The organism is Klebsiella sp. CN_Kp106 (assembly GCF_040064575.1).
Lineage (GTDB): Bacteria > Pseudomonadota > Gammaproteobacteria > Enterobacterales > Enterobacteriaceae > Klebsiella > Klebsiella michiganensis.
On record NZ_JBEAIG010000045.1, the window covers coordinates 1 to 56605 of the forward strand.

Below are 56605 nucleotides of genomic sequence, written 5' to 3' on the forward strand. Positions count from 1 at the left end.
AAGCGTGTTCCGCTGCGCGGCCTGATGTTCAGCCCGTCGCTGGCCCCTGAGGATAATGCCGCGGGCCATGAACACCGCTGGTCCGCTCCGGCGGTCTGGCAGGGCGTGACGGCGGACTGCGTTCAGGCGCGGGGCGTGCGGGCAGGGATGCCGTGGCAGCGAACGCCGGGCGTCACCCTGCTGACGCTGATTGCCCTGTGGGGGGCGGGCAGCGTGGTCTCCTTTGCCGTTAACCGCCACCATATCGTCAGCGCGGCGGCGCGGGCGCAGCAGCTGGTGAATCATCCCGCGGTTAACGACCCGCAGCTGATGGCGCTGCAGGCTCTGCGTAACGATATCGGGCGCCTGCAGACTCAACAGGCGAATGGCGCTCCCTGGTACCAGCGCTTCGGGCTGGACCACAATGCGCCGCTTTCAGCCGCCCTGATGCCCTGGTACGGCCAGGCCAGTAACCGTCTGATACGCGATGCGGCCATGCAGGCGCTGACGCAGAAACTGACCGTCCTGGCGAACCTGCCGCCGCGCAGCCCGCAGCGCGCCACGTCAGCTAAGGCGGGCTACGACCAGCTGAAAGCATACCTGATGATGGCGCGCCCGGACAAAGCCGACGCTGCCCTGTACGCGCAGGTGATGACAACCACCGCGCCATCCCGGCCGGGACTCTCCCCGGCGCTGTGGCAGAGTATCGCCCCGGACCTTCACGCCTTTTACATGCAGAGCCTGCCGTCGCAGCCTGCCTGGAAAATCACGCCGGACAGGCAGCTGGTCACCCGGGTACGTCAGGTGCTGCTGGAGCAGATTGGCCGGCGCAACGCGGAAAGTACGCTGTATGAGAACATGCTCACCCGGGTGCGCCGCAGCTACGCGGACATGACGCTGGAGGACATGACGCCGCAGACCGACGCCGGTCGCCTGTTCAGCACGCCGGAGTCGGTGCCGGGGATGTTCACCCGCCAGGCGTGGGAGGGCGGGGTTCAGGAAGCCATTGATAACGCCGTGGCGTCCCGGCGCGATGAAATCGACTGGGTGCTGAGCGATAGCCGTAAAACGCTGTCCGGCGACGTCTCCCCGGAGGCGCTGAAGCAGCGCCTGACGGCGCGCTACTTCACCGATTTTGCCGGTGCCTGGCTGAACTTCCTCAACAGTATCCGGCTGAACCCGGCGCACAATATTGCCGACGTCACCGACCAGTTAACGCTGGCCGGGGACGTGCGCCAGTCGCCGCTGATTGCCCTGATGAACACCCTGGCTTACCAGGGGCAGACCGGGCAGCAGAAAGAGGCCATTTCCGCATCGCTGGTGAAATCGGCGAAAAACCTGCTGGGCGGTGATGACCGGCCGGTGATTGACCAGCAGGCCGCCGGACCGGCGGGACCGCTGGACAGCACCTTCGGGCCGTTGCTGCAGCTTATGGGTAAAAACAGCGCGCAGAGCGTGATGGCGGCGGACAGTTCGCTCAGTTTACAGACTTACCTGACGCGCCTGACCCGCGTGCGCCTCAGGCTCCAGCAGGTGGCAAACGCCGCCGACCCGCAGGCGATGATGCAGCAGCTGGCGCAGACGGTTTTCCAGGGCAAGAGCGTTGACCTGACCGACACGCAGGAGTACGGCAGTCTGGTGGCGGCAAGCCTCGGTGAAGAGTGGAGCGGTTTCGGGCAGACGATGTTTGTTCAGCCGCTGACCCAGGCCTGGGAGACGGTGCTTCAGCCATCGGCGGCCAGCCTGAACGAAGCGTGGCAGCGCTCAGTTGTCGCGAACTGGAATTCAGCGTTTAAAGGGCGTTATCCCTTTGCTGCCGCGAAGAGCGACGCCTCGCTGCCGATGCTGGCGGCGTTCATCCGCCGCGATACCGGACGTATTGACCGTTTCCTCAGCACGCAGCTGGGCGGCGTTCTGCACCGGGAGGGCAGCACCTGGGTGGCGGACAGAACCCGCAGCCAGGGGCTGACGTTCAGCCCGGCCTTCCTGAACGCGGTGAACCAGCTCAGCCAGCTGTCCGACATCCTGTTTACCGACGGCAGCCAGGGTATCAGCTTTGAACTGCAGGGGGTGGCAATGCCGGAAGTGGTGGAAACACAGCTGACGCTTGACGGGCAGAAACTCCACTATTTTAACCAGGTTGCCGACTGGCAGAGCTTCCGCTGGCCGGGGGTAATCAATAAACCGGGGGCGATGCTGACCTGGACGTCGACGGCGGCGGGAACCCGTCTGTATACAAACCACAGTGGCCCGTGGGGCGTTATCCGGATGCTGGAGCAGATGCAGCGGCAGAAAGCGGGGGACGGACTGTACCGGCTGAGCGTCACCGCGCCGGACAGGCGACAGCTTCAGTGGCTGCTGCGTACGGAACTGGGCGACGGACCGCTGGCGCTGCTGAAGCTGCGAAACTTCAGTCTGCCGTCGCAGATATTCAGCGTCGGTGTCCCGGCGCCAGGCCGCACGGATGAATATGAATCTGACGTTGTGGAAGGGAGTGAATAATGGCCTCTGTTGATATTCTGCTCGCCACCCGCCGGAGATCCCCCCGGCAACGATGATTTCAAGAAGATGCGTGATGAGGTAAGGGCGCGCAACTTATTGCTTCAATGTTCAATGTTCAATGACACTGATGCGATCTGAGGCTGCAGAAAACACCTATCGCGATCTTCTCCCCATTTTAAACGCACCTCCTGTAGCTCTAAGGCTAAAAGCATATTTCTATGGACGACTTAACCCTGCGTTATTTTGACGCCGAAATGCGTTACCTGCGTGAAGCGGGCGAAGAATTCGCCCGCGCCCATCCTGACCGGGCGGCGGCCTTAAATCTCGACAAAGCGGGCGCGCGCGACCCCTATGTCGAGCGCCTGTTTGAAGGCTTCGCCTTTCTGATGGGCCGCCTGCGCGAAAAGCTCGACGACGATCTGCCGGAGCTGACCGGCGGACTGGTGAGCATGATCTGGCCACACTACCTGCGTACCATTCCGTCGCTCTCCATTGTTGAGTTCACCGCGGACTGGCGTGAACTGAAAGAACCTGTCCGCGTTGAAAAAGGCTTTGGAATTCTTTCTCAGCCCATTGGTGAAAAGCGCACCCGCTGCCATTACACCACGACGCAGCCGCTGACCCTGCAGCCCCTGTCGCTCGCCCGGGCGGGGATCTCGACGGAACCGGATGGGCGCTCGCTTCTCCGCCTGCGCTTTGAGTGCAGCCCGCTGGCAGACTGGAGCCGCATCGATTTAAGCCGCATCCCGCTGTACCTGAATGGCGATGCGCCGCTGGCCTGCGCCTTGCATGAGGCGCTGACGCTCCGGGTTGCGAAAACGGGTATCCGCTTTCCCGGCGATGCTGACCGCAGACCGCTGGACGCCCGTTTTGCCGTCTGCGGTTTCAGTAAGGAGGAGGCGCTGTTGCCGGAGTGCGGCAGTTTCAGCGGTTATCAGCTGCTGCTGGAGTATTTTACCTTTCGTGAAAAGTTTATGTCGGTGACGCTGCGCGGCCTGGAAAATGTGGATTTCCCGGAAGAACTGGCGTGGTTTGAAATCGATATCGTGCTGGAGAGACAGTGGCCGCATGAATATGCGCTGTCGGAGAAACATCTGCGCCTGCACTGCACGCCGGTGATTAATCTGTTTCCGCTGGAGTCCGATCCGCTGCATCTGGACTCGTTACAGACCGAATACCTGCTGCGCCCGATGCGTGTCCAGGACGGTCATACCGAGATTTATTCCGTGGATTCGGTCACCTCCTCGCGCCACTCCGGTCACCAGACGTATGTGCCGTTCACCAGCTTCCGTCACAAGGGAGGAATGCTGCGCCATGATGCGCCGGAATATTATTACCATACGCGGGTAAAGTCCGGTCCTTCAGGGCTGCACGACACCTGGCTGACGCTCGGCGGCGAGGCGTTTGATAACCACGCCGTACCGGAGAATGAAAAACTGTCGCTCAGCCTGACTGGCACCAACGGCCAGCTGCCGCGCCGGGCGCTGCAGAGTACGCTGCTGGACACGGTGGTGAAATCCACCACCGCGCGCATTCAGGTGCGTAACCTCTGCGCCCCGACGCTGCCGTGCTACCCGCCGGACCGCGATCGTTTTCACTGGCGGGTGCTGAGCCATCTCGGCAGCAGTTTCCTGTGGATGATGGATAACGCTGACGTGCTGCGCGGCGCGCTGGCCCTCTATGACTGGACCGATAACGAGATGAACCGCCGCCGCCTGGAAGCGATTGTCGATGTCAGGCATAGCGAGGTGGAACGTTTTGCGCAGGGCCATTTTCTGCGCGGCGTGCAGATTGAGGTGACCCTCGACAGCAGCGGCTTCGCCGGGCACGGCGATATCTGCCTGTTCGGCGAGATGCTGAACCGCTTCTTCGCGCTGTATACCGATATTCACCTGTTCAACCATATGATTCTGATACTACAACCTGGGGGAGAGCGCCTCGAATGGCAGGAGAACCACAACCGCCGCATTCCCGGCTAAGCCCCCGGCTTGAGCGGGAAATCTATCGCATCAACTTCTACCGCTTCTGCCAGTTACTGGAAAAGCGTCGTCCGGGCGCATCGCCGTTGGGCAGCACCCTGAATCCGGCGGACGATCCGGTACGGTTTCGCCCGCATCCGGGAATGGGCTTCCCGGTCAGCGAGCTGAAAGCGGTGGAATATGATGAAGACCATCCGGATGCGCCGCCGACGGTGCGCACGACGTTTATGGGGCTCTACGGCGTCGACTCGCCGCTGCCCACCGCGTGGCTCGACGAGATCGCCCAGCAGCGGGAAGGGCACGAAGCGCAGGAGGCGTTTCTTGATATCTTTAACCACCGCATTCTGACGCAGTTTTACCGCATCTGGCGAAAATATTCCTACCCGGCGACGTTTGAAGCGGGGGGCAGGGACAGCACCTCGCAGAGCCTGCTGGGCCTTATCGGTCTGGGAATGCCGGGTACCGATAAGCATATCGCCACCCCGATATCGCGTTTTCTGGCGCTGCTCGGCATCATGCGCCTGCCTGCGCGTACCGAAGAGGGGATTCAGGCGCTGGTACGTCTGCTGGCTCCCCGCACGCGGACCACCGTCACGCCGCACTGCCCGCGCACGTTTTTCATCAACAATCCACTGGGTTTTTACGGCAATGACGATTTTCTGCTCGATGGCTATAACGTGCTGGGCGACGAAACGACAGAGGTCAGCAGCCAGCTATTGATTGCGCTGTACACGGACGATATCGCCGAGGCGCAGGGGTGGTTACCGGAAGGGCAGATATATCAGGACTTTCTGGTCCTGCTGCGGGTCTATCTCGGCTGGCGCTATAAAGCGCGTATACAGCTGACCGTTCCTGCCCGGTTACTGCCTGCGCCGGTGCTGGGCGAAACCCCCTTTATGCTTGGCATGACGGGGATACTGGGCGTGGAGGGAGAGGAGAGCCCGCCCGATATCCCCGCCACCTTTACTATTGAGCCTGGCGGCTATTGCGGAATGCCGTCTGCAACTTTACAACAAGGAAACCAGCGTGTTGCATACCACTTTGATTAAACGATGGAGTTTACTTCTTATGCCTTTACTGCTGACAGGCTGTGGCCTGACGCAGAAAATTAGCGACAGCACCTCATCGGCGGTGAAATCGGTGTTTTATAAGCAGGTAAACGTCCTGCATCTGGACGTTACCGCCCGGGCGGAACTGAACACCGATGAGCGGGAGAACACCTCGCTCTCCCAGCCGGTGATGGTGTGGGTCTACCAGCTCAGTGACCGCAAGGCGTTCGATAAACGGGTCTATCAGCAGTTGGTCACGGAAAGCGAGGAGGCCGCCGGAGACGAACGGCTTGCCAGCCGTAGCCTGGTGGTAAAACCCGGCGCTGACGTCAGCCTGGATATGCCGATGGACGAGAAGGCGCAGTTTATCGCGGTGGTGGGGTTATTCCGGGCGCCGGATATGGTGAAGAATGACTGGAAGCTGGTGCTGAGGCGCGACGATCTCGATCCCGACAAACCGCGCATTATTGAAGCCAGCCATAACCGCCTGACGTTGAAACCCCTGAAGGATGACTGAGATGCCCACACGCCATAATGCCCCCTCGCTGTATGAAATGCTGTACGGCAACTTTACCGGCGGACTCGACCTGCATCAGGTCAGTGAGGAAAACCAGGTTATTCTGTCGGTGCTGGATAATATGCAGCGCGTCCTCAACTGTCGCGCCGGGACGCTGGCGCACCTGCCCGATTACGGCCTGCCGGATATGACTAAAATCCTCCAGGGGATGCCGGGTACGGCCCATGAGCTGATGGGCATCCTGTCGGCCGTATTGCTTAAATATGAACCGCGGCTGAAGAAAATTGACGTGGTTCTGCTCGAGCAGGCTATCCCCGGCGAGCTGCGTTACGCCATTGACGCGGAGCTGAAGGGCGTAGGCCTGGTGCGCTACGGCACCGAATTTATGCCCGAGGGCAGGGTGCTTATCCGCCACCTCAAACAGCAGCAGTACCTGGAAGTCCGCTCCTCTATCTAGTTTTTATTCTGGCTGAAACCATCATGACGACCCCTTCTGAATGTTGCCTGAAAATCGGCGGCGACCCGCGTACGCTTGCGGATTACGCGCGCCTTCGCGATGAAATGAACAAACTGACCCATCCGGCGCGCCCGGATGTCAACTGGCGGCTCGCGGAAAAACTCTGCCTGTCGCTGTTTGAGCACAACGGCGTGGAGCTACAGACTGCCGCCTGGTATACGCTTGTCCGCACGCATCTGGCGGGGCTATACGGCATGAATGAAGGGCTGGCGATACTGGTCGCGCTGGTCTCCCGGCAGTGGGGCAATATGTGGCCGCAGCCGACGACTGCGCGAATCAAAATACTCAGTTCGCTCAGTCAACGGCTGCAGCAGGCGATGCGCACGCTGTCGCTGACCTATATCGACCTGAGCCAGCTTTACCAGGCAGAAGCGCATCTGACGGCGCTGGATGACGTACTGCAGCGTCTGGAACTCAAACATGCCGGCCAGCTTGATGCCCTGTCTATCCTGCTGCACAACGCGGCGGTGCGGCTGGAGAGCAGCGAAAATAAAGAGGAGACCGCGCCGCAAGCGGCCGCGCCTGATCCTGCCCCTTCCAGCCTCCCCGAACCGACCGCGCAGGTGAAATGGGTCTATGTCGCCGAGCCGGCATCGCGGCCGAATGCTGACGTTGTGACGGCATTCCCGGCGCCCGCGAAGCCCTGGAAGCCGTTTGTCGCCGGGATGCTGACTATGCTGGCGCTGGCCGGGGCCGCGGCGGGAGGATGGCGGGCAACGCACCCGTCCGATTCGGGGCAGATGCGGTTTCCCGCCCGGTTCTCTCCATTGCCTACGGTGCTTTCCGCTGAGCAGTTACAGACGCTACGACAACAATCCCCCTCGGCGGAGCCGGGGATAAAACAGACTCAGCAGCAGCTGGCGCAGCTTTTACAGCTAAAACCGGACTGGGCTTTGAGTTATGGCACTCATCTGGCGCAGCAGGCGCTGACGCTATGGCCAGAGCAGGCGAAACCGCTGGCGCGGCAATGGCAACAGCAGGTCAGCGCCGCCGCGCTTCCCGTGGAGAATCTCAGCGGCTGGCACCAGGGAATGACGCAGCTACAGCAGTTGACGAACCGGCTTAACGCGCTGGATGAACAGAAGGGGCGGTATATCACGGTGAGTGAGCTGAAGTCAGCGGTGTTTGCCATAACGCAGTCGTTCAGCCGTACCGTTCCGGCGGAAGAGCAGCTGCGGCAACTCTCCGCACAGCCGCGCAATCAGCCAGGGTCTGCGGCGCAGCAGAACCAGACGGAGCAGCATCTGCAACAACTGATTGCCCGCTATGCTGCGCTGAAACAAAAAACGGCGGAATAAGCCTGCAATAGCCACCCGCACGGGTCATTAGCGTGACGCATGACTTTCGCTATCGGAACGGCCGGTTGCCGGCCTGATGCGACAACCCTGCCACACCCGGCACCGGCGCGCCTGTCGCGCCGGTGCCTCCTTTCAGCGTTTAATCTCCCCAGACAAGGCTATCTAATAACGCCGTAATTCACTGGCTTCCCAGCTATACGCGTCCCTGGCGATTAACGTGTCGCCAAGCTCCTGATAATCGAAATGATAAAACTCAGCGCGGGCGCCATAACCGGAGTAGTCGACTGCCGCAAGGCCAACAAACGCTCCGGTAAAGAATCCGCCATAGCTTTGCAGGACATAATCATCCGAAAGGATCGCAGCATCTAGCTTCACAGGGATTTCAGTGAACTCAACCCCATCAAAGCTATATTCATAGCTATACGTTTCCTTCCTGACTTTCGTCCGGAACCAGACATATTCAACGTGCTCCGGGACCTTAATGGCTTCATCTTTTAAATATGATGTATACCGTCCTCGATTATTCTCACCTATTTCAATGACCTTACCGTTAATTTCATTCCAGGTAATGAACACAAAACTCCAGTGACGATCGTTATAGTAATTCGTTAATCCGGCCATTTGCTGGTAGTTAAATGGATTAAATTTAACTTTAACTTTCGCATCAAAATAAAAGGCTTGCCAGCGTCGGGCAATCAGCGACAGGTCATGGGTATTCGCTAAAGATCCCTGGCCAATTAACGTTAACTTGCCATCGCCGGTGGTACCCATTTTTTCTGTAAACGGCACCCGCAGGGTGTTCCAGTTACCATCGAGTGTCGCCGTTGTAAATTCGTCGTGCTGGCTACGGTCTGCCGGACTTTCGGTATCAATGGCATCTTTCGGGCCTTCGACAAACGTCTTTCCGCCGTGACCGCCTTCAATACGCGGCCAGCCGCCTTCATCCCAGTACACCTTCTGGATAGCCGTTTCTCTGCCCAGCGTTGACCAGCCGCGAGGATCGTAGACTGACTCACCCGGGCGATTCCACGGACGCGCGCAGAGCGAGGCGTAGTACCATTCGCCGCCGGGGGTGGAAACCAACGCGCCGTGCCCTTGCTTTTGGATGTAGCTGTCTGGCGTATCGACGTTGGTTAAGAAGACCTCACCTGGCTCCGTTTCAAAGCTGTTGGCGTCTAAGGTTTTAGAACGCGCAACCACTTCCTGGTGCGTAAATACGGTGCCCCCCTGGGCGGCAAAAAGATAATAATATCCGTTCAGTTTATAGAGATGCGGCCCTTCAACGAGCCCAACGGCGGTCCCCCGATAAAGGGTACGCGCGGTCTCTGGCATTAATTTCAGGTTTTTTGTATCCAGTTCAGTTAACGTGATGCCGTCATAGGGATGGTGATATTCGCGATGGTCCCAGGTTTGCTGCACGATATATTTCCGGCCATCATCGTCGTGGAAGAGAGAAGCATCAAAACCTACGCCGTTAAGCTTAATGGGATCTGACCACGGGCCGCGGATATCGGCTGCGGTGGTCAGATAGTTTGTCATGTCTTTAAAGGCGCCTTCGGTGACTTTGACGTCGGTATACACTAGCCAGAATTGACCGTCGGCATAAGAGAGCGCCGGCGCCCAAATGCCGCCTGATGAAGGGTTGCCTTTCATATCCAGCAGGGTGGTGGTTGACAGGGGCGCAGGGAGAAGATTCCAGTGCTCCAGGTCTTTTGACTCATGTAAACGAACGCCAGGGAACCACTCAAACGTAGAGTTGGCGATATAGTAGGTGTCCTCGACACGGATAATACTGGGGTCGGCATTAAACCCACGTAAAATAGGGTTTTGAATAAGTGACATATCATTACACCTTTTTATTTAAATGTTCCAAATGCATTTAATTTATATTTTTAACTACGCGCGGACTTCATCAAGCTGACGGTTGATATCGGTTACGTTTTTGTCAGAGATGGGATAAACCTGCATGATGATCATCGATACGATGGCTAACGCGATAGGGATCCACACCGCGGTCATAATGATCCCGTCGATAGCGCTGGCGCTTTGCTGGGCGCCGGTTTCATTAAAGCCATAGACGGCCAGTAACCACAGGGGAATCGCGCCGCCGATGGTAAAGCCGATTTTGAAAAAGAGACCCATAATCGCATTAATGATCGCCGCATTTCGCTTGCCAGATTTTAATTCGCCATACGCAATCACTTCAGGAACCAGCGCCCACATAAAGCCGGTCGCGGACGTTAAGCCCCATTGTTTAATGAAGGTGGCGATGTAAGCAAGCCAAAGCGCATCGTGCATGCCCTCGCGTGACCAGACGTAAGTCAGTAGCTCACCGACAATAAACATGGCCAGAAAAATATGGAAGAAGCCTTTTTTACCAAAAATTTTCTTGAGTTTGGGCCAAAAAATAGGGAATGCGATGCCCGGTATGGAGGCGACAAGGCCTACGGCGCCCATCCATTCTGAATGACCGACAACGTACTGATTGAAAAAGCCGTTAACCGTGTTCATGAAAAACATGAACGTGAAGGCCAGCATGAAAAACAGCCCGAGAATAACCAGCGGGCGGTTATGTTTGAGTTCAAGGAACAGATCGGTCGTTTTGACGTTGGCGGTCTGTTCTGCCGTCGCGACAACGCGTTCTTTCGTAAATTTATAGCAGATGAAAAGCGCCACCGCGCCGATTAGCATATACACGGAGTAGACGCCGAACCAGGCGTAGTTGGCTGATGGATCGGTATAGTTTCCCAGATTGAGCTCAATGCCGAAAAAACCGGTGTCCTTAAGGCTGCGATCTTTTGGTGAAGCCATCTGTACAAACATCGGGAACAGGGTATAAACAAGAAGATTGGCGCTATTGGCCAGCATCATTCGGGTACTGGTGAGTTTATCAATTGATTCCGGATCCCGGGTCAGGGACGCATTAAGCGAACCATAAGGAATATTCACTACGGAATAAACTAAATCCAGAGCCAAATAAACGATGAAGGCAAAAGGTACCGAACCTCTGACCCCAGGAATGGGAGCAAAAAGTAAAGCGGAAAGGATCACCAGCGGTACGCCGGCTCTTAACAGCCAGGGGCGATATTTACCTGCTTTTGACGTTCTTTTGTCAACATACGTGCCGACCATCGGATCCCAAAAGACATTGATGATTCGGACAAAAAGAAATATAAACCCTGCCGTTGCCGTGCTGATGGTATTAACCGTCAGCATGTGAAGAGCCAGAAAGCCGCCTATTGTGCCAAAAACCAGGTTTTGAGCGAAGTCGCCCATACCATAACCAATACGTTCTCCACGCGTTAATTTATGATATTCATCATGGCGGCTTTGCATTATGTTTTTACTCATTCTGAGCAGACTCCGGTGTGTTGTGTGGATGTGTAACAATTTCTGACATAAATAATCTCGAAGAATCTATTACGTTTTTAAATTAATTTATTATGTTTTTTTACTTCTGTGATCATCGAAGCAAAGCCTCCTCCAGACCCTCCATTTCACTTGTTGATTAACGCGTTACAAGCTATACCCCGGTAGATTTAAAACACCGCAAAACCGGCATTTTGTTTTATTGTTTTTTTTACTCTGGCCACTCCAGGAAATGTACTCTACAGGGTTGTCCGCGCGCTGAGTAAATGGCGATAATATCTGCGGGTGGGCTCACGTTTGGGTGTTTTCTTAATAGCGAAGCGAAATAACGTAATATATTCTGATTGCCCAGAATGGGATTGTTATTATCCGAATAAAGCTAACCTATATTGAGATAATTATGACAATGATAAAAAACTTCCATTACCGATGGCGGTCGTGGCCACGCTGTGCCCAATTTTCGTATTCGCGCGAGAATTTACTCAAGAACAGATCGACGCCGTGCTGATAAAAAAGTGGATGTTATTACCAACCCGCAGACCACCGCGGCCACGCCGGATATGGCGATCCCCTTCGGTCTGAAGGCCCGCTACGGCGCGCAGTTCCAGACCGGCGATCGGCCGTTTAGGCAATGAAGGCAATGGCGGCGAATTCCAGATAACCAAAGCCTTCAACAGCTGTAAAGGAGCTATCTGGGATATCAACGTCATGTTTGCCCACCGGAGCGATGAAGTTAACCTGAAAAAAGCCTACGTCGGCGTCACCAACGTGCTGGAGTCTAACCCCAATGCCAAATCGGAGCCGGCCGTGACTTCCATCAGCGTCCGCAACAGGGGATCAACAACGACTTCCGGATGGGGTGAGGCATGGTTCTAGAAGCCGATGGATCCAACAACGAAGAGGCTGGCGTGCGCCAGCCTCTTCGCGCGTTCAGCTATCTCAATGCACCGTCAGGCGCAGGGCCAGGTCCTGCGGGTAGGGATCAAAGTAGTTCTGCGCCTGCAGATAGCGATCCGGGTATTCGGCCAGATAGTGCTTAAGCAGCGTTAACGGCGCAAGGATAGGCAGCAGCCCGGAGCGATAGTTAAGGATCACCTCCCGCAGCTCGCCGCGCTGGCGGCTGTTTAGCTGGTTACGAAAGTAGCCCTGAATATGCATCAGCACGTTGGTGTGGTTTTTACGCGAGGCGGGCTGTTTCAGGATCGTCATCAGTTTTTCGCGGTAGATCGCAAAGAAAGCCTCCAGATCCTGCCATTCGTGGAGCGAGGCAACGAACGGGCCAATCTCGCGGTATCCCGCCTGATGGTGGGCCAGCAGCTGCAGTTTATAGCGGCTATGGAAATCCAGCAGCGCGCGGCGCGTCAGGCCATTTTTGTGCAGACAGTTAAGCTCGTGCAGGGCGAAGACCCGTTCGACAAAATTCTCACGCAGCACCGGATCGTGCAGGCGGCCATCTTCTTCCACCGGCAGCCACGGATATTTCTCCATCAGCGCGGCGGTAAACAACCCTGTGCCTTCTTTTCGCCCGCGATTGCCCTTTTCATCGTACAGCCGCACGCGCTCCATGCCGCAGCTGGGCGATTTGGCGCAGACGATAAATCCCGATAGTTCGCCCAGGGTCGAGAGGTGGGCGCTGGCGAAATCGGCCATCTTCTCCGTCACGTCGTCGTGCGGTGCATGCGTGAAGCGCATGCGGATTTCCCCTTCGGTCGTTTGCACCAGCCGCAGCGCCGGGCGCGGGACGGGGAGGCCGATAGCCATCTCCGGGCAGACGGGTTTAAACGCCACCCACTGCGCCAGCTCGTCCATCACAAAGCCCATGCGCTTATGCCCGCCGTCGAATCGTACGGCAGAACCGGTCAAACATCCGCTGATCCCAATGACAGGTTGTGTGTTCATGGCGTAGTCCTCTTTTATTGTGCGGTTCGGGTGAAGAAAAGGGTCACGGTGGCGACGGTAATGCCGAATTTCTTCATCTCGGTTTTGTTGAACAGGTGCGCGTCGTCCTGCAGGAACATCCAGTCGTCGAAGTGCAGTAGCCAGGTGCTACCGCTGGCCGTCACGTTCATGCTGTAGCGCCAGTGAAAAGCGTTGCCCGCCGCCTGGCCGGTCGCCACGCCGGCAATGTCGCCCGCGGTGCCTTCATAACGGTGGTCGCCGGTGCGGCGAATGCGCCATACCCGCTGCTGCTTTTCGCCATCATCGTAGATAAAGCGTTCGTGGAGCGTCAGCGTGTCGCCAACAACGTCGCCGTCAATGGCGACATGGAAGCGGCGCAGCTGTTTGCCGTTGCGATCCTGAACCATCCCCCAGGCTTCCGTTTTGCCCTGAAAGTAGTGGAAAATGTCCAGCGCCGGCTGCTGCTGCCGGTAGTCGGCCACTTCGGCGCTGCAGCCCGCCAGCGCCAGCATCAGCAGCGCGAGGCCAAGGGTCAGAATGCGTTTCATGATGTTCGCTCCGCGGTAAGCTGCACAACGCTGATGGTGCGGGCGTTAAACCCGGCTTCGCAGTAGCCGAAGTAGTAGAGCCACATGCGGCGGAAGCGATCGTCAAAGCCGAGTTTCTCAATATCCTGCCAGGCGTGGATAAATCGCTGCCGCCAGTGGGCCAGGGTGCGGGCGTAGTCCGGCCCCATATCGAACAGATCGCGCACCACAAAATCGGTGTGCCGCGTCATCAGCTCGTTCATCGCAGTGATGCTGGGCAAAAATCCGCCGGGGAAGATGTAGCGCTGAATAAAATCCACGTTTTTGCTGTAGCCGCGATAGCGCTGATCCTGGATGGTAATTGCCTGGATCGCCATTCTGCCGCCCGGGCGCAGTCGCGCCTGGCAGGTGCGAAAGAAAGCCGGCAGATAGCGTTGCCCCACGGCTTCAATCATCTCCACCGACAGCAGCTTGTCGTACTGGCCGGTCAGATCGCGGTAATCGCAGAGCAGTACCTCGACGCGATCCTGCAGCCCGGCGCGGGCAATTCGCGCGTTGGCCCACTGGAACTGTTCCTGCGACAGGGTGGTGGTGGTGACCCGGCAGCCGTAGTGGCGGGCGGCGTATTCGGCCATCGCCCCCCAGCCGGTGCCAATCTCCAGGAGATGATCGCCGGGCGTAAGCGCCAGACGCTCGCAAAGGCGCGCCATTTTGGCCCGCTGGGCCTGGGTGAGATCCTGGCCGTCGTCGGTAAACAGCGCGCTGGAGTAAAGCAGCTCGTCGTCAAGGAAGTGGGCGTAAAAGTCGTTGCCCAGATCGTAATGGGCGGCGATATTCGCCTTCGCCTGCGCGCGCGAGTTGCGGCGCGTCCAGTGGCGCAGCCGCTCTACGGGCTTGCCCAGCAGCCGGAAGCCGCGCTCCAGCCGCCCCAGTACCTGGCCGTTACGCGCCAGGATCTGCAGCAGCGGCGTCAACTGCTGGCTCTCCCATTCGCCGTCCATCCAGGCCTCCGCGGCGGCGAGGCTGCCGCCGGTCAGTAAACGCCGGTAGACGCCCGAGGAGAGCACGTGCACCTCGGCGCGCAGCGCGGCGGCGGGGTCGCCAAAATGAAAGGTCTGCGCCCCTTCGCGTACGGTGAGCGCCCCTTCGCGAATGCCGCTCAACAGACGAAAGAGCAACCAGCGCGCGATACGCACGTTGCGCGGGATATCGGGTTCAAGCGCAAAGACAGGATCGGTCATGAGCGTTCACTCCTGCTGACAGGATGGTTGTACAGCGGCACGCGCTTGAGCCATAGCCGCAGCGCCTGCCAGTAGATCGCGAGGACGGTTTTCAGCGTCATCAGCGGAATGCGCAGCAGCAGCCCGCGCAGGCTGGCCCGCGTTAAAGGCGCGCGGCTCAGGGCCAGCGTGGCGTCGAAGACTTTCGCGGCCTGATGGTTCTCGATATGCATGTGCAGCGTTTTACCGGGACTGTTAAAGCGCCAGAGGTAGACCATATCCATCGGGTTAAACGGCGAGACGTGAAAGGCTTTCGCCAGCGGGCGCGCCCGTTGACCGTCTACCGCGTAGTAATGGCGCTCATTCCACGGCGTGTTGCGCACTTCGGCCAGCACCCAGCGCAGGGTACCGGCGCCGTCGTAGCAGTAGTAAAAGTTGACCGGGTTAAAATGAAAGCCCAAGTAGCGCAGTTGGGTCAGCAGCATGACGCGGCCATCCGGGCGCGCGCCGGTCAGGCTTTCCAGCCGGTTCAGAACCTGCGCTTTCAGCGGCGTGCCCAGCGGATAATCCGCATCGTAAAAAGAGGCGGCAGCAAAGCGATTGCGGCGGATACCCGCTTCGCCGAGCCGATCCAGCTCATCCAGATCGAGCCAGGCCATAAAGATGCGATAGCGAAAGTGGTGCGCTTTCGGCTGAAGACGGCGGTGGCGTAATACGCCCTGATAGAGGCAGCTGTTCATGTCAGAGGTTCTCCGCCGCGATGATGCCGTTGACCACATCGAGGGCGCTGCGCACGCCATCTTCATGAAAACCGTTGTACCAGTACGCGCCGCAGAACCAGCTTCGCTGGCGGCCGTTAATCTCCTCGCGCCGCATCTGGGCGGACCAGCTTTGGGGATTAAATAGCGGGTGTTCATAGACCATACGCTTCCAGACGAAGCGCGGGTCCACCGGCGTTGGCGGATTGAGGGTGACGCAGAACAGCGGGGCGTCGGCAGGCAGGCCCTGGAGAATATTCATGTTATAGGTGACGCAGGCGCTGGCCTGATCCTGTTCGCTCAGGCGATAGTTCCAGCTGGCCCAGGCGCGCTTGCGCACCGGCAGCCAGCGGGGATCGCTGTGCAGGACCACCTCGTTTCGCTGCCAGCCGATATCCCCCAGTATTTCGCCTTCGGCGAGCGTCGGGTCCGCCAGCATGGCCAGCGCTTCGGCAGAGTGGCAGGCGAAGATCGCCTGATCGAAGTGCTGCTCCCCCGATGCCAGCTGGAGCGTGACGCCATCCTGATGACGGATCACGTTCTGCACCGGCGCATTGAGGCGCAGGCGCAGGCGATCGCCAGACCGGGCAAGCAGGGCGCGCACGTATTCGCGCGAGCCGCCGGGCACCACGTACCACTGCGGGCGCTGGCGGATATCCAGCAGGCCGTGATTATCAAAGAAGCGCAGGAACAGCGCCAGCGGGAAGCGGCGCATCTCCTGCAGCGACGAAGACCAGATAGCGGCCCCCATCGGCAGGATATAGTGGCGTGCGAAAAAGGGGCTAAAACGGTGCCGCTCAAGGAAGGTCTGCAGCGTGGCGCCCGGGTCGAACGCTCCCGCCAGAGCCTGCTTCGCCAGGCGATTAAAGCGGACGATCTCCGTCAGCAACCTCCAGAAGGCCGGCTTTAACAGATTGCGCCGCTGGGCGAAAAGCGAGCTCAGGCTGTGGCCGTTATACTCCATCCCGCTCTGCGGATTGTGGACCGAAAAGCTCATCTGCGTTTTTTGACCGCTCAGCCCAAGCTCGTTAAGCAGGCCCATAAAGCGCGGATAGGTGCGATCGTTATACACGATGAATCCGGTATCGATGGCCCAGGTACCCTGCGGCGTGGCGATATCCACCGTGGCGGTATGTCCCCCCGGCGTGGACGCCGCTTCGAACAGGGTCACTTCGTGTTGCCCGGCAAGGCGCCAGGCACAGGTCAGCCCGGCAATGCCGCTGCCAATAATCGCGATTTTCATGAGCGCACCATCCTGCGCAATAGCCTGCGCTGAAGTCCTTCAGGAAGCCCGGCCAGCAGGCGCAGAAGCAGGCAAAAGCCCGTCGGGAAGGCGATACGATCGTGCCCTTTCGCCAGACCGCGGCGAATCGCTTTAACCGCCTGCTCCACGCTCACCTGGCCGGGCATAGAAAAATCGTTTTTACGCGTCAGCGGAGTGTCAACAAACCCCGGCGAAACGACCGTGACGGCGATCCCTCTTGGCTCCCAGTCCAGGCGCAGACTGTTGGCAAACCAGGTCAGCGCCGCTTTCGAGGCGCCATAGGCTTCGGCCCGAGGAAAGGGTAGCCAGTGCGCCATCGAGCTCACCAGCACCACGCGATTCCCGGCTGACAGCTGCGACTGAAGCGCCGCCAGGCAGTTCACCGGCCCGAGAAAGTTAGTGGTGATGACCCTTTCAACCAGCCCGGCATCCACCGTTCCGTGTTCGAGATATTCGCAGGTCCCGGCGCAGAGAATGATCAGATCGGCGCGGCAGTCAGCGAGCGTCTGGCGACAGGCATCCCTGTCCGTCATATCGAAAGAGCGGACGCTGATGTGGGGACTGTGCTGCTGTAGCGCCGACAGACGCGACGGATCGCGGCCGCAGGCGATAACCCGGTGGCCGTCCGCAGCGAAGGACCTGGCGAGCCCGGCGCCAATGCCGGAGCTGGCGCCGGTGATGAGCACCGTCATCATGACCGCACCCTCCGTTTAGCGCCGCGCACCGCCCAGCCCAGCAGGGGAAGGTGTTCGTACAGCATCTCCCCGGCGTCGTAGTAGTCACGCTGGTGAATAATTCGTTCGTCTTCAACGATGACCACCGAACAGCCCGCAAGCTGTAGCGCCTTACCCCCGGCAAGTCTCGGATGCGACCAGTGCATGGTCCAGGCGACGGCAAAACGTTGACCTTCGCAGAGCGGGGCATCGAGGGTGAAACGGCAATGATCGACGTTGGCCAGCAGGTGCGAAAGATAATCCTGGATTGCGGACAGCCCCTGGTGTTGGCCAAAAGGATCGATCAGCACCGCATTCGTGTGGTACAGCGCGGCCAGCGCCGAAGGCGGCTGGGTATCCAGCGTGGCGTAGTACGTACTAAAACGGCTAATGATGGATGGCGAGGGACTCATAGGTCACTTCCTGAGTAAACAATATGGCATAGTTAAAACTTACACAATTAATATTATTTGTCCAAGTTTTGACTAAAATATTTTTTATTTTCATTGATTATCAGTTGGTTAATAACATGTCTTTGAAGCATGATTTTGTGGGTGTTGGAGAGAAAAGAAGAGTCAGCGGGCTTGTGCGGAAAAAGAAGAGGGGCAATTCTGAGGGACCTGCTCGTTGCGCCACGGAGCGGTGGCGCACGCAATTACAGCGCAACAATCTCCAGAGAGACAACCTGCTGCTGCCAGCGTTCAACCTGTTTCTGCCGGGCTGCAGAGAGTTTACCGGTCGTCACCAGCAGCCATTTGCGATCCGGCAGGATCTCCGGCGCCAGGGTCGCGGGGGGCGAGGGAAGGATGTCGATGCGGTGGCCCTGACCGGTGCGTTTGAGCGCTTCGAGCCAGATTTCGCAGGCGTCCGTCAGGTGCCAGCCGGTGATCAGATAGTTATCGCCGGGCGCCTTTTTGTCCCCTTCGAGGCAAAAAGAGGTGTAGGCGATAATGATGCCGTCGAGGATTTCGCGCAGCGTCATGATGGCCGGTACGTTGGCGGAAACCTGGCTACGCAGCGGGCGCAGCACTTCGGTGACCAGCTCGGGGCGGGGGGATTCACGACCGGCGTCGTAAATCAGCTGGCGCAGGGATTCGATTTTCCCCTCTTTAAGCCGCTGGAGCATGTTCTCCTGCAAGGTGATCCAGTTATTCGTCCGCCGTGCGCCAGGGCGCGCCAGCAGGGGCTTTACCTGGCTGACAGGTACCCCTTTTTTTACCCAGTCGAGGATTTTAAGCGCCTGCTGGATATCGTCATCGTTATAAAGGCGATGGCCGCCATCGGTACGCTGTGGTTTAAGCAGGCCGTAGCGACGCTGCCAGGCGCGGAGCGTCGTTGCGTTTATGCCGCAAAGCTGCGCAAATTCTCCGATGGAGTAGGTCATAAGGTACACCTGATAATCAACAATACTCTCAATAATATACTACGAATAGCGGCGGGTTGAGTGCATTCCACGCGTTTGCAAACCGTAGCCTCGCCGGAACTTAGTGAAAAGAAAAAGGAGAGAACAAATAAATCGCCACCATCCCTGAGAGGCTGACGATCGTGCTGATGATGAATCGGGTTCTGAACGGCTGCTTTTGCGTTTTGTGGCGGAATAGCTGTTGGCCGGCTATCGCGCCAGCCCAGCCGCCCAGCACCCCGAACGCCAGCAATGTGGCTTCCGGTACTCTGCGCCAGGCCCTGCGCGCCGCCATTTTATCCACGCCGTAGATCGCCAGGGTCAGCGCGTTGACCAGCAGGAGCCAGGTAGCAAAGGGCCAGGCGGTAAAGATGCTGCCGACCGCTGCGAAAATCAGGAGCAAATAACAACATCGATTGAGATTTATCATATGAGCCGCGGTTATTTTTAGCGTGTATCGAAGCCGCATTATACGCATTAACCGCGGCGAGAAAAATCCGCTACCCGCTTCGGATGGCGTGAGCTTATTGCGTCATTTGCCGGCTGGTGTACAACGTCATCCCGACCGCGGCAAGAAGCAGTATGCCGCTTAAGCCAAACGCGCTTTGCCACCCCAGGCGGTCAAATACCATACCGCCCGTCGTCGAACCCAGCGCGATCGACAGCTGAATAACGGCAACCATCAGACCGCCTCCCGCTTCGGCGTCGTCGGGCAGCGTCCGAGCGATCCATGTCCACCAGCCGGTTGGCGCCGCGGTCGCCAGCATCCCCCACAGGCTTAACAGCACGGCAACGGTCCAGGCGTGGTGTCCTACCAGAAGCAACGTGCCGGCGATGAGGGCCATCAATAAAGGGATGGTCATTAAGGTCTGATAAAACCGGGCGTTGAGGAGTGTTGAAACGCCCAGGGTGCCGATAAAACCCGCGACGCCGATAGCGAGCAAAATCAGGGACAGGCCAGAGGCGCTGACGCCGGTCACCGCTTCCAGAAACGGCCGCACGTAGGTAAATAAGGCAAACTGCCCCATAAAGAAGAGTCCGCAGGCCAGCAGACCGATCGCGACGATGGAATGTCTGAGCAGGCGAAGCACGGAGCCGCGCGGCCGGCTCGCTTTATCGCTTTCCATCGCAGGCAGGCTGAAGCACTGCCAGATGAACGCGACTATCGCCAGCGGTACGAGGCAAAAAAAGGCGCCGCGCCAGCCGACGGTGGCCCCCAGATAGCTGCCAAGCGGCGCGGCCACGACGGTCGCCAGCGCGTTGCCGCCGTTGAAAATCGCCAGCGCGCGGGGAACCTGGTGCGCGGGGACCAGCCTGATGGCGGTGGCCGCCGACATCGACCAGAATCCCCCGATAACGATGCCAATCAGGGCTCTTCCCGCCATATAGATCGCATAGCTGTGGGCCAGCGCGACAATCATTCCCGAGACCGCCATCAGAACCGTCAGCCCCAGCAGAAGGTGTTTACGATTCAGACTTCCGGCAAGGTTAGAGATAGTCAGGCTGGTCAGCACCGCCAGGGCGCCGGAAATGGCAATGCCCTGGCCTGCCAGCCCCTCGGTGATGTTTAGCTCTCCGGCGATCGGCGTCAGCAGGCTGACCGGCAGAAATTCGGAAGCGATGAGGACAAAAACGCACAGCGTCATGGCAAAGACGCCGCCCCAATGGGCGTGCGGTTGAGGGTGTGGTGTACGACGACTCAGTGTGGACATGATAGGGGTATCTCTTTATTTTTCCGGCCAGATTCGGGTGCGGCCGGAGCGGACGCTATTCATTGAATAACGACTAAAACGTGGATAAACGTCATGCGCGGGCGAGGGCAAGCCGCCCGCGACGATCGGGCGGCTTCCGGCCGTTATCTCAGGTTGGTTTTGAAAAACTGTTCAAATCTGGCAAACGGGATTTTACCGGCCGCATTGTCATAGAGATCGACATGGTTCGCGCCGGGGACAATCACCAGCTCTTTCTCTTTGCTGCCGATGGCCTTAAAGGCGTCTTCGGCAAAATAGCGTGAGTGGGCTTTTTCTCCGGTCACGATCAGCGTCGGGATAGTGACTTCACTGGCATAGCTCAGCAGCGGCATATTCATAAACGACAGCGGCATGGTTGCATTCCACGCGCCGGTTGAGTTCACGGAGCGGGCGTGGAAACCGCGCGGCATCCGGTAATAGTCAAAGAACTCTTTCAAAACCGGGTTCGGGTTGGCCGGTAAGGTTTCCGGCAGAATACGATCGCCTGCGCTGACGTGACCTTTCTGATCGACATAAATATCATGCCCGCCCGGCGCGAATGTGCCGCTTTCCGCATCCTTCCAGCGCTGCGCGTTCAGATACTGCAAGACGGCGCGGCGATCGGCGGTAGTATAGCGGTCTTTACCGTCGCCAACGCCGTGGCCCATCGCGCGGCTCATGTCGTACATGACGCTGGTGGCCACCGCTTTCACCCGGGTATCCATCGCGGCGTCGTTCAGCGCCATGCCGCCCCAGCCGCAGATGCCGAGCAGGCCAATTCGGTTGCGGTCCACCTCGTTTTGCAATCCTAAGAAATCCACCGCCGCGCTGAAATCCTCGGTGTTGATATCCGGAGAGGCGACGTTACGCGGATGGCCGCCGCTTTCCCCCGTATAAGAAGGATCGAAGGCGAGGGTGACAAAACCCTGTTCCGCCAGGGTCTGCGCATACAGACCGCTGGACTGCTCTTTCACCGCGCCGAAGGGGCCGCTGACTGCAATCGCCGCCAGCTTGCGCTCGTCGCGATCTTTCGGAATGTAGAGATCGCCGACCAGGGTGATCCCATAGCGGTTCTGGAAGGTCACCTTACGGTGAGTGACTTTCGCGCTTTCCGCGAAGGTTTTGTCCCATTTTTCGACCAGCGAAACGGGCGCGTTTGGATTGGTTGTCCCGGCATAGCTCATGGTGGTGACTCCACTTAGTGACGCGCATAGCAGCATGGCAGGCATGGCGGCCGTCAATTTTCTGGTAAACGCTTTCATTAATCATTCCCCTAAAACAGGTTCCAGATACAGGTTTCATACGGACAACGCTGCTGTGCTTTGTTGCAATGCGCTGATTATAGTTAGCAGTCAGAGTGCTGATTAGCGGGTGAAAAGTGCTAAGATTCATATCATATTGTTATAAATTACGGCGCAGGCGCGGGAGGAATCATGGCAAAACGGGAAAACTATAACGATCTGTACCTGTTTATGCTGGTGGTGCGGGAGGGCAGTTTTACCGCCGCGGCGCAGCGGCTTGGGTTGGCGCAATCCGGCGTCAGCCGTGCGGTACGTGAACTTGAAGAAAGGCTGGGGGTACAGCTTCTGGTGCGTACCACCCGTAAACTCTCGCTCACCCAGGCCGGCGAGCAGCTCTATCGAACCGTTGAATCCGGCTTTGATGCGTTAGATTCGGGGCTTTCCACTCTGGCGTATTATCGCAACACCCCCACCGGTACCGTCCGCATCAATGCCAGCCAGCACGCCATTGATAAAGTGCTTCTGCCAAAGCTTTCGGTGTTCAAACAACGCTATCCCGATATCCGGCTGGAACTCATCAGTGAAAGCCGGTTTGTCGATATTATCGCGGAGCGATTTGATGCCGGGGTGCGTCTGGGGCCGGAAGTCGGCGGCGGTATGGTCGCGGTGCGCATTTCACCCGATATGGAGATGGTCGTTGTCGGCACGCCCGAGCATTTTCGCCGCTACGGTTTTCCGCAAACGCCGGCGGACCTGGTGGTTCATCCCTGTATCGCGTACCAGTTTGGCGACGGGACTATTTATGCCTGGGAACTCAATCAGGACGGTAAAAAAATCACCCACCGGCCGCAGGGACAGTGGGCCTTTGCCGACAGCTATATGGAAGCGAAGGCCGCCCGGCTGGGGTTGGGGCTGGCCTATGTCCCGCAGGAACTGGTTGCCGATGACTTAGAGCGAGGCGCGCTTATCAGAGTCCTGCAGCGTTACAGCCAGCGGCTGGAAGGCTCTTTTCTCTATTATCCCCATCGTAATGTGTCGCCCGCGCTGCGGGCGGTGATAGACACGCTGAGAATCTGAGCAAGCAGGACCCAGAGTGGGGCGCGGATCGTTGACTGGGTTTAAGGCAGTAACCGCAAGCATTTATCAATCATTGTGGTTTTTCACGGGGATGAGTGCCTTAATCCCGTTTTTCACAATAAGCTTTCTAACCACTCGGTAAACACCCGCACTTTGCGTGAGAGATGGCGGTGCGGATACAGAAGTGACAATTTGCGATCGGGGGTAGGGTTGTCAGGTAAGACTTCCACTAACAGGCCGCGATCGAGATAAGGCTGTAAAAAAACGTTCATTCCCTGGACTAATCCCAGCCCTGCCAGGCCTGCCGATAAATAGGTTTCAGAGTTATCGATGACCAGCTTGCCGGGAAGCGTCATTTCAACTGTTCTTTCTGGCGTAGAAAACGTCCACGGCATAATTTGTCGGCTGCTGCTGTTAATCCAGTTGATGGCCTGATGCTGCGGTAGATCCTCCAGCGTTTGCGGCACACCGTGGCTGGCAATATAGGACGGGCTGGCGCAGGTCGTCATTTTAATATTGCCTAACTTACGGGCGATATAGTCCCCGTCGTCCAGTTCCCCCACCCGCAGTAAGCAATCAAGACCATCGCGCAGCATATCCCGGCGGAGGTCTGAGCTACTGAGGATGATTTCGACGCCAGGGTGCTGGCGATAAAAATCAGGCAGATGGGGGACGACCAATAACGTCGCAAAAGCGACGGGCATATCCACGTGAAGCTGGCCGTGTAATACGCTATCGCTCCCAAACGACTCCAGCAGCGCATCTGCCTGGGCCAGTAAAGGTTTACTCTGCCGATAAAACGCTTCGCCGTCAGGCGTCAGGTTGATGCGCCGCGTTGTTCGCTGCATCAAACGCGTGCCGCAGTGCTGCTCAAGCAGCTGCAATGCCTTAGTGACGGCAGGACGATGAATCTGCAGGTTCTCCGCTGCCTGAGTAAAGCTACCGGACTCGACAATTTCAATAAAAATGCGAATCGATTCAAAGAGGTTTATTTGCATAGCGGACTTCTTTTGCCGGGATCGGGATATCACATTGTTACTGATTTTATAATAGTGATGCACTTTTTTGGCTATTTTTCTAAATAATATAACGTCCTACACTCCTTCCATCATGAAACTGAACCGCTCCATAGCGCTATTGTGAAGGATATTACCCCATGAAAAATAACCGAATCTGCCAGATCCTGAATATAGAAAAACCTGTTATTCAGGGGCCGTTATCGTGGTTGACCGATGCCCGTTTAGTCGCCGCTGTCAGCAATGCCGGCGGGCTTGGTGTGCTGGGGCCGAATGCCGGTTTAACCGCTGAGACCGCGGTGTCCACGCCGGAAGAAACCGCCGAAAAAATGCGTGAAGAGATCCGCAAAACCAAACGGCTGACCGAAAAACCTTTCGGCGTGAACCTGATCCCCGCGGCTGAAAACGATATCTGGACCCCGCCTATTTTGCAGGTGATAAAAGAAGAGGGCGTCAGGGCCGTGGTGTATACCGGCTACGGTGAAGGGGCGCTCATACCGGCGCTGTTCAACGAATTAAAAGAGGCGGGCATTGCTATCATCTATCGCGATATTAACCCGACGCCTGAAAATACCCGCCTTGCTGAAGATGCGGGCGCCGATATCATCGTCGCGACCGGCTTTGATGAGGGAGGTACATTGCCGGGGACCGTGCTGGGAACCTTTTCTATCGTGCCGCTGATCGCCGATGCGGTGAAGCGTGTTCCGGTGATGGCCGCGGGCGGTATTACCGACAAGCGCACCGCCAGAGCGGCGCACGCGCTCGGCGCTGAAGGGATATTTGCCGGTTCGGTTTTTATCGCGACGGAAGAAAGCAGAGTGCCGCGGTCGGTCAAAAATAAAATTATTGCCGCCAGTGGCCTGGATTTACTGCTTTTCCGCACGCTGCCCCATTACTATCGCTCTCTGCCGGGCAGACTGGCCGAAAAACTGGTGGCGATGGATAAAGCCGGCGCCAGCAACGAGGCGCTCGGTGAAGCAATGGGGGGATTACGCGGCCTGCGCGTCGGCATGCTGGAAGGCAATGCCGATGAGGGCTATATCGCGCTCGGCACGGGTATCGGCAGCATCCGCAGCGTCAAAAGCGTAGCGGAAGTGGTCGACGCGTTAACCGTGAGTTAGCGCTCCCCAAGAGACGCAGGCCGTTCAGCTAAATCATCCGCTTGTTAGCGTGTCTGACTGAGAATAATACGGTCGAATATACGGTCGCCCAGCCAGACGCGCAGACAGATAAGCATTTTTGCAAACCTACCCGCGGCATAGCGCGTACGTGGGTTCTTACTGTTAATGGCGCTTGAAACGACATCCGCGATAACCTTCGGATCGCTGCCTGTCCCGTGCCCGTAAGTTTTTTTGATCGACGCGGCCACCATTTTCACCAGTTGGCCATAGGGGCCACTGTGTGAACGTTTGACGATGCTTTCGCTGGCAGCATCACCGAAGCCTGTCTCTATCACCCCCGGCTCGACGATCGTGACCTTAATCCCAAATCCGGCGACCTCCAGGCGCAGGCAGTCTGACCATCCTTCGAGCGCGTGTTTTGTGGCGTGGTACCAGGCACCAAGGATGCTGTACATCTTCCCTCCCATCGAGGAGATGTTGACAATATGCCCGCTACGTCTGGCCCGCATTGCAGGGAGCAGTAGCTGCGTCAGCCGTGCGGCACCAAAGAGGTTAACCTCAAATTGATAGCGTGCTTCATCAATACCGATCTCTTCTACGGGTCCATACAGGCCAAAGCCTGCATTATTGATCAGGACATCCACTCCCCCGGTTTGCGACAGAATGGCGTTTACACAGGAGACAATCTCCTCATCCCTGGCTATATCCATCCGTAACGGCTGTGCGCCAAGTTCGGCCAGATCGGCCATTTTATCGATGCTACGGGCGGCAACATATACCTGGTAACCATCCTGAATCAGGCGACGGGCAATAGCTTTGCCCATCCCTGACGATGCGCCGGTGACCAGCGCGGTTTTCTTTTCCGGAGCGAACATAAGGACCTCGTTTCATGGACTGGCTACAGTTTGCCTGCAGACAGACTCTTTTCATCTGGCCTTATGCGCCAGTACGCTTGCTAACGGCGCCATTCGCTTCAGATCAGAAAGGAAGCCGCCTTCTGTGGAAACGACAGGAGGTAACGCGATTCTTATGGCAAGTCGGTGCTTAACAACCGCGTCATCTCGTTTGTTTAACCTGAGGAGTTCTTTCCATTAAGACGCATGCTCCCTCTGACGGTTTCCGGCGTCTGTCCGGTCCAGGCCATAAATGCGCGATAGAAGGAGTTTGGATCTTCAAAGCCAAGCAGGAATGCAATCTCATAGCCGGAGAGATGGGTATGACTCAGATAGTGCCGCGCCAGGTTCTCCCGGCAAATATTGACCAATGTACGAAAATTTCCTCCCTCACTTTCAAGTCTGCGCTGAAGCGTACGTTTGCTCATACCGAGACGCTCCGCCGTTTTCTCAATAGTGGCTTCGTTACCGGGAAGAAGCTCAAGAAGTACCGCCTGTACGCGTTCAGTTGTTGAGGCCGTTTCATCTAACGTGCTGAGACGGCGGCGCAGCTCTGGTTCAAATATTTGCCACATTCCTTCGTTCACCGTTAAAAACGGGCGGAGGGCATCAGCGGCGGAAAAGCTGATGGCCGGTTTTTCTCCATACGCTACGGCGGTACCGAAAAAGCGGGTAAGGTGGCCGTCCTGTATTCTGGCGGGAAGCTGAGGGAGCGCGACTTTCACTGCTGTGACCGGTTCGCGAGTGGCAAGTTTTAGCAGCCGCAGTAAGAAAGCAAGTTCTGCTATCTGCAGGGACGGAGGAATGTTTGTCGCTGACAGCCAGCGCGGTGAAACGGTAAGGATGCCGCTGTGTTCTACAACTATTTCCAGAACCATTGGGGCAATGAGTTGCTTATATCTGGCCAGTCGCTGAACTGCCTGCATCATGTTGGTGCTGCATAGTGCGGCGAAAAGCGGGGGATCAAAGATTTCAGCAGAGACTCTTTCTACCAGTGGTAAGGGAAAAGCAGGATCGTTTGTTTCTACCTCAAGGGCGCGCCAGAAACGAATATACTCCTCGATATTAAGGCCGCGCTCTGTCCTCGAAAACGTGTCGTCGGGCAATCCTGCTTTGCGCAGTAGATGTTGAGGCGCTAAACCGGCATCTTTTAGCAGCGCTTTCCAGCCGATATTGAGAGAGAAAGTACGGTTATGTGCCATTGTCAGGTTTCCGCTGGATGAGTGTTGTCCGGGAGCGAATCTTTTCCCGGAGAAGAGCATAACGTTTCAATCCTGGCGGTAACATTCATAAAGCGCCACAATTGTGGCAAATCACGCCAAATGAGAGGCGGCTGTACACCTTCCCGGGGTCATCGGGTCATCCCTGGGCGGCCTCTCCAGCCTGGGCCCTGGATTCATTCGCGTTACCAGCTCGCCAGCTGGCGAACATCGTGGCGTGAAAATAAAGCTTGCTATCAATCGCCATCTGTGTGATCAATAGCAAGTTGATTTACTACACAGATGCGGTAATAAACGGTTTAGCGAAGCAGTTCTCATCTCAAGCGTTATCCATAGATAATCCTTCTTTAGACTCTCCTTATCGTGATTAATTAAGCTCTGTGACGCGAATAATGTTAAAGTTTTTTGAACCTGCGACAACGATGACGGTCTAAACCCGAGTAGACAGGCTCAGAAGCTGGCGCAAACGGTGATAGTGAAGGAAAGTCTTTGTATCTCCCGTTTAGCGTGAAAAGTGCATAAGAGATAGCGTTATCCCAAAGCACACGATTATTTTATTGAAATCTACCGAACATTACGTGCCCTCGGGCAAACTAAGAAATTAACAACATTAAAAAATCGCTGGTGCAGTAATAGAGTTCAGTCTGAAGTGCGCTTCAGATGTTTCTATAAGAAGTAATGACAATGATGTCATTGTTATTCTCAACCATTCAGAGCAGCGTTTTTACGCTGTGACAGAAAAGCCGGGAAGGCGTTTTCTGTGAAATATGGCTAAATGTCCCTGCGGTAGAGAATGTTGTAGCAAAAAGAGGCTAACATCATGATTGACCACATTCATTTCAGATGCCCATGCTGTCATGGGTCACAGTACAGAACATCCACCTACGATGTTTCTGAAAAAAATCCGTTTGGCGCGAAATGCATTTTTTGTAAATCCGCAATGATTACATTTGATAACATCGCACCGCATATTTCCAGAAACTCGGCATCGCTGGCGTTACGGAAGTAAGAAAAGGCCCCGAAAAGGGCCTTTGATATCTGCAAATACCCTAAATAATTCGAGTTGCTTAAAGGCGGCCCGTAAGTGCGAGGCTCATGGATGAACCGAGTAAACACATAAGCCGCTTGAAGTATGACGGGTATAGTAAGCATTATTACCATTTTGATCGGGCTGCCTGCGGGCAGCTTTTTAGTTTGTTTAAATTTAAATCACGCCGTACTTTTCTTCTCTTTGCCGATGTGCGTCAATGCGCAGCTACGCAATTCTTACGGAAATCTTGTTGCGTTCTATAATTCTTAAACCAGAACTAATCAGGTATTTCTATGCATATCCTACCGCCCGTCCGTCCGGAAGAGAGTATCCAGCGCTTAACGGCGCTCCTGACGCCAATTGCTGAAAAAATGGTCGTTGTGCCGCGGAAACGCATGACCTGGACGCATAAAAATCAACCGCAGTTGTTCCTTTTCCTTGACGGCGAGCTCTCCATACTCCGGGCCTCGGACGGTCTGTTGATTGTCACGGTTTACCACCCACACCTGTTTGGTATTGCCGAGATGATCCAGCCGGTACGCGGCCATCAGCTGCGTGCGGAAACCGAATCGACAATACTGCGCGTTGATGCGCAAAAAGCGATGGAAGCCTTTCGCCAGCACGGCGTTTGGGAAGACGTCGCTTCACTGTTGTCGTACCACACGGCTTATCTTTTCTATCGCGACGCGCTCGTCGTACAGCAGCGAACCTACGCCGTTATCCGCAATCATTTGCAGGAAATGGGCCAGCTACCCGAAGAGACCCGGATGCGGGTCTCTATCCTGGATTATATCCAGGAACGTACGCACTTATCTCGCAGCAGTGTATTAAACGTGTTGTCGGCGTTAAAAAGTGGTAATTATATTGCTTTTAAACGGGGAGGGTATTTGACGGGGGTGAATAAATTACCCGAGCGTTTTTAGCGCTGGCAGTTTGTCCAAAATTAAATAATAAAACGATTATCAGCGCGACGCTAATATTCTATTGTAGACCCACTTAACTTTTGACGATGACATTTATTCGACAACGGGTCGACAATGGGATGATTATGAAGAAGACGCTTATTACGTTAATTATTGCTCATACTTTTACGGTGACTGCCGCTTTTGCTGCTGCGGAGACTGGAACCTGGTACGCGGGGTCTAAATTTGGCTGGTCGCACTACGGCGACTCCAGCACCGATCGGCAAGTCGATGTTGACCGTGATAACGTCGGCGGCGGTGTGTTTACCGGCTATCAGATTAACCCCTGGCTGGCGGTTGAAGGTGGATATGACTATTTAGGGAATATGGGCATCAATGGTCGCCATGGCGCAGCCGGTTCGCAAATGAAAAGTCAGGGGCTACAGCTTTCGTTGAAGGCCAGCTACAGCCTGACCAGCGACTGGGATCTGTACGGCCGGGCCGGCCTGATGGGCTACCGTGCGGAATCCGATGTGAATGGAAAAAATCGATTTGATACGGGCGTGCGTCCGGTGCTGGCTTTCGGTACCGAATATGCCTTTAATGACAGATGGTCGGGGCGCCTGGAGTACCAGTGGGTCAACAATGTGGGTAACGAAAACCAAATTGGCGTGAGCAGCGATGTGAGCTCCGTGATGGCCGGCATTAGCTACCGCTTTGGGCAATAAACGCATCGTACGGGAAGAGTCTCCTTTGAATAAAAGGGGCTCTTTATCTGCTAATGGTATACCTATGGTCATAATTACAGTATATAACTGGTAGCCACAGGACCCGATAAAGTGTGATCGTGATCAACATTGATAATCGCCAATGCCTTTAAATATGATACAGGGAAAATAAATGTAATATATTAATGGTGATTTTATGGCAATTAAGGATTTTTTTAAACAGACCACACCTGGACGCCGTCGTTATGGCGTAGCGTTATTTGTCGGGGTAGTGGCAGGGATTATGTCGGCATTTGTTAAATGGGGCGCTGAAGTTCCTTTACCGCCGCGTACTTTCTCCGGTGGCAGAGATGAATTTAACCCACCTTATCTTTTCTTACGCGACTATCTGGGCATTGACCCGACGCATACGGTTTATACTTTTTCCGAACACATCATCAATCCGGTGATGGTTACGCATATTATATTCTCATTGGTATTTGCCGTTGGCTATTGTGTCGTCGCGGAGGTCTTTCCGAAAGTTAAATTATGGCAGGGGGTATGGGCCGGGATTGTCGCAACTATCGCCGTACACTGGATTTCCTTTCCGTTACTGGGCCTGACCCCCTCTTTATTGAATATTCCTGCCGATGAATATATTTCGGAACTGGTGGGGCATATTTTTTGGTTCTGGGCCATTGAGATGATTCGTCGCGATCTTCGCAACCGCATCACCCACGAACCGGACGCTGAAGTGCCTCTTGACGCGCCGTTCAGATAATTAATCCCCACAGAGCCCGCGATCTCGCGGGTTGTGTGGGGCGGGACGTAGAGATCAGGACAGAGATGAAGGCATTGTATTCAGCGCGAAGTTGAGGATCTTCTCGCCATCAAATGAGGCATAGGGCAAGCTTTCAATCACGGCAATTTCTTGTGGTAAATGCAGTGCGCTAATAAATTGTTCAACCTTATACTGGATATGCGGCGCAACCAGTACGCCATCATAGGCAGGCGCGACGCTAAAGAAATTTTCAACCCCAACGGCGCTGATTAATAAATCTAATTGCCGATCGTCAGCAATTTTTTGCATTTTGCGGGCAATAATCCCTGCCGTTTCGCCAAACAGACAGCATATTAATAGTTTTTTCACGATTTAACCCTCGGTGAGATAGCGAAGCTACACTATTCCTCCTTTACTCACGAAAATGCGCGATGTATCAATATTTGAGGTTAATTTCTGCGGATATTTTTATTATGACGGAGAGCATCACAGATGCGAAAAACGTATGCCTCTGTGATGCTGTGAATGGCAGGGATGACTCTCAGGCTACCTTTTTTTACGTGAAATCAGGAAGCGATCGCCGGCTCGCGTGAGCTTCGTTCCATTTGTACAGTACTCGATAGCAAAATTAAAAAACTCATCAGAGTCGAGCTCGAAATCCAGTTCGAGTTTAATGGCGTCGCCGGACTGCAGAAGCTGCTTTGCCTGTTCCAGATTGCTGGCTTTTACTGTTCCCATCTCTTCACCTCGTTTTAGCGCTGGTGGCGTCCGGGGGCTATCCTACAGGCTTTGTTTTACGATCGCGTGACACGGCTTATTATTTGCGCTTTCTGCCGTTCGCCAGCCGTTGCCATCGCTATGGATAAGCCGATAGCGATGGTCCGGGGTTCAATCTCAGTCGACGTTATTGAAGTAGTCCCGCGCCGCCGCCTCAACGTTCTTTGCCTCAATGCCCGTTTTCTCGGTGATTGAGGCAATAAACGGCTTGAACTTCTCCGTCATCACATGACCTCCGTCCCAATGAGCGACATAAAAACGGCACTGATAACGATAAAAGTGGAGAGTTTTGTCTCCTAACGTGTAATACATATGAATCTCCGGTTCAGTATGTCGGGTGGACAACAACAAGCGATGAGCAAAGCACGCATCAACGGATTCTATCCTCCTCCCAATTTGGGGAAATTTCCAGCATGCCGTACAAAACCATCTGGAATACGTAGGGAGAGGCATTCTCCAGCCCCGTGCTATGCAACGCCTTACGCAAAATTCAGCGCAACTTCAACGGCTTCACGCCAATCTCCGACAGGCGACTTGAAAAACTCAGATGAACTATCGATACTGTATAAAAACACAGTATTATAACGGGTGAATCTATTATGTTGTTCTATAAACCGGTTGAGTTGCGTCAGATCGTGTCGATTCCGCTGTTTAGCGACCTTGTCCCATGCGGTTTTCCCAGCCCTGCGCAGGATTATATTGAGAAGGGAATCGATCTCAATGAGCTTTGTATCAGCCATCCCGCGGCAACCTATTTTGTCATGGCGACAGGCACCTCAATGGTGGATGCCGGTATTTATGAAGGTACGCTGCTGGTGGTGGATCGCGGCCTGAAAGCGAAGCATGGGGATATCATCATTGCCTCAGTCGACGGTGAATACACGGTTAAGCGTCTTTGTACGCACCCCATCATGCAGCTCTTGCCGATGAACCCGGATTTTCCGCCAATTGTGCTGCGCAACGACGGTGAAGCGCTGGAGATTTTTGGCGTTGTCACTTTCAGCATCAACAGGCTCCGCTGATGTTTGCCCTGGTCGATGTGAATTCATTTTACGCCAGCTGTGAAATAGCCTTTCGCCCTGACTTACGCGGGCGTCCGGTGGTGGTGTTAAGCAATAACGATGGCTGCGTCATCGCCAGAAACCACGAGGCGAAACTGCTGGAAATTCCAATGGGCGCGCCGTATTTCAAAGTGAAATCACAGTTTGAACGTCATCAGGTAGCGGTGTTTAGCAGCAACTATGCCCTTTATGGCGATATGTCCCATCGCGTCATGACGATTCTCGAAGAACTGGCGCCCGCGGTGTATCAATATTCCATTGATGAAGCGTTTGTAAATTTGACCGGGATCCATCGTTCTGAGGAGCTTGAGGCGTTTGGTCGCCACGTGCGTAGTACATTACTCCAGAGTACCGGCTTGACGGTAGGGGTCGGGATCGGGCCGACGAAAATCCTGGCCAAGCTGGCGAATTATGCGGCCAAAAGGTGGCCAAAATTCGAGGGCGTTGTCGATCTCTCATTGCCGGCCAGGCAGAGAAAACTGCTGGAGAAGGTTGCCGTCGGTGAAATCTGGGGAGTGGGGCGACGCATTGCGAAAAAGCTCAATGACATGGGGATTACGACGGCTCTTCAGCTGGCCGAGACGCCCGCTCCGCTGATCAGAAAACATTTCAGCGTTGTAATGGAGCGCACCGTGCGGGAGCTGAGAGGCGAGCCGTGTCTTGAACTGGAAGAGTATATGCCGACTAAACAGCAAATTATCTGCTCGCGTTCCTTTAGTCAGAAGGTGATTGAATACGGGGCGATGCGCGAAGCCGTCTGCAGCCATGCGGTCCGCGCCGCCGAGAAGCTGCGCGCGGAGCACCAGTACTGCCGCTATGTTTCGGTCTTTGTGAAGACCAGTCCGTTTGCGGGTCATGAAGTCTATTACAGCAAAGACGCCGGCACGAAAATCCACATCCCGACGCAGGATAGCCGGGATATCGTCGCTGCGGCGCTAAAATGCCTGGATACTATCTGGCGGGAGGGATGCCGATATCAAAAGTGTGGCGTGATGCTGGGCGATTTCTTTAGCCAGGGAGTGGCGCAGTTAGGCCTGTTTGACGACTATCAGCCGCGAGCGAATAGCGAACAGCTGATGACGGTGCTTGATTTAGTGAACCGACGTGAAAAAGGCCAGCTCTGGTTTGCCGGGCAGGGAATCGAGCGCAGCTGGGAGATGAAACGGCATATGCTGTCGCCAGCCTACACCACCCGATTCAGCGATTTGCTGCGGGTGAAATTGTAGGCTGGTATGAAAGGGAGTGGTTATCCGGAGCGGCGCTCCGGACGACAAACCGTCAAACATATCGCGCAGCGCTTATTGCAGGCCCGCCAGTTCATCGGCGGTCAGCGCTAAAGTTTGCGTTGTTCCGCTTTCGGCAGACTGCGCTGCGGCTTCCAGTACCGCCATGACGGCGAGCGCTTCTAAGGGCGATACCGGGTTGCTGATTTTGCCGGTCAGCGCATCGCGGACGTGAATATAGTACTGCCGCTGATCGCCTCGTGGCGCGCTGATTTCACTGGCGCGCAGGTTGGCATCAAACACCGCCAGGCTATCGTCATCTTCGCCCCAGCTTTCGCTGCCCGGGACCACGCCCGCCAGCAGCTGGCTCTCCTGCTGGTCAGCGCGTTGTTTGACGACGCTACCTTTATCACCATGGACGGTAAAGCGGGATACGCCGCCCGCGACCAGCATGCTGCAGTGCAGAACCACTTTGTGCTGCGGATAGTTCAGCACCACGTGCGCCCAGTCGTTGATTTCCGCGCCTTCACGCAGGGTGGCGATATTTCCCTGCACCGACTGCGGCAGGCCGAACAGCTGCAGCGTCTGGTCGATCAGATGCGGACCTAAATCAAACCACAGGCCGCTGCCCGGTACGTTCTGCTCCCGCCAGCGGACGCGTACTTCCGGGCGGAATCGGTCGAAATGGGATTCAAAATGTTTAACTTTGCCGATGAGCCCCTGTTCGATAACCTGCTTCACGCCCAGATAATCGCTGTCCCAGCGGCGGTTATGGAATACCGACAGCACCCGCTGTTTCTCTTCCGCGAGGGCAATCAGTTCGCGAGCCTCCTGCATATCGAGGGTAAAGGGTTTGTCGACGACGACGTGCTTGCCGGCGTGTAAAGCCAGACGGGCAAGCGGAGCATGGGTTGCGTTAGGAGAGGCGATAACCACCAGATCGACATCCGGATGCTGGATGGCCTCTTCAGGCGATGCGATGACGGTGACGTCTGGCAGGTCACGTTTCACTTTCTCTTCATCACGCGAGGCGACAATCGCCAGATTCAGGCCGTCGACGGACTGGATCAGCGGGGCGTGAAAAGTTTTGCCGACGAAGCCGTAGCCAATCAGGGCAATATTAATGTTCTTACCGGTAGTCATAAGCATCTCCGCGTTATTAAGCATCAGCGATATGGAGCTGTATTGAGTCGTTATCCTTCAGTTCGTCCCAGGGGCGATCGAGGAAGAGCTGATGGATGTCGGCGAGTCCGGCAACCAGCCAGGGTTCGCAGTGATTCAGTTTCATATGATCGGCCACCAGCCAATGTTCCGCGCTGGCCGCCAGCATGGCGCGCTTGACTTCAGCATCCGCCTCCTGACTGGCGCTGAGGCCGAGGTCGGCGTGGAGCGCGCAGGTGCCGAGAACAGCGATATCCGCCCGATAGCGTTCCAGCAGCGAAACCGTAGCGCTACCGGCAAACAGGCGCTGCTGCATATCCCATTTCCCCCCCAGCAAAATAAGCTGAATATCCGCACGGGTGCTGAAGTGCTGGGCAATATCTAAAGAGGGGGTGATGACCGTCATTGGACCCTGTATCTGGGTGGCGACAGCCAGCACGGTGCTCCCGGCGTCAAGAAACAGCGTGGATCCGCCGGGGATCTTCTCCGCCACCATTTTACCTAAGCGCTTCTTGGTATCCGGTAGCAGGGTGTTCCTGTTCTGCCGATTCATGGCGGAGAGATTGAGCGCGATAGCGCCGCCGTGGTTTTTCTGGGCGAGCCCCTGTTTTTCGAGGTCGCTAAGATCGCGGCGCAGCGTATCTGCAGAAACCTGCAGTCTGTCTACCAGCTCACTGATCGTGATCTGGCCTTTTTCACTAAGGATCTCAATGAGATATTTTTGCCTGGCCGTTTTATGCATCGTTTGAACCCGCAAAATGCTGCAATAACTTGCATAATACAGCATTTTGCGGAAAAAGAAATCTTCACAACGCGCGGCCGCGGGGATGAGTTAATGAAGACTTTTATACGGGATGGCTCGATCAAGGGCTGAAATCACCGTTTGAATCCACGTGACGTCGAGGCGATAAGTCGGGATTGCAGAAAAAGACAAGCGATGAATAGTCTAAAATGATACCGAGAAATAACTTGAGTTAATGAGTGTGTTTATATCAAAATTCACTATCAGCAGCGATAGCGCTGGTTTTTGCTAGCGCTTCGTCGTGAGCTGGACTTGCTGGCGACGGTCCGGTTGGCAGAAATATAATTCATATGGATGGCATGACGTTTTCTCACTATTTCCGTTTGGGTTGAATGCTGAAAATATTAATCCCGGATGGGCACCTCGAAGTTAATTGGTGAGGGGAATGCCCGTCACGCCAGATAGCTATTTTACTTAAAGTTCGTTGAGTGCCCGTTCTCAGGTCAAAAAATAATGTTTATTTATATCGTGTTTTTTAAAACGACGATAGCTGTACTGTGCGTATCGTTAGCTATCTGGATAATACTTGATTTACTTTCGTCAGCAGGCTAAATCGATGTTGAATATTGTTATTAAAAATAATAACCAGTTCTTTAATTTGGGATTTCATTTTTTATTGCAAGCGCTCTTCCCGGAATACTCGTTCTCTACACAGGTCACCGCATCGCTTAACGAAGAGCTCGTGCGTGATGCAGACGTCGTCGTACTGGATTTATGTCGCGGAGAAGAGTTCGTATGTCATCCAGAGTTGTTAAATCGTAAACCGGGATTGCTGATCGGCGTGGTTGCCAGGCTAAATCATCGAGGGAGAGGCGCTTTGCCGCTCTGCTTGAAGGAGATAGTTTTTGTTGGGCGCGATGAGAAGCTCTCTCAGGTTATTGCGAAAATTAAACTTTCATGGGTTCTGACGCCTCCGTCAGCAAAAGAAAAGCTGGCGCTCCGGTGCGATAGTTGCCCGCAGAGGACGCTTTCCCCGCAGCAGAGAATCATCGCGGCGGCAATTTATCAGGGGTTAACGGTGAACACGATTGCCAGAAAGCTATCGCTTTGCAATAAAACGGTTTTTGCCCACAAGCGTCTCATTATGTCTAAATTCGATCTACGCAATGATTTAGACCTCGTACTATTGCTGCGTCATCTGGATAACGCACGCCGGGTTGCGAAAGATAATTCTTAACCTTGCAAACCGGCAAGATCGCTCTATTCTTATTTTGCTTACTAAAATGGAGGAAAAAGCAATGTGTACTAATTTGCATGACAACGCTCGTCAATACGCAGAAGAGAAAAAATGAACGGCTCCTGCTAGCCTGCCTTCCCGTCAGCCCAGCGTCTGGCGGCAGGTGATAATGCAGGCTAGACACCGTATTGCAAAGTTCATCAGCAACCCGCCGCCGGCGGGTTCTTTTTTTCAGCCCTCCCGCTTTTCGCCAGTGAATTCAGCAGCATGCCCTGATTAGCTCTTGCGTAACCGTCGCGTAAGGCTAGACTACGGAAATGTGCATGAGTTAACGGAGGTCCAGTGGACGCCATTAAGGGATCGGAACTGAACGTGCCGGATGCCGTTTTTGCATGGGTGTTCGACGGGCAGGGCGGCGTAAAGCCGTTGGTCGACAGTGACACCATTGATAAAGAGCATCCTTGTTGGCTGCATCTCAACTATACCCATGTGGATAGCGCGGAATGGCTGGCATCGACGCCGCTGCTGCCCAATAACGTGCGTGACGCGTTGGCCGGGGAGAGCACTCGTCCGCGAGTGACGAGGATTGGCGATGGGGCGTTAATCACGCTGCGCTGCATCAATGGCAGTACCGATGAGCGCCCGGACCAACTGGTCGCGATGCGTCTTTATATGGATGAGCGCTTGATTGTCTCCACCCGGCAGCGCAAAGTCCTGGCGCTCGACGATGTACTCGGCGATTTGCGTGAGGGCAACGGTCCGGTTGACGGCGGCGGCTGGCTGGTGGAGGTCTGCGATGCGCTGACCGATCACGCCAGCGAGTTTATCGAGCAGCTTCACGACCGGATTATCGATCTGGAAGATGATTTATTGGATCAGCAGGTTCCGCCGCGCGGTTTCCTGGCGCTGTTGCGTAAACAGCTTATCGTCATGCGCCGCTATATGGCGCCGCAGCGCGATGTGTATGCCAGATTGGCCAGCGAGCGTCTGCCGTGGATGACGGACGATCATCGGCGCCGGATGCAGGACATTGCCGAACGTCTGGGGCGAGGTCTGGATGAGATTGATAGCTGCATCGCCCGCACGGCGATTATGAGCGATGAGATCGCGCAGATTATGCAGGAGTCGCTATCGCGAAGAACCTATACGATGTCGTTGATGGCCATGGTTTTTCTGCCCAGTACCTTTTTAACCGGTCTCTTTGGCGTCAACCTCGGCGGCATTCCCGGCAATAGCTGGCATATGGGTTTTGCCATTTTCTGCCTAATGTTAGTCGTTCTCATTGGGGGTGTTACATGGTGGTTGCATCGTAGTAAATGGCTGTAAAGAATCGTCTTTTGTCGCGATGATGATGGTGAAAACCCGGCAATGTTTGAGCGAAATCAATAAACCATCTACCCATTCAGGGCAATATCTCTCTCGCAGGTGAATGCAACGTCAAGCGATGGGCGTTGCGCTCCATATTGTCTTACTTCCTTTTTTGAATTACTGCATAGCACAATTGATTCGTACGACGCCGACTTTAATGAGTCGGCTTTTTTTTTGCGCTCTGTTTCTCAGCTTCTACGCTTAACGGGTGTACCCGCCCACAACCGGGAGTCAATATGCGTAATAAACAGCTGAACTCAATTCCCATTCCGCCGGAACCCAACGATCCGGTACCGGTCCACGATCCCAAACCTCGCCCGCGCCCGTTACCCGACCCGCCGCCTGACGATGAGCCGATTAAATTGTCGCATCGGGAGCGGAGATCTGCGACGATACGCGCCAGCAGATTGTCCGCCCCTAAATGTAATGCGAGAAATAATTGTGACCGCTTTTTCAACTCTGAATGTTTTGCCCGCCGCCCAGCTAACTAACCTGAATGAACTGGGGTATCTTTCGATGACCCCGGTTCAGGCCGCGGCTTTGCCGGCGATTCTTGCGGGTAAAGATGTCCGCGTGCAGGCAAAAACCGGCAGCGGTAAAACGGCGGCATTCGGCCTCGGGCTACTTCAGCACGTTGACGCCTCGCTGTTCCAGACGCAGTCGCTGGTGCTGTGCCCAACCCGCGAGCTGGCGGATCAGGTCGCCGGCGAGCTGCGTCGGCTGGCGCGCTTCATGGCGAATATCAAAATTTTAACCCTCTGCGGCGGCCAGCCCTTTGGCGCCCAGCGCGATTCGCTACAGCATGCGCCGCATATTATCGTTGCTACGCCGGGGCGGTTGCTCGATCACCTGCAAAAGGGCACCGTATCGTTAGATGCCCTACAAACGCTGGTGATGGACGAAGCGGACCGCATGCTGGATATGGGCTTTAACGATGCCATTGATGAAGTGATCCGCTTTGCGCCGGCTTCGCGCCAGACGCTGCTGTTTTCCGCTACGTGGCCGGAAGCGATAGCGGCAATCAGCGGCCGCGTACAAAACAACCCGCAGACTATTGAAATTGACGCCGTTGATGCACTGCCGGCTATCGAGCAGCAGTTTTTTGAAACCTCGCAACACGGCAAAATCGCGCTGCTGCAAAAGCTGTTGAGCCAGCATCAGCCCGCCTCCTGCGTGGTGTTCTGCAACACCAAAAAAGATTGTCAGGCCGTCTGCGACTCGCTAAACGCCGCCGGGCAAAGCGCGCTGTCGCTGCATGGCGACCTTGAACAGCGCGATCGCGACCAGACGCTGGTGCGCTTTGCTAACGGGAGCGCGCGCGTGCTGGTGGCGACCGATGTTGCTGCGCGCGGGTTAGATATCAAGTCGCTTGAGCTGGTGGTGAACTATGAACTGGCCTGGGATCCAGAGGTTCACGTACACCGTATTGGTCGTACCGCCCGCGCCGGTGAAAGCGGCCTGGCGATTAGCCTCTGTGCGCCGGAAGAGGCGCAGCGTGCAAATATCCTTGCCGAAATGCTGCAAATGAAGCTCAACTGGATGAGTGGGCCGACGAATAGCAGCGTTGTGCCACTGCAGGCAGAGATGGCCACGCTATGCATTGATGGCGGCAAAAAAGCGAAGATGCGCGCGGGCGATGTGCTGGGGGCGTTGACCGGTGATATCGGTCTTGAGGGCGCAGATATCGGTAAAATCACCGTTCATCCGGCGCATGTCTACGTTGCCGTGCGTCAGGGCGTCGCGCATAAAGCGTTTAAGCAGCTACAAAACGGGAAAATTAAAGGTAAAGCCTGCCGGGTTCGTTTGCTGAAATAAGCGCGGAAAAGGCGTCTCAGGCGCGTGCCTGAGACGCAAAGACGTTATTTTACTTCCACAACGTTCAGGCGCAGCTCATCCAGCTGCGCGTCATCTTCATCCGGCTGCCAGCCGGCCGGCTGCATCGGAATCTCTTCACGATCGAACGCCAGATCGCCGCCGTCAACGACCGCAGAGCCGTGCTGAATGCCTTTAAAGTCGAACAGGTTGACGTCGCTGAGATGGGAAGGCACCACGTTCTGCATCGCGCTAAACATCGTTTCGATGCGCCCTGGATAGCGTTTGTCCCAGTCACGCAGCATGTCGGCAATGACCTGGCGCTGGAGGTTGGGCTGCGAGCCGCACAGGTTGCACGGAATAATCGGAAAACCTTTCGCCTGGGAGAAACGCTCAATATCTTTTTCCCTGCAGTAGGCCAGCGGGCGAATCACGATATGTTTACCGTCATCGCTCATCAGCTTCGGCGGCATCCCTTTCATCTTCCCGCCGTAGAACATATTCAGAAACAGAGTCTGCAGGATGTCGTCGCGGTGGTGGCCGAGGGCGATTTTGGTCGCGCCCAGCTCAGAAGCGGTGCGGTAAAGAATGCCGCGGCGCAGACGTGAGCAGAGCGAACAGGTGGTTTTACCTTCCGGGATTTTTTCTTTAACAATGCCGTAGGTATTTTCTTCAACAATCTTGTATTCAACGCCCAACTGCTCAAGATATTCCGGCAGGATATGTTCGGGGAAGCCCGGCTGTTTTTGATCGAGGTTGACCGCCACCAGGGAGAAGGAAATTGGCGCGCTTTTCTGCAAGTTGCGCAAAATCTCCAGCATGGTGTAGCTGTCTTTACCGCCGGAGAGGCAAACCATGATGCGGTCGCCTTCTTCAATCATATTAAAATCAGCGATCGCCTCGCCGACGTTACGGCGCAGGCGCTTCTGCAATTTGTCGATATTGTATTTTTCTTTCTTTGTAACTTGCTGATTATCAAGCATTATAAACGTTCTCTGAAACGAAAAGGCATGTAAGGGGCAAAGTTAACTTCACGGTGCAAGCCCGGCGTCAGGCATTGATAGCCGATCGCCGTTCATTTCATCCATCCCTGTACTGTCGACTTTGAACACCATTTATTGCGTTTTCATGCCCCATCTGGTTAACAATGGTTAGCACCGGCTTACAGCAGCCAGCAGGCAAAAGTATGTCGCGTATGGTACGGATTCCGACGACGAATGCCAGCGCGTTTTACGGCGGCTTTCCATCTGCTAACGATAGTGCGGCGAGTTTTGGCCTCAATCCCCCCTCCGGGCAGAAAGACAAACGTCGTTTTCAGGCTCGCCAGCGTCACACGCCCGGTGATGGAGTGTATCTGGTAAAAGGGTGCGAGAATTTATTGTTCGCGATAATCAAAAAGCGTTGGCAAGGTACCTCGCTTTTTTTAAAGCAGGGGCCTTGTTCCTGCTTTTGCCATAATCCGCCAGGATCGCGATATAATTATTTGCATCCTGATAATTACACAGCGAAGGTATTTGGCGCAGGTGAATAACAGCGGTAAAGTTTGAGTAAAAATAACCTGATGCACACTGATTCCCTACAACGCCAGAGCAGTTAGATTTTTTCCTGATAATAATCTGAATATGTGCCTGCTCAATGGGGTTTTTCCTTGCAAAACGAAGCGCTTATCCAGCCCACATTCGTATTTCTCGGATTATGAATAAGGCAATTACAAAAATTGACAGTTGCCTGATATTTTTATGAGATTTAAACTTTCACTGCAACTTATGGATTAACTTTGATTATGGGAATAAAAATGAAAAAAAGTACCGTTGCAGTAATGATGATAGCGACTCTTTCAGGATCAGCTTATGCCGAGTCAATGCAGTTAAGCCCAAATTTTTCTGCGGAAAGTTTTACTGTATCGACGTCTGCAGGGATGCTGAGTGGGAAATCACAGGAGAGAGTTTATGACGCGGATACGGGGCGAAAGGTCAGTCAACTTGACTGGAAAATAAAGAATGTCGCCATTGTGAAAGGTGATATCTCATGGGATGCCTACTCCTTTTTGACGCTGACCGCCCGCGGCTGGACGTCGTTGGCTTCAGGTTCAGGACATATGGATGACTATGACTGGATGAACGATAACCAGTCCGGTTGGACAGATCATTCATCTCATCCCAGCACCAATGTCAATTATGCCAATGAATACGATCTCAGCGTGCAGGGCTGGCTTTTCCAGGACGACAATTATAAAGCGGGCGTAATTGCGGGTTATCAGGAAACGCGTTTCAGCTGGACGGCTACCGGAGGTTCTTACAATTATGATAACGGTGCGACGACTGGCAATTTTCCGACCGGTGAGCGTGGGATAGGATACAGCCAGAGATTCTCCATGCCCTATATCGGTCTCGCGGGTCAATATCGTATCAATGACTTTGAGTTTAATGCCTTGTTTAAATTCAGTGATTGGGTCAGAGCTCATGATAACGACGAACACTATATGCGTGAGTTGACCTTTCGCGAGAAATCAACTAATTCGCGTTATTATGGTACATCGGTTGATGCCGGGTATTACATCACGCCTCATGCCAAGGTTTTTACTGAATTCACCTATAGTAAATATGAAGAGGGTAAGGGAGGCACTCAGATTATTGATACCTATAGCGGTGAATCAGCTTCAATTGGAGGAGATGCTGCCGGCATTGCAAATAAAAACTATACCATCACAGCCGGACTTCAATATCGATTCTAAATCATTACCGCCCGTGGATATAGCAAGCAAAACTCGCTAATCCCGGAGCGCGCGATAATCAGTATGGAGTGTCTCCCGCTCTGAGGGCACTCCATTATCCACGGCCATATCACCCGAATGCTTCAGAGGATGGATTGTGGCAAGCGCAAAGGGATCGCCCAGGAATTGCTAAAAACCGAAGGTAAATGCAAGGCGCTTATCCTCGTGTGCCGGCATTTCATTTATCTCCTCGTATGCTCTACCTGTGGCGCAAAATCTGCCACGAACAAAGATACGATTCACGAATGCATCAGGTAACCTTCAGGTAGGGGCGCGAAAAGATGAGTTTGTCCGGGCAAAGAGAAGGCAATTGAACCGAAAGGGAAATGGGCAGGCAATGATGATGCCTGCCGCCGGCAATTATTTAGCGCAATAGACGCGCGCTTCACGCGGAGTATAAATACCCAGGGTGACAAAACCCAGCAGGCCGTTGACAAAAGTCTGCTGCACTTCAGTACGGACTACTTTGTCGGCGCCGCCGCAGACTTTGGCAGCATCAATTTGCTTCGACTGGCCAATGCCGCTGACAAAGAAGTGGTGAGTGGTGACCTGCTGAGGTTGAACGGTGACGCCAGGATTTACCGAGAAGCTCTGCTGGGCGCAACCAGAAATAGCGGCTGCGGCGAAAACTACCATAATTAACTTTTTCATTTCATCCCTATAATTGTTGTAAAACATACCCATGTTCGGGCAAAGGTTTTATACAGCAAAATGAAAAAGACACAACGTACTAATTTTTATAGTACCAGGTAAATGATTCCCCTATCTGCGATGCTGCGGGTACGGCCCAGTGCTCAGATTGCGGAAAAAAAGCCCGCACAGCGGCGGGCAGAGTAGGTTTACCGCACGACCAGCACCGAACATTCCGCATGGCGGACAACGGCGGCGGCGTTAGAGCCCAGCAGATAGGTGGTGATATCGGGACGGTGCGAAGAGATAATCACCAGATCCGCGGGGAGAGACTTCGCCATAGCAAGGATTTTATCTTTTGGCGAGCCTTCCGAAACGTGAAAATGGATACGGTCTTCGGGAATAGTAAACTTTTTCACAATCTCTTTCAGCCGCGATTCCGATTCGGCTTTGAGGTCATCCATCGCCGGCAGCTCTGCGGTGTAAGCCATTCCCAGCGAAGCGTAATAGGGAAGGGAGGGAATGACGGTCAGGAAATGCACCTCGGCATCATCGATTCTGGCTTCAGCTTCAACATGCTTGATAACGCGATCGGTTAATTCTGTATCGGAAATATCGATGGGCACAAGAATCATTCTGTTCATAAAACCTCCTGTTTAAGTAACCACTTAAAGTGTAGGCCATCCAGTTGATTATTGTACATTGAGCGCAATCACACTTTCGCCATCAGGCACGGCGGCGTTCAGTAAATTTTCCTTTGATCACGCCGTCGTAAAAACGGCCTTTAGAAACCACCTGGAGAAAGTCGCGGAAAATGCGCGGCGGGACGCCGAGATACTGTAGGGTTTTGTTATCGCGAAAACGAATTTCAAGAATACCGGAGGACTCATCGTAGGCGATGGAATGGATACGGGATGATTTCACGGGATGATGGTACATGGCGGGCGTCCTCTACGGCTACGGCGGTTCCTGGTAGCAATATAACATTCATCGGTCGATTATTTTAAAGCAATTGATATATTGTTTTGCTTTGAATGCAGTCGATGGCCGGGAGGGGAAGAGAAAGCCCGCCGTTGCCAGCGGGCCCGCTGATTAGAACTGGTAAACCAGGCCTAAAGCAACCACGTCATCGGTAGAGATGCCGTTGTTGGAATAGAAGCTATCGTCTTCGTCCAGCAGGTTGATTTTGTAATCAACGTAGGTGGACATATTACGGTTGAAGTAATAAGTCGCACCAATGTCAGCATATTTAACCAGATCTTTGTCACCATCGGTTTTGCTCAAATCTTTACCTTTAGACATCAGGAAAGAGACCGCCGGACGCAGACCAAAGTCGAACTGATACTGCGCAGTTACTTCAAAGTTCTGGGTTTTATTGGCGACGCCGTTGCCGTTACCGTATGGCGTCATGTTGCGGGTTTCGGAATACATGGTTGCCAGGTAAATATTGTTGGCATCGTATTTCAGGCCGGTAGTCCAGGCTTCCGCTTTATCGCCCTGTGCGGTAGTTTGGGTCATCTGATCGTTGGTACGGTCAGAAGAGGTGTAGGCGGCGGCAGCGCTGATACCCATACCGAAATCATAAGAAGTTGACAGACCAAAACCGTCGCCGTTGGCGTTACGTACGCTGCGATCGCCGTTGTTGGTGCCTTCGCCGCTGCCTGCGTTTTCATTTTTACCCTGATACTGCAGGGCGAAGTTCAGGCCGTTAACCAGACCGAAGAAGTCATTGTTACGGTAGGTCGCTACGCCGTTAGCGCGGCCGGTCATAAAGTTATCGGCCTGGGTGTAGGAGTCGCCGCCGAACTCTGGCAGCATATCGGTCCAGCCTTCTACGTCGTACAGTACGCCGTAGTTACGGCCATAGTCGAATGAACCGTAGTTAGCGAATTTTAGACCCGCAAACGCCAGACGGGTCCAGGACTGGTTGTCGGCGCCTTCGGTGTTGTTCGCCTGAACGTTATATTCCCACTGACCGTAGCCGGTCAGCTGATCGTTAATCTGAGTTTCGCCTTTGAAGCCAAGACGGACGTAGGATTGATCGCCATCTTTAGATGAATCATCGGAGAAATAATGCAGACCATCTACCTTGCCATAGAGGTCCAGTTTATTTCCGTCTTTATTATAAATCTCAGCAGAGTGAGCAGCGCCAGCAGCTAACAATGCCGGGATAACGAGGGCCAGTACTTTTCTTTTCATTTAGACAATCCTTTAACGGTTTTTGTTTTAGCTTCCTCCTGGGAAGTGAACTCATGCTAAATGAGCAAATTAAGATATGGTAAATATCAATTGTTACGATATGAGTAAAATCTAAAATAAATAATTCAACTGAAATGGTGATAATTATAATGAATGATTTTGTGAAATACATACAAAATAAAAATTATACACGGTGATTTTAATATCGTATTATCCGCCCGTTATATGCCTTTTATTGTCATCTAAGAATTTATGTTGCCCTCCGTTCCTGAGAATGGTTTTTATTGAGCGGTAAAATGACAAGCCCGAATGAATATTCGGGCTTTTTTTATGGGTGGCTAAAAAAGCGTCAGTAAATTAGCTTTCGGTTGCCGGTTTTTCCACCTTACCGGCCAGCTGGGCAAGGAAGTCATAGCGTTTTTGTAAATCCGCCGTCGCATCCTTCCACAGCTGTTCCGCGACTTCCGGCTGCTGCGCGTTAAGGCGGCGGAAGCGCTGCTCGTTCAGGAGCGTTTCTGCCAGCGCGTCTGACGGCGGACGGGAGTCCAGCGCCAGCGGAAGTTTACCTTCATCGGCGCGACGTGGGTCAAAGCGATACAGCGGCCAGAATCCGGTCGCGGTCAGCTGACGCATCTGATCGTGGCTCAGCGCCAGATCGTAACCGTGTTCTTCGCAAGGGCTGTAGGCAATAATCAGCGACGGGCCCGGATACGCTTCCGCTTCCTGAATCGCTTTTACCGTCTGGTTCAGCTGCGCGCCAAGGGAAATCTGCGCGACGTAAACGTGGCCGTACATCATCATGCTGACGCCGAGGTCTTTGCGCGCCTTGCGCTTACCGTGTTCGCCAAACTTGGTGACCGCCCCCAGCGGGGTGGCTTTTGATGCCTGGCCGCCGGTGTTGGAATAGCATTGGGTATCGAGCACCAGAATATTGACGTTTTCGGTCAGGCTCAGCACGTGGTCAAGACCGCCGAAGCCGATATCGTAGGCCCAGCCATCGCCACCGATTAGCCAGATCGATTTCTCGACCAGCGCGTCGGCGTCGGTTAGCAGCTCTTTCGCGTCGGCTTCATTTGCCAGAACCTTACGCAGCTCGGCCACCTGTTCGCGGCGTACTTCAGGCGTTGCTTCCGCGTGCAGCGCGTCGTTAAGCGCGGGCGGAAGTTTATCGGCGAACTGCGACAGCAGACGCATTACGCGCTGACGGTGCTGATCGACGGTGAGGCGGAAACCGAGACCAAACTCGGCATTATCCTCGAACAGCGAGTTAGCCCACGCCGGGCCGCGGCCGTTGGCATCGGTGGTGTAGGGCGTGGAAGGCAGGTTGCCGCCGTAAATCGATGAACAACCGGTGGCGTTGGCAATCAGCATCCGGTCGCCGTAGAGCTGAGTCAGCAGCTTGATATACGGCGTTTCGCCGCAGCCGGAGCAGGCGCCGGAGTATTCGAACAGCGGGCTGATCAGCTGCGAGGTGCGGATATCGATACGCTCCAGCTTGCTGCGGTCCATTTCCGGCAGATTGAGGAAGTAGTCATAATTCACTTTCTCTTCTTCAACATGTTCAAGGCGCGACATCATATTGATGGCCTTGATTTCCGGGTTCTGCCTGTCTTTGGCCGGACAAACCTCGACGCAGAGATTACAGCCGGTGCAATCTTCAGGCGCGACCTGCAGAACGTACTTCTGGCCGCGCATATCGCGGGATTTAACGTCCAGAGAATGCAGGCTGGCCGGGGCATTTTCCATCGCGTCCGGGGAGACCACTTTCGCGCGGATTGCCGAGTGCGGGCAGGCGGCCACGCAGTGGTTACACTGGGTGCAAAGTTCTTCCTTCCAGATAGGGATCTCTTCGGCGATATTGCGTTTTTCCCAGCGGGTGGTGCCCATCGGCCAGGTACCGTCCGGCGGCAGGGCGGAGACCGGAAGCGCATCGCCGAGCCCGGCCAGCATGGCGGCGGTCACGGTTTTGACGAAATCCGGCGCGGCGTCGGAGACGACCGGCGGGCGGTTCGGGCTGTTGGCGTCGACCTGCTGCAGCGGCACTTCCGCCAGCGACTCGCGGGCCAGGGCCAGCGCCTGCCAGTTGCGTTCGACCAGCTCCTGACCTTTGCTGCTGTAGCTTTTAGCAATCGCCCCCTGCAGCTCCGACAGCGCGCTATCGCCCGGCAGGATCTGCGTCAGATGGAAAAAGGCCATCTGCATGACGGTGTTGATACGCGCTCCAAGGCTACACTCGCGGGCGATTTTTGCCGCGTTAACGATATAAAACCGCGCTTTTTTCTGATTCAGCGTAGCCTGGACTTCCTGCGGCAGACGCGACCAGACCTCTTCGGCGCCGTAAGGCGTGTTGAGCAGGAAAATACCGCCGGGCTTCAGGCGTTCAACCATCTGATACTTGTCGATAAACTGCAGCTGGTGGCAGCCGACGAAATCCGCCTGTGAAATCAGATAGGAAGAACGAATCGGCTTCTCGCTAACGCGCAGATGGGAAACCGTCAGGCCGCCAGCCTTTTTCGAATCATAGACGAAATAGCCCTGCGAGAACCACGGCGTCGAGTTACCGATAATCTTGATATTGTTTTTGGTGGCCGAGACGCTACCGTCGCTGCCGAGCCCGTAAAACAGGGCTTCCAGCTTCGCCTCCGACGGCAGCGTGTTTTCTACCAGCGGCAGCGAAAGATTGGTGACGTCATCGTAGATGCCGACGGTAAAGCGCGGCTTGGGTTTAGCGGCGCTCAGTTCGTTGAATATCGCCAGGACGCACTCCGGCCCGAACTCTTTTGAAGAGAGACCGTAGCGGCCGCCAATGGTACGCGGCAGGGTTTCTCGCTCGCCGCGGTTGAAGGCTTCCGCCAGCGCGGTCATCACGTCGAGATACAGCGGCTCAGCCTGGGCGCCCGGTTCCTTGGTGCGGTCAAGCACCGCTACGGCGCGGGCGCTTACCGGCAGCGCTTCCAGCAGGTGGGCTGCGGAGAAGGGGCGGTAAAGACGAACTTTCAGTACACCGACTTTTTCACCGCGGCTCAGCAGTTCATCAACCACTTCCTCACAGGTGCCGATTGCGGAGCCCATAATCACGATAACGCGCTCGGCTTGTGGATGGCCGTAGAACTCAAACGGTTTGTACTGACGCCCGGTGGCGGCGGCAAAATCGTTCATCGCCGTTTCAACGTGCGCGTAAACCGCGTCGTACCACGGGTTAGTTGCTTCACGTGACTGGAAGTAGGTATCCGGATTCGCTGAGGTGCCGCGGATTACCGGATGTTCGGGGTTCAGGGCGCGCTGGCGATGTTCATCGATTTTATCCTGCGGCAGCAGGCTGAGAAGGGTATCGTCCGCCAGCGGGGCGATTTTGTTGATTTCGTGCGAGGTGCGGAAACCATCAAAGAAATGAATAAATGGCACCCGGCTTTGCAGCGTGGCGATATGCGAAATCAGCGCAAAGTCCTGGGCTTCCTGGACGCTGCTGGCGCAGAGCATCGCGCAGCCGGTCTGACGCACGGCCATGACGTCCGAGTGATCGCCGAATATGGAGAGCGCGTGGGTTGCCACGGTGCGGGCGGCGACGTGCAGAACAAACGGCATCAGCTGGCCGGCCAGTTTGTACAGCGTCGGGATCATCAGCAGTAAACCCTGCGATGAAGTAAAAGAGGTCGAGAGGGCGCCGGTTTGCAGCGCGCCGTGTACGGTGCCGATTGCCCCGGCTTCCGACTGCATTTCGACGACGCGGGGGACATCGCCCCAGACGTTTTTCAGCCCGTTGCCCGCCCAGGCGTCCGCCTGCTCCGCCATCGTGGAGCTGGGCGTGATCGGGTAGATGGCGATAACTTCACTGGTGCGAAACGCGACTGAAGCAACCGCGCCATTACCGTCGATAGTGATCATATCAATACTCACATTGCTAAATTTTTGATAAAAAAAGTTTTTATGCCCATTGATACACGCTGAGCACTCGCTGAGCTCTTCTGCGAAACCGCTATCGGCGCGATTCCACCGGTAGCGGATAAGTTCGTATCTCACCTGCCTGGTAACGGGGTTGCGTTACCTGCATCGCTACGGGCAGGGTGACCGGGTTTGTGAATCACTGTTTAAGTATAGACCCCAGAGGAACATGATTTTTTGATCTCCAGTAGCGACAAAATCCATAGTTCAGATAAATTAATTCAAGGTATTACATAGGTGCCTACGTATGAACGACACCCTACACCAAAATCAGTGGCGTCATTTTTCCATAAGTAGCAGTGTGGCGAATTTCGCCAGTCAAAGCCTCCTGACCGACAACACTGTCTTAATTACCTGTAGGTAATTTATTCGAGTTTTGCTATATTTTAGATACCTGATGGTAAATGGCGTTAGAATCATTGCGATGGATAAATACGAAATCAGACGACAGCGCTTGCTCTATATCCGTGATAATTTATGCGGCGGTAAGGCTGTTGATGTGGCCCGAACCCTTGGACGGGAGCCTTCTTACGTCTCAAGGATGCTCTACCCCGAAGGCAAAAAGCAAAAGAAAAGGATAGCTGACGAGATGGTCGAACTTATTGAATCTTCGTTCAATCTGCCCCGTGGATGGATGGACGGTATCACCGGTAATATTGATATCGAGCGAGAACCGGTAGAGGATTCGCCGCAGATGCCATATGTCATTGAGGTTCTGGATGCCCAGGCCAGCGCAGGGCCGGGCTGCATTGTCTCCAGTGAGGTTGATGAAACGGTGAATAGCATCACCTATGACTCTGCCGGCGCGCTGCGGCTTTTTGGTAACCGGCCCGCAGAGCATATCAAGGTGATCACGGTCTCCGGCGATAGCATGTCCGGCACCATTGAGACCGGTGACTACATTTTTGTCGATGTCTCGAAAGACTACTTTGAAGGTGACGGCATTTATGTCTTTTCTTTTAAAGGCGCGGTGCTGGTGAAACGTCTTCAGTTCACGGCGGATGGGCTGCTCGTTCACTCGGATAACAGCAAATATGCGGACTGGACGATTGGCGAAAGCCATGAACAGTATCTGAAGATCATTGGTCGCGTGATTTATAGCCACAGCGTTAAACGCTTTGTTTAAAGGCGTTCATTGCCGCGCAGCTTCGCCATCCTGTTTCTGTCATAAACCCTGAGCTCAGCCATAAGCATTACCCGGGTATGCCACCTGTACGCCGGGCATACCTGCGGCTTCTCACCCCCCAATCCTGTGACCCGCTGTTCAACACTACCCGCCTCGGACCTTTTCAGCTGTTTTTACGCGGCATACCACTTTTTTTTCAAAAATATTTTCAATATTTTCAATTGGTTAATGTGTTTTTGTCATAAAGTATACCTATGGGTATTTATTTTTAAATAACCCTGAGGTATTCTTCTGTCATCAGCTTGATAGGCAGCACTATCCGGATGATGAAATACAACGATTCATAACTGAATCTACGTGGCTGAAAAGCCAGCGCCATGGCGCAGTGCGCTTTGGGGTGAAGCCATTGGCAAGGATCCGATTGCCGAAGGCATTCCGCCAAAGCCCATTAAAGGAGACCGCAATGTCCCGTAAAACCGCGTTTAATGGCTCCGCTGCGGGCCGACGTCGCGCGCAGCGCTCCCACTTACAAAATCCGCAAACGCTCAGTTCAGATCTTATCCATCGGCCCACTCCGTCCCGCGCTCAGATTCAGGCAAAAGGGAAGCACCATACGCCTGAACGTATTGAGGACGCATTGCCGATTAAATTTGTGGCACAGGATATTTTTTGGCAGCGCGAGGAATATAAACGGCAAATTGAGCGAGCGACCATCATTTATCAGCAAGAATTTGCACACCAGTATGCGCAGCCAGGAACCTGGCTCTTCCAGAGGGCAATTTATGCGCTTGGTTTGCAAAAAAGAAAGAAAGTAACGGCGAGGTAACGCCTTAGTGCCAGGAAAAATGACCCTGCGCTTCGTTATTTACCATCATAACTCATAGTGAAAGAAGGGAGGGTATATGTCCGATCCTGTTTCCGGTACGTCGATAATTGTTGCTGGTGGATTAATGGGCGCTGGTATGTTTGGCCTGGTGACAGGTATTGATTATGGCGTTGTTTTTGGGGCTTTTGCTGGCGCGGTATTTTATGTAGCGACGGCGGTTAATATCACGCGCTTTAGACTCGTCGCCTATTTTATGACTTCTTTTATTGTCGGCGTTTTGGGTTCCGGGTTAATTGGTACGAAGCTGGCTATCTGGACCGGATACAATGAACGACCTTTAGACGCGTTAGGCGCCGTGCTGATATCCGCGCTGATTATTAAGATACTTACGTTCCTGAATAATCAAGAACTAACCGACCTCTACAAAATACTAACCCGCAACAATAGTGGGCGCCCGAATGGGAAATGAACTTCCCGCGCTGCTTAATGCCGTTCTCTGCGCTTTGATCACCCTAACCTTAATGTTTTATCGGCGCGCCCGGTACAGAAGGTATCGACCATGGATATCGTATACGGCTTATTTACTGGTAATCACCTATGCCAGCATACCGTTTCGTTATCTCTTCGGCTTGTATACGTCGACCCACTGGTTGGTTGTTACCGTGAATTTTTTTGTCTTTATTGCCGTGTTCCTGGTGAGGGGGAATATTGCGCATTTAATCGATAAATGAGGAATAAATGAATAAAGATGAGATTTTTAATGCCATTCTGGAAAAGGAGGGCGGTTATGTAAATCATCCTGATGATAAAGGAGGTCCGACAAACTGGGGGATTACTCAAGTCACCGCACGGGCTCATGGTTATGATGGCGATATGCAAAAACTGACGCGCCAACAGGCGCTGGATATTCTCAACGCTGACTACTGGATTGCGCCCCGGTTCGATCATGTTGCTGAAATATCTACCGCGATCGCTGAAAAACTGTGTGACGCCGGGGTCAATATGGGGCCTGTTCTGCCGGGTAAGTGGCTTCAACGCTGGTTAAACGCTTTTAATCATCGTGGGGTACTTTATCCGGATCTTATAACCGATGGTGTTATTGGCCCCAGGACCTTAAATGCCTTGAGCCATTATGTTATTCGAAGAGGCAGTGAAGGGGAGCTTGTACTGCTACGGGCATTAAACTGTAGCCAGGGGCAGTATTATCTGGAGTTAGCAGAAAAAAGTGAGGCTAATAAATCATTTATATATGGTTGGTTAAGGGCTCGGATAGCTATGTAATTTTCTGTTTTATTAATCTAATTCGTTCAGTAACTGAAATCTGGAGAAAGTGAATATGTATACATCTAATGATTTAACCCTCTCAATGTTTTACTCATCTGCCATTGCTGAGGAAACTGGTAATAAAGTCGCAACGCTCACCGTTCAAACCATGGGGCCATCAGCGGAAATTTTACAAATCAGTAAGTTGCACTGTATTACTGATGAAAATAAAGCGAAACGTTATAGTGTTGGCGAGCAGTTTATTGCTAATGGCTCCGACTCTCTTCTCGCCGCTATTGAAACCTGGTGGCGTGATAATTCTGCGGCTCTCATTGAAGAGTTAATGATTGAAGTTATGGATTTTATTTTGAGTAATGTTAACCAAAATGCAACCTGGATCGGCCAGTATGGTATGAAAATTTTTGAAAATGAGCCGGTCGCAAAACGTATCCCTGATAGCGTATTACAGAACGGCAGTCACACAAATTCCTGAAAAGTGATGTGGTGTTAAAGCGTAATCACTATGGCGCAACAATAAGTCATAATTAAACAAGCTATTCGCATTGATAAAATGCATTCAAATATTTAAATATCAATAATGGAGATATTATTATGGGTTTTGCTCTGCCTAATGGCTCAACCGTTTTTGTTGGTTCCGGTCTTGGTTCTCCCGTATCTGTGAGTACGGTTTCCAATGCTGAAGGTGCGGTATTTACCGTTGCTGAAAATCATAACCTTAAGGTTGATGATGTCGTGCTGATTTCTTCGGGTTGGGGTGTAATCGATGGTTTAGTTGCCAGAATCACCGCACAAACAACAAATAGCGTAACCATTTCGGTCATTAACTCCAGCGACCGGAATTTTTTCCCGGCTCATGCCGGTGGCGGGAAATTACAGAAAATCACGGAGTGGACTGAGATTCCACAGATTACGGAAGTCGCGCAGTCGGGTGGTGAACAGCAGTATGCACAGGTACAGTTTCTGGCAGACGATCGCCAGCGTAATATTGGCACCTTTAAGGCGGCTAAAAGCCAAACCTTTACCTTAGCGCATGATGCTTCTTTACCGATCTATAAAGTATTGGGCATGGCGGATCGCTACGGCCAGGTGTTACCGCTACGCATGTTTGTGCCTAATGCGAAGGAGTATCGCTATTGGTCCGGCGTTCCGTCATTTGATCCGCAACCAGTGACCGCGGTGAATAGCGTTGAAACTGTACAAGTCGCGTTTTCCATTCACTCTCGGGATATTACTTTCTATAAATCGGAAGATTAATCGTTCTCCTTATCTGTGGAACATAAATTAAATTCAACTGGGCTCCTGCGGGAGCCTTTTTTAAGGGTATTTATGAGCGCTATTTTCAAATTACAACCTAACCCTGTTTTTAAAGCTGATGTTGCTATTCCTCGTGCCGGTGAAGAAGACGGAGTGCTGAATTTTACGTTTAAGCATCGGCCAATAAAAGAACTGGCAGAGCTAGAAGATATTGACGAAAAAACGGTCTGTGATTTCTTACTGGAGATCGTCGACGGCTGGGCATTATCTGAACCCTGTACGCGAGAAAATATGGGCGTGCTGGTAGATAACTATCCGGGGGCCGTTAAAGCAATAATGGCTACTTATTATCAGGAGCTGACGGGAAATCGCGAAAAAAACTGATTGCGGTTGCCTCTGCATTCTATACGCCTGAACCATCAGCGGATGAGCTAAGCGCATTCGGTCTGACAGCCGAAGACTATGACGATATTGTCATCAACGTCTGGCCCGATATCTGGCCTGCGTTTGTGGTCTTTCGCACGGCCAGCACGCAGTGGCGCACCAGTCCAGGAGGGGTTATCGGTCTGGACTACAGTGTCCTCGCATGGCTCATGAGGGTTTATGATATAGCTGATGAGGTAACCGCAATAAACGATATTCAGGTAATGGAACGGGTGGCCTTGAATATCCTGAATAAACTACAGAACTAGCCTGGGTTTTAGCAGAAGTATGTTCACATTATTAATCAATGTAAACCAGATAAGTAGTTGGTTTATTCTTTCAGGAGATAATCAATGGCGGGTGATACAACAATAACACTGCGCATGAATAACAGTGAACTGGAAAAAAGCAATCAGCTTCTGGATAAATATCAACAGAAAGTAACTGTCGCCAGCCGTAAAAGTGAAGAGTTTAATAAGACTTTTCGTGCTGCAACAGATATCCAGAAAAAGCATACGGATGGCCTGAAAAGGTTAATACAGACGTTACCCCTTCCTCCAGCCAGAATGGGACCCATACTTCAGGATATGGTAAAGAAATCTGAGGATGAGACCTACAATATAACGTCAGGCTCTAAAAGTTACTGGGATTCACTGGCAGGAATAGGTAGCCCTCCAAAAGAAGAACTGGGTAATACGCCAAAAGTTTTTCGCCCAGGCGCAAATATGGAAGAGCGTTCTGACGATGATACGGAAAAAGGGGGGAAGAGCGATTGGCTCGGCGGTTTAATGGCAGGAGCCAAAGAGGCGTGGGATAAATTCCTTAAGGATGGAGAAAACGTTCATGGCAAGCTTAAGGATTTAGCTAAAGACGCCTTCAGCTCAATGGGAAACTCGCTGGTGGAATATATAACCACAGGAAAGGCGAATTTTAGTGATTTCCTGATGACCTTTCTGAAAGGGACGCTGAAGATGCTTAGCCAATTATTGTTGGTAAAAGCCATGCAGGCTTCCTTTAACGCGATGTCGAATTCCGGCATTGGCTGGGTAGCATCCATCGGGAAAGTTTTCACGGGCCACTCCGATGGAGGCTATACCGGAGACGGGGGTAAATATGAGCCGAGAGGGATTGTTCATGGCGGCGAATTTGTTTTTACCAAAGAGGCGACCTCGGCGATAGGGATTGGCAACCTTTACGCCATGATGCGCGGTGCGCAGGGGTATGCGGGCGGCGGCTATGTGGGAACGGCATCAATGCAGGGACTGGGTTCTTCAGGCGCAGGGCCACTGACCATTCAGACCTCAGTACTTATTCAGAATCAGGGCTCAGAACCGCAGGCGGCCGACAATAACGGCGCGTTAAATCGCGCCTGGCAGCAGACGATAGACCGTTCCGTTCGCGCTGGCGTGGCAAATGAATTGAGGCCTGGTGGCCTTATCTGGAATGCAAACCACGCACGTTAATTTTTTGATTCCCGGAGAAGATATGGCAATAGAAACCTTTACCTGGCGAACGCAAATACAAGCGGGTTTGCAGGGGGATTTTAATTTCACCGTTCGCGAGGCTCGTTTTGGCGACGGATATCAGCAGATCGTCGGCGATGGTCTACATTTTGAAAAACAAAGCTGGCCAGTGACCTTGACCGGAGAAAAGGAAGAGATATTAGCCGTGCTTGAATTTATGCGGCGTCATGTAACGAAGTCGTTTATCTGGGATACCCCTGCGGGGGAATCCGGGCTTTATCGTGTTAGCGCCGATTCACTAAAACTTTCGCCATTATCGAGTCAGATAATGACGGTAACCGCCACATTTAACCAGGCATATGCACCATGATTACAGCTGATTATCAAAAACTTGAACCCGGGAGTGAAATACGTTTACTGGAAATTGATGGCAGCGTCTTTGGCATGGATGATGTCTTATATTTCCACGGGCACAGTATCGCCCATAGCGAAGCTGAAATCCAGGCTGCTGGAGGGGACGAAACGCGTTTGCCTGCAAAATCCATTTGGTGGCAGGGCAATGAATATATGCCATGGCCTTGTATTATTGACGG

Annotated in this window: 58 protein-coding genes and 2 pseudogenes (1 of these 60 cut by a window edge); 33 read left to right on the forward strand and 27 right to left on the reverse strand. The window is 54.0% G+C overall.

Features of this window, described 5'->3' with window-relative positions:
* From ABLU96_RS12265 to ABLU96_RS12290, 6 genes are all read left to right on the forward strand, one after another.
* On the forward strand, nt 1–2481 hold a 2481-nt coding region (locus ABLU96_RS12265), incomplete at its 5' end, for an ImcF-related family protein (protein ID WP_348862538.1).
* A 218-nt stretch (nt 2482–2699) separates the two neighbouring features.
* Complete coding sequence (gene tssF, locus ABLU96_RS12270) at nt 2700–4460, forward strand: type VI secretion system baseplate subunit TssF (protein ID WP_064406702.1); 1761 nt, start codon at nt 2700–2702, stop codon at nt 4458–4460.
* Entirely contained in the window at nt 4424–5509 is a 1086-nt protein-coding gene (gene tssG, locus ABLU96_RS12275) for a type VI secretion system baseplate subunit TssG (RefSeq protein WP_032749379.1), read from the forward strand. Before tssF ends, tssG begins: the two co-directional genes overlap by 37 nt.
* Nucleotides 5487–6026 carry a type VI secretion system lipoprotein TssJ gene (gene tssJ / locus ABLU96_RS12280; protein ID WP_032749377.1) on the forward strand — a complete coding sequence of 180 codons (540 nt, stop codon included), beginning with the start codon at nt 5487–5489 and terminating at the stop codon, nt 6024–6026. The genes tssG and tssJ overlap by 23 nt, the downstream gene beginning before the upstream one ends.
* A 1-nt stretch (nt 6027) precedes the next feature.
* Nucleotides 6028–6483 carry a type VI secretion system baseplate subunit TssE gene (gene tssE, locus ABLU96_RS12285; RefSeq protein WP_014838282.1) on the forward strand — a complete coding sequence of 152 codons (456 nt, stop codon included), beginning with the start codon at nt 6028–6030 and terminating at the stop codon, nt 6481–6483.
* Nucleotides 6484–6506: 23 nt separating this feature from the next.
* A complete protein-coding gene (locus tag ABLU96_RS12290) occupies nt 6507–7841 on the forward strand; it encodes a VasL domain-containing protein (protein WP_064406699.1) in 1335 nt (444 codons plus the stop codon).
* Between the two features lie 162 nt (nt 7842–8003).
* Here ABLU96_RS12290 and ABLU96_RS12295 read toward each other — a convergent pair whose 3' ends face one another.
* Both ABLU96_RS12295 and ABLU96_RS12300 read right to left on the reverse strand, forming a co-directional pair.
* Nucleotides 8004–9683, reverse strand: coding sequence for a glycoside hydrolase family 43 protein (locus tag ABLU96_RS12295; protein ID WP_348862541.1), 1680 nt, complete (start codon nt 9681–9683; stop codon nt 8004–8006).
* A 54-nt stretch (nt 9684–9737) separates the two neighbouring features.
* Nucleotides 9738–11177, reverse strand: a complete 1440-nt coding sequence (locus ABLU96_RS12300) for an MFS transporter (RefSeq protein ID WP_162557343.1) — start codon at nt 11175–11177, stop codon at nt 9738–9740.
* Nucleotides 11178–11639: 462 nt separating this feature from the next.
* On the opposite strand from ABLU96_RS12300, the pseudogene ABLU96_RS12305 reads away from it, so the two are divergent.
* A pseudogene (locus ABLU96_RS12305) lies at nt 11640–12055 on the forward strand (carbohydrate porin); the annotation flags it as partial.
* A 94-nt stretch (nt 12056–12149) separates the two neighbouring features.
* Here ABLU96_RS12305 and ABLU96_RS12310 read toward each other — a convergent pair.
* The 11 genes from ABLU96_RS12310 to ABLU96_RS12360 all read right to left on the reverse strand — a co-directional run bounded on the left by ABLU96_RS12310 (nt 12150) and on the right by ABLU96_RS12360 (nt 21985).
* Nucleotides 12150–13109 (reverse strand): DUF523 and DUF1722 domain-containing protein, encoded by a 960-nt coding sequence (locus ABLU96_RS12310; RefSeq protein WP_014229093.1) that lies wholly within the window; start codon nt 13107–13109, stop codon nt 12150–12152.
* A gap of 14 nt (nt 13110–13123) precedes the next feature.
* The gene (locus ABLU96_RS12315; RefSeq protein ID WP_025107997.1) at nt 13124–13657 is read right to left on the reverse strand and encodes a DUF3833 domain-containing protein; all 534 of its coding nucleotides are present in this window, start codon (nt 13655–13657) and stop codon (nt 13124–13126) included.
* A complete protein-coding gene (locus ABLU96_RS12320; RefSeq protein WP_014838292.1) occupies nt 13654–14877 on the reverse strand; it encodes a cyclopropane-fatty-acyl-phospholipid synthase family protein in 1224 nt (407 codons plus the stop codon). The genes ABLU96_RS12315 and ABLU96_RS12320 overlap by 4 nt, the downstream gene beginning before the upstream one ends.
* Nucleotides 14874–15596, reverse strand: coding sequence for a DUF1365 domain-containing protein (locus ABLU96_RS12325; RefSeq protein ID WP_014229096.1), 723 nt, complete (start codon nt 15594–15596; stop codon nt 14874–14876). Before ABLU96_RS12325 ends, ABLU96_RS12320 begins: the two co-directional genes overlap by 4 nt.
* 1 nt (nt 15597) lies before the next feature.
* Nucleotides 15598–16857 (reverse strand): FAD-dependent oxidoreductase, encoded by a 1260-nt coding sequence (locus tag ABLU96_RS12330; protein WP_048263685.1) that lies wholly within the window; start codon nt 16855–16857, stop codon nt 15598–15600.
* Entirely contained in the window at nt 16854–17573 is a 720-nt protein-coding gene (locus ABLU96_RS12335) for an SDR family NAD(P)-dependent oxidoreductase (protein ID WP_064406306.1), read from the reverse strand. Before ABLU96_RS12335 ends, ABLU96_RS12330 begins: the two co-directional genes overlap by 4 nt.
* Entirely contained in the window at nt 17570–18004 is a 435-nt protein-coding gene (locus ABLU96_RS12340) for a nuclear transport factor 2 family protein (protein WP_064406309.1), read from the reverse strand. Before ABLU96_RS12340 ends, ABLU96_RS12335 begins: the two co-directional genes overlap by 4 nt.
* A 242-nt stretch (nt 18005–18246) precedes the next feature.
* Entirely contained in the window at nt 18247–18975 is a 729-nt protein-coding gene (locus tag ABLU96_RS12345) for a MerR family transcriptional regulator (RefSeq protein WP_014229100.1), read from the reverse strand.
* A 100-nt stretch (nt 18976–19075) separates the two neighbouring features.
* The gene (locus ABLU96_RS12350) at nt 19076–19420 is read right to left on the reverse strand and encodes a DUF1294 domain-containing protein (RefSeq protein ID WP_025107991.1); all 345 of its coding nucleotides are present in this window, start codon (nt 19418–19420) and stop codon (nt 19076–19078) included.
* 97 nt (nt 19421–19517) lie between these two features.
* On the reverse strand, nt 19518–20705 hold the full coding sequence (locus ABLU96_RS12355) for an MFS transporter (protein WP_163520835.1): 1188 nt from the start codon (nt 20703–20705) through the stop codon (nt 19518–19520).
* A gap of 143 nt (nt 20706–20848) precedes the next feature.
* Nucleotides 20849–21985 (reverse strand): alpha/beta hydrolase, encoded by a 1137-nt coding sequence (locus ABLU96_RS12360; protein WP_064406313.1) that lies wholly within the window; start codon nt 21983–21985, stop codon nt 20849–20851.
* A gap of 171 nt (nt 21986–22156) precedes the next feature.
* Between ABLU96_RS12360 and ABLU96_RS12365 the strand changes: the two genes are divergently transcribed.
* The gene (locus ABLU96_RS12365) at nt 22157–23041 is read left to right on the forward strand and encodes a LysR family transcriptional regulator (RefSeq protein WP_014838299.1); all 885 of its coding nucleotides are present in this window, start codon (nt 22157–22159) and stop codon (nt 23039–23041) included.
* A gap of 113 nt (nt 23042–23154) precedes the next feature.
* Here the strand turns inward: ABLU96_RS12365 and ABLU96_RS12370 are convergent, their stop codons facing one another.
* The gene (locus tag ABLU96_RS12370; protein WP_064406316.1) at nt 23155–24039 is read right to left on the reverse strand and encodes a LysR family transcriptional regulator; all 885 of its coding nucleotides are present in this window, start codon (nt 24037–24039) and stop codon (nt 23155–23157) included.
* 158 nt (nt 24040–24197) lie between these two features.
* Here ABLU96_RS12370 and ABLU96_RS12375 point away from each other — a divergent pair, with 158 nt between their 5' ends.
* Nucleotides 24198–25178 (forward strand): nitronate monooxygenase, encoded by a 981-nt coding sequence (locus ABLU96_RS12375; RefSeq protein WP_025107988.1) that lies wholly within the window; start codon nt 24198–24200, stop codon nt 25176–25178.
* Between the two features lie 44 nt (nt 25179–25222).
* Here the strand turns inward: ABLU96_RS12375 and ABLU96_RS12380 are convergent, their stop codons facing one another.
* On the reverse strand, nt 25223–26053 hold the full coding sequence (locus ABLU96_RS12380; RefSeq protein ID WP_025107987.1) for an oxidoreductase: 831 nt from the start codon (nt 26051–26053) through the stop codon (nt 25223–25225).
* A 194-nt stretch (nt 26054–26247) separates the two neighbouring features.
* Complete coding sequence (locus tag ABLU96_RS12385) at nt 26248–27273, reverse strand: AraC family transcriptional regulator ligand-binding domain-containing protein (protein ID WP_348862545.1); 1026 nt, start codon at nt 27271–27273, stop codon at nt 26248–26250.
* An 838-nt stretch (nt 27274–28111) separates the two neighbouring features.
* On the opposite strand from ABLU96_RS12385, the gene ABLU96_RS12390 reads away from it, so the two are divergent.
* The 4 genes from ABLU96_RS12390 (at nt 28112) to ABLU96_RS12405 (ending at nt 30711) form a co-directional block, all read left to right on the forward strand.
* On the forward strand, nt 28112–28300 hold the full coding sequence (locus ABLU96_RS12390) for a cold-shock protein (protein WP_071532263.1): 189 nt from the start codon (nt 28112–28114) through the stop codon (nt 28298–28300).
* A 314-nt stretch (nt 28301–28614) separates the two neighbouring features.
* Nucleotides 28615–29244 (forward strand): winged helix-turn-helix transcriptional regulator, encoded by a 630-nt coding sequence (locus ABLU96_RS12395; protein ID WP_014838304.1) that lies wholly within the window; start codon nt 28615–28617, stop codon nt 29242–29244.
* A 125-nt stretch (nt 29245–29369) separates the two neighbouring features.
* Nucleotides 29370–29951 (forward strand): outer membrane beta-barrel protein, encoded by a 582-nt coding sequence (locus ABLU96_RS12400; RefSeq protein ID WP_064406321.1) that lies wholly within the window; start codon nt 29370–29372, stop codon nt 29949–29951.
* A 196-nt stretch (nt 29952–30147) separates the two neighbouring features.
* A complete protein-coding gene (locus tag ABLU96_RS12405; RefSeq protein ID WP_014229112.1) occupies nt 30148–30711 on the forward strand; it encodes a DUF1440 domain-containing protein in 564 nt (187 codons plus the stop codon).
* A 54-nt stretch (nt 30712–30765) separates the two neighbouring features.
* On the opposite strand, the gene ABLU96_RS12410 is transcribed toward ABLU96_RS12405, so the two are convergent.
* From ABLU96_RS12410 to ABLU96_RS12420, 3 genes are all read right to left on the reverse strand, one after another.
* Nucleotides 30766–31080, reverse strand: coding sequence for a PTS cellobiose transporter subunit IIB (locus tag ABLU96_RS12410; protein ID WP_004850294.1), 315 nt, complete (start codon nt 31078–31080; stop codon nt 30766–30768).
* A gap of 177 nt (nt 31081–31257) precedes the next feature.
* Complete coding sequence (locus ABLU96_RS12415; RefSeq protein WP_004850297.1) at nt 31258–31449, reverse strand: hypothetical protein; 192 nt, start codon at nt 31447–31449, stop codon at nt 31258–31260.
* Between the two features lie 156 nt (nt 31450–31605).
* Entirely contained in the window at nt 31606–31800 is a 195-nt protein-coding gene (locus ABLU96_RS12420) for a hypothetical protein (protein ID WP_014229113.1), read from the reverse strand.
* Between the two features lie 287 nt (nt 31801–32087).
* Here ABLU96_RS12420 and umuD point away from each other — a divergent pair, with 287 nt between their 5' ends.
* Together umuD and umuC are read left to right on the forward strand one after the other, a co-directional pair.
* A complete protein-coding gene (gene umuD, locus ABLU96_RS12425; protein ID WP_004850301.1) occupies nt 32088–32510 on the forward strand; it encodes a translesion error-prone DNA polymerase V autoproteolytic subunit in 423 nt (140 codons plus the stop codon).
* Entirely contained in the window at nt 32510–33775 is a 1266-nt protein-coding gene (gene umuC / locus ABLU96_RS12430; protein ID WP_064406326.1) for a translesion error-prone DNA polymerase V subunit UmuC, read from the forward strand. The genes umuD and umuC overlap by 1 nt, the downstream gene beginning before the upstream one ends.
* A 72-nt stretch (nt 33776–33847) precedes the next feature.
* On the opposite strand, the gene ABLU96_RS12435 is transcribed toward umuC, so the two are convergent.
* Both ABLU96_RS12435 and ABLU96_RS12440 read right to left on the reverse strand, forming a co-directional pair.
* Entirely contained in the window at nt 33848–34939 is a 1092-nt protein-coding gene (locus ABLU96_RS12435) for an oxidoreductase (RefSeq protein WP_170873315.1), read from the reverse strand.
* Entirely contained in the window at nt 34932–35675 is a 744-nt protein-coding gene (locus tag ABLU96_RS12440) for a DeoR/GlpR family DNA-binding transcription regulator (RefSeq protein WP_025107980.1), read from the reverse strand. The genes ABLU96_RS12435 and ABLU96_RS12440 overlap by 8 nt, the downstream gene beginning before the upstream one ends.
* A 616-nt stretch (nt 35676–36291) precedes the next feature.
* On the opposite strand from ABLU96_RS12440, the gene ABLU96_RS12445 reads away from it, so the two are divergent.
* The 4 genes and pseudogenes from ABLU96_RS12445 to dbpA all read left to right on the forward strand — a co-directional run bounded on the left by ABLU96_RS12445 (nt 36292) and on the right by dbpA (nt 40095).
* Complete coding sequence (locus ABLU96_RS12445; protein WP_025107979.1) at nt 36292–36912, forward strand: LuxR C-terminal-related transcriptional regulator; 621 nt, start codon at nt 36292–36294, stop codon at nt 36910–36912.
* Between the two features lie 342 nt (nt 36913–37254).
* The gene (gene zntB, locus ABLU96_RS12450; protein ID WP_004850311.1) at nt 37255–38238 is read left to right on the forward strand and encodes a zinc transporter ZntB; all 984 of its coding nucleotides are present in this window, start codon (nt 37255–37257) and stop codon (nt 38236–38238) included.
* 278 nt (nt 38239–38516) lie between these two features.
* Nucleotides 38517–38681: pseudogene (locus tag ABLU96_RS12455) on the forward strand (hypothetical protein); the annotation flags it as partial.
* A 40-nt stretch (nt 38682–38721) separates the two neighbouring features.
* On the forward strand, nt 38722–40095 hold the full coding sequence (dbpA, locus tag ABLU96_RS12460) for an ATP-dependent RNA helicase DbpA (protein ID WP_348862547.1): 1374 nt from the start codon (nt 38722–38724) through the stop codon (nt 40093–40095).
* A gap of 44 nt (nt 40096–40139) precedes the next feature.
* Here dbpA and ttcA read toward each other — a convergent pair whose 3' ends face one another.
* The gene (gene ttcA, locus ABLU96_RS12465; RefSeq protein ID WP_025107977.1) at nt 40140–41075 is read right to left on the reverse strand and encodes a tRNA 2-thiocytidine(32) synthetase TtcA; all 936 of its coding nucleotides are present in this window, start codon (nt 41073–41075) and stop codon (nt 40140–40142) included.
* A gap of 203 nt (nt 41076–41278) precedes the next feature.
* Here ttcA and ABLU96_RS12470 point away from each other — a divergent pair, with 203 nt between their 5' ends.
* Nucleotides 41279–41623: a hypothetical protein gene (locus ABLU96_RS12470; protein ID WP_129896955.1), complete on the forward strand. Its 345-nt coding sequence runs from the start codon at nt 41279–41281 to the stop codon at nt 41621–41623.
* Between the two features lie 264 nt (nt 41624–41887).
* Nucleotides 41888–42826: an omptin family outer membrane protease gene (locus tag ABLU96_RS12475; RefSeq protein ID WP_025107976.1), complete on the forward strand. Its 939-nt coding sequence runs from the start codon at nt 41888–41890 to the stop codon at nt 42824–42826.
* A 399-nt stretch (nt 42827–43225) separates the two neighbouring features.
* Here the strand turns inward: ABLU96_RS12475 and ABLU96_RS12480 are convergent, their stop codons facing one another.
* The 5 genes from ABLU96_RS12480 to nifJ form a co-directional block, all read right to left on the reverse strand.
* Nucleotides 43226–43516, reverse strand: coding sequence for a Bor family protein (locus ABLU96_RS12480; protein WP_014229121.1), 291 nt, complete (start codon nt 43514–43516; stop codon nt 43226–43228).
* Nucleotides 43517–43704: 188 nt separating this feature from the next.
* Nucleotides 43705–44139, reverse strand: coding sequence for a universal stress protein UspF (gene uspF, locus ABLU96_RS12485; RefSeq protein WP_025107975.1), 435 nt, complete (start codon nt 44137–44139; stop codon nt 43705–43707).
* 82 nt (nt 44140–44221) lie between these two features.
* The gene (locus ABLU96_RS12490) at nt 44222–44434 is read right to left on the reverse strand and encodes a KTSC domain-containing protein (protein ID WP_025107974.1); all 213 of its coding nucleotides are present in this window, start codon (nt 44432–44434) and stop codon (nt 44222–44224) included.
* A 153-nt stretch (nt 44435–44587) separates the two neighbouring features.
* The gene (ompC, locus tag ABLU96_RS12495; RefSeq protein WP_025107973.1) at nt 44588–45694 is read right to left on the reverse strand and encodes a porin OmpC; all 1107 of its coding nucleotides are present in this window, start codon (nt 45692–45694) and stop codon (nt 44588–44590) included.
* A gap of 357 nt (nt 45695–46051) precedes the next feature.
* Entirely contained in the window at nt 46052–49579 is a 3528-nt protein-coding gene (gene nifJ / locus ABLU96_RS12500; protein ID WP_064406366.1) for a pyruvate:ferredoxin (flavodoxin) oxidoreductase, read from the reverse strand.
* Between the two features lie 481 nt (nt 49580–50060).
* Between nifJ and ABLU96_RS12505 the strand changes: the two genes are divergently transcribed.
* The 12 genes from ABLU96_RS12505 to ABLU96_RS12560 form a co-directional block, all read left to right on the forward strand.
* Entirely contained in the window at nt 50061–50762 is a 702-nt protein-coding gene (locus tag ABLU96_RS12505; protein WP_046877232.1) for a S24 family peptidase, read from the forward strand.
* Between the two features lie 463 nt (nt 50763–51225).
* Nucleotides 51226–51588, forward strand: coding sequence for a hypothetical protein (locus tag ABLU96_RS12510; protein WP_014229124.1), 363 nt, complete (start codon nt 51226–51228; stop codon nt 51586–51588).
* Nucleotides 51589–51664: 76 nt separating this feature from the next.
* A complete protein-coding gene (locus ABLU96_RS12515) occupies nt 51665–52057 on the forward strand; it encodes a phage holin family protein (protein ID WP_025107970.1) in 393 nt (130 codons plus the stop codon).
* On the forward strand, nt 52047–52319 hold the full coding sequence (locus ABLU96_RS12520; protein ID WP_032749344.1) for a phage holin family protein: 273 nt from the start codon (nt 52047–52049) through the stop codon (nt 52317–52319). Before ABLU96_RS12515 ends, ABLU96_RS12520 begins: the two co-directional genes overlap by 11 nt.
* 7 nt (nt 52320–52326) lie before the next feature.
* The gene (locus tag ABLU96_RS12525; protein ID WP_004850338.1) at nt 52327–52869 is read left to right on the forward strand and encodes a glycosyl hydrolase 108 family protein; all 543 of its coding nucleotides are present in this window, start codon (nt 52327–52329) and stop codon (nt 52867–52869) included.
* 55 nt (nt 52870–52924) lie between these two features.
* Nucleotides 52925–53344, forward strand: a complete 420-nt coding sequence (locus ABLU96_RS12530) for a hypothetical protein (RefSeq protein ID WP_064406332.1) — start codon at nt 52925–52927, stop codon at nt 53342–53344.
* Nucleotides 53345–53463: 119 nt separating this feature from the next.
* Entirely contained in the window at nt 53464–54126 is a 663-nt protein-coding gene (locus tag ABLU96_RS12535) for a phage tail protein (RefSeq protein ID WP_014229127.1), read from the forward strand.
* Nucleotides 54127–54198: 72 nt separating this feature from the next.
* The gene (locus ABLU96_RS12540) at nt 54199–54510 is read left to right on the forward strand and encodes a phage tail assembly chaperone (RefSeq protein WP_004850345.1); all 312 of its coding nucleotides are present in this window, start codon (nt 54199–54201) and stop codon (nt 54508–54510) included.
* A 62-nt stretch (nt 54511–54572) separates the two neighbouring features.
* Nucleotides 54573–54818, forward strand: a complete 246-nt coding sequence (locus tag ABLU96_RS12545; protein WP_048263674.1) for a DUF1799 domain-containing protein — start codon at nt 54573–54575, stop codon at nt 54816–54818.
* 84 nt (nt 54819–54902) lie between these two features.
* A complete protein-coding gene (locus tag ABLU96_RS12550; protein ID WP_064358487.1) occupies nt 54903–56012 on the forward strand; it encodes a phage tail tape measure protein in 1110 nt (369 codons plus the stop codon).
* 22 nt (nt 56013–56034) lie between these two features.
* Nucleotides 56035–56382: a phage tail protein gene (locus ABLU96_RS12555; protein WP_025107966.1), complete on the forward strand. Its 348-nt coding sequence runs from the start codon at nt 56035–56037 to the stop codon at nt 56380–56382.
* Nucleotides 56379–56605 carry the beginning of a phage minor tail protein L gene (locus ABLU96_RS12560; protein WP_025107965.1) on the forward strand. 526 nt of this gene lie beyond the right edge of the window, so 227 of the gene's 753 nt are visible here — the first part of the coding sequence; it begins with the start codon at nt 56379–56381; its stop codon lies off the right edge, out of view. Before ABLU96_RS12555 ends, ABLU96_RS12560 begins: the two co-directional genes overlap by 4 nt.

What these genes read in the sequence shown, in the direction of transcription:
- ABLU96_RS12435 (WP_170873315.1), bottom strand. Translation starts at nt 34,939, where the DNA reads ATGCTTAATAACGCGGAGATGCTTATGACTACCGGTAAGAACATTAAT.
- ABLU96_RS12530 (WP_064406332.1), top strand. Translation starts at nt 52,925, where the DNA reads ATGTATACATCTAATGATTTAACCCTCTCAATGTTTTACTCATCTGCC.
- ABLU96_RS12355 (WP_163520835.1), bottom strand. Translation starts at nt 20,705, where the DNA reads ATGTCCACACTGAGTCGTCGTACACCACACCCTCAACCGCACGCCCAT.
- ABLU96_RS12290 (WP_064406699.1), top strand. Translation starts at nt 6,507, where the DNA reads ATGACGACCCCTTCTGAATGTTGCCTGAAAATCGGCGGCGACCCGCGT.
- ABLU96_RS12470 (WP_129896955.1), top strand. Translation starts at nt 41,279, where the DNA reads ATGTCGCGTATGGTACGGATTCCGACGACGAATGCCAGCGCGTTTTAC.
- ABLU96_RS12490 (WP_025107974.1), bottom strand. Translation starts at nt 44,434, where the DNA reads ATGTACCATCATCCCGTGAAATCATCCCGTATCCATTCCATCGCCTAC.
- ABLU96_RS12400 (WP_064406321.1), top strand. Translation starts at nt 29,370, where the DNA reads ATGAAGAAGACGCTTATTACGTTAATTATTGCTCATACTTTTACGGTG.
- ABLU96_RS12390 (WP_071532263.1), top strand. Translation starts at nt 28,112, where the DNA reads ATGATTGACCACATTCATTTCAGATGCCCATGCTGTCATGGGTCACAG.
- ABLU96_RS12445 (WP_025107979.1), top strand. Translation starts at nt 36,292, where the DNA reads ATGTTGAATATTGTTATTAAAAATAATAACCAGTTCTTTAATTTGGGA.
- ompC (WP_025107973.1), bottom strand. Translation starts at nt 45,694, where the DNA reads ATGAAAAGAAAAGTACTGGCCCTCGTTATCCCGGCATTGTTAGCTGCT.
- uspF (WP_025107975.1), bottom strand. Translation starts at nt 44,139, where the DNA reads ATGAACAGAATGATTCTTGTGCCCATCGATATTTCCGATACAGAATTA.
- ABLU96_RS12325 (WP_014229096.1), bottom strand. Translation starts at nt 15,596, where the DNA reads ATGAACAGCTGCCTCTATCAGGGCGTATTACGCCACCGCCGTCTTCAG.
- umuD (WP_004850301.1), top strand. Translation starts at nt 32,088, where the DNA reads ATGTTGTTCTATAAACCGGTTGAGTTGCGTCAGATCGTGTCGATTCCG.
- ABLU96_RS12360 (WP_064406313.1), bottom strand. Translation starts at nt 21,985, where the DNA reads ATGAAAGCGTTTACCAGAAAATTGACGGCCGCCATGCCTGCCATGCTG.
- ABLU96_RS12320 (WP_014838292.1), bottom strand. Translation starts at nt 14,877, where the DNA reads ATGACCGATCCTGTCTTTGCGCTTGAACCCGATATCCCGCGCAACGTG.
- ABLU96_RS12540 (WP_004850345.1), top strand. Translation starts at nt 54,199, where the DNA reads ATGAGCGCTATTTTCAAATTACAACCTAACCCTGTTTTTAAAGCTGAT.
- umuC (WP_064406326.1), top strand. Translation starts at nt 32,510, where the DNA reads ATGTTTGCCCTGGTCGATGTGAATTCATTTTACGCCAGCTGTGAAATA.
- tssE (WP_014838282.1), top strand. Translation starts at nt 6,028, where the DNA reads ATGCCCACACGCCATAATGCCCCCTCGCTGTATGAAATGCTGTACGGC.
- tssG (WP_032749379.1), top strand. Translation starts at nt 4,424, where the DNA reads ATGGCAGGAGAACCACAACCGCCGCATTCCCGGCTAAGCCCCCGGCTT.
- ABLU96_RS12520 (WP_032749344.1), top strand. Translation starts at nt 52,047, where the DNA reads ATGGGAAATGAACTTCCCGCGCTGCTTAATGCCGTTCTCTGCGCTTTG.
- ABLU96_RS12510 (WP_014229124.1), top strand. Translation starts at nt 51,226, where the DNA reads ATGTCCCGTAAAACCGCGTTTAATGGCTCCGCTGCGGGCCGACGTCGC.
- ABLU96_RS12415 (WP_004850297.1), bottom strand. Translation starts at nt 31,449, where the DNA reads ATGGGAACAGTAAAAGCCAGCAATCTGGAACAGGCAAAGCAGCTTCTG.
- ABLU96_RS12480 (WP_014229121.1), bottom strand. Translation starts at nt 43,516, where the DNA reads ATGAAAAAGTTAATTATGGTAGTTTTCGCCGCAGCCGCTATTTCTGGT.
- ABLU96_RS12300 (WP_162557343.1), bottom strand. Translation starts at nt 11,177, where the DNA reads ATGCAAAGCCGCCATGATGAATATCATAAATTAACGCGTGGAGAACGT.
- ttcA (WP_025107977.1), bottom strand. Translation starts at nt 41,075, where the DNA reads ATGCTTGATAATCAGCAAGTTACAAAGAAAGAAAAATACAATATCGAC.
- ABLU96_RS12345 (WP_014229100.1), bottom strand. Translation starts at nt 18,975, where the DNA reads ATGACCTACTCCATCGGAGAATTTGCGCAGCTTTGCGGCATAAACGCA.
- ABLU96_RS12310 (WP_014229093.1), bottom strand. Translation starts at nt 13,109, where the DNA reads ATGAACACACAACCTGTCATTGGGATCAGCGGATGTTTGACCGGTTCT.
- ABLU96_RS12515 (WP_025107970.1), top strand. Translation starts at nt 51,665, where the DNA reads ATGTCCGATCCTGTTTCCGGTACGTCGATAATTGTTGCTGGTGGATTA.
- ABLU96_RS12365 (WP_014838299.1), top strand. Translation starts at nt 22,157, where the DNA reads ATGGCAAAACGGGAAAACTATAACGATCTGTACCTGTTTATGCTGGTG.
- ABLU96_RS12380 (WP_025107987.1), bottom strand. Translation starts at nt 26,053, where the DNA reads ATGTTCGCTCCGGAAAAGAAAACCGCGCTGGTCACCGGCGCATCGTCA.
- ABLU96_RS12330 (WP_048263685.1), bottom strand. Translation starts at nt 16,857, where the DNA reads ATGAAAATCGCGATTATTGGCAGCGGCATTGCCGGGCTGACCTGTGCC.
- ABLU96_RS12535 (WP_014229127.1), top strand. Translation starts at nt 53,464, where the DNA reads ATGGGTTTTGCTCTGCCTAATGGCTCAACCGTTTTTGTTGGTTCCGGT.
- ABLU96_RS12440 (WP_025107980.1), bottom strand. Translation starts at nt 35,675, where the DNA reads ATGCATAAAACGGCCAGGCAAAAATATCTCATTGAGATCCTTAGTGAA.
- ABLU96_RS12420 (WP_014229113.1), bottom strand. Translation starts at nt 31,800, where the DNA reads ATGTATTACACGTTAGGAGACAAAACTCTCCACTTTTATCGTTATCAG.
- ABLU96_RS12550 (WP_064358487.1), top strand. Translation starts at nt 54,903, where the DNA reads ATGGCGGGTGATACAACAATAACACTGCGCATGAATAACAGTGAACTG.
- ABLU96_RS12340 (WP_064406309.1), bottom strand. Translation starts at nt 18,004, where the DNA reads ATGAGTCCCTCGCCATCCATCATTAGCCGTTTTAGTACGTACTACGCC.
- ABLU96_RS12295 (WP_348862541.1), bottom strand. Translation starts at nt 9,683, where the DNA reads ATGTCACTTATTCAAAACCCTATTTTACGTGGGTTTAATGCCGACCCC.
- ABLU96_RS12555 (WP_025107966.1), top strand. Translation starts at nt 56,035, where the DNA reads ATGGCAATAGAAACCTTTACCTGGCGAACGCAAATACAAGCGGGTTTG.
- ABLU96_RS12315 (WP_025107997.1), bottom strand. Translation starts at nt 13,657, where the DNA reads ATGAAACGCATTCTGACCCTTGGCCTCGCGCTGCTGATGCTGGCGCTG.
- ABLU96_RS12475 (WP_025107976.1), top strand. Translation starts at nt 41,888, where the DNA reads ATGAAAAAAAGTACCGTTGCAGTAATGATGATAGCGACTCTTTCAGGA.
- ABLU96_RS12370 (WP_064406316.1), bottom strand. Translation starts at nt 24,039, where the DNA reads ATGCAAATAAACCTCTTTGAATCGATTCGCATTTTTATTGAAATTGTC.
- ABLU96_RS12385 (WP_348862545.1), bottom strand. Translation starts at nt 27,273, where the DNA reads ATGGCACATAACCGTACTTTCTCTCTCAATATCGGCTGGAAAGCGCTG.
- nifJ (WP_064406366.1), bottom strand. Translation starts at nt 49,579, where the DNA reads ATGATCACTATCGACGGTAATGGCGCGGTTGCTTCAGTCGCGTTTCGC.
- tssF (WP_064406702.1), top strand. Translation starts at nt 2,700, where the DNA reads ATGGACGACTTAACCCTGCGTTATTTTGACGCCGAAATGCGTTACCTG.
- ABLU96_RS12525 (WP_004850338.1), top strand. Translation starts at nt 52,327, where the DNA reads ATGAATAAAGATGAGATTTTTAATGCCATTCTGGAAAAGGAGGGCGGT.
- ABLU96_RS12505 (WP_046877232.1), top strand. Translation starts at nt 50,061, where the DNA reads ATGGATAAATACGAAATCAGACGACAGCGCTTGCTCTATATCCGTGAT.
- ABLU96_RS12375 (WP_025107988.1), top strand. Translation starts at nt 24,198, where the DNA reads ATGAAAAATAACCGAATCTGCCAGATCCTGAATATAGAAAAACCTGTT.
- ABLU96_RS12395 (WP_014838304.1), top strand. Translation starts at nt 28,615, where the DNA reads ATGCATATCCTACCGCCCGTCCGTCCGGAAGAGAGTATCCAGCGCTTA.
- ABLU96_RS12335 (WP_064406306.1), bottom strand. Translation starts at nt 17,573, where the DNA reads ATGATGACGGTGCTCATCACCGGCGCCAGCTCCGGCATTGGCGCCGGG.
- ABLU96_RS12405 (WP_014229112.1), top strand. Translation starts at nt 30,148, where the DNA reads ATGGCAATTAAGGATTTTTTTAAACAGACCACACCTGGACGCCGTCGT.